The sequence below is a fragment of the Leisingera sp. SS27 genome (assembly GCF_028368855.1).
GTDB lineage: Bacteria > Pseudomonadota > Alphaproteobacteria > Rhodobacterales > Rhodobacteraceae > Leisingera.
On sequence record NZ_JAQNCY010000015.1, the window covers coordinates 1 to 57,049 of the forward strand.

Consider the following 57,049-nt stretch of genomic DNA (forward strand, 5'->3'; position numbering starts at 1 on the left):
GCCACATGCTGAACACCGATGCCGGCAAGCTGGCTGAACTGGTGGCGCATTTCCGGGTCTCCGGCGGCACCCTGTCCGCCCGCCCGGCCCCGGCAGCGGCCCCCGCCGCCGCCCCGGCCGCCAAGCCCGCGCCGTCGGCGCATGGCGAGGACAACTGGGAGATCGAGGCCAGCCCGGCACCGGCACCGGCAGCTGCCGCCAGCAGCGGCAATGCCGCCCGCGATCTCTGGCAGGATTTCTAAAAAACAACAGAAGGCGCCGCAAAAAAAACGCGGCGCCTTCAGATTATGGCAACCTGTGCCTGCAAATCTGAGGGCACTGCAACTTGACGGGGGGACTCCATTGCCTTCGCGTAACTTATTGATAATTACCACGGACCGGAACTTTGCCCGCACGCTGCAAGGTTACATGGAGTCCGCCTACCCCGGCATGAAAGTGCTTTTGGCCAATAACCTGATGATGGCCTATAATCAGGCGGAAGCCGCACAGCCGGTTTTTGCCTTTGTCGAGGACGGGTTCACCAAACTGCCCGAATTTGAAATGATGATGGCGCTGTTCTCTGCCATGGATACCCGCTGGGTTTCCGTGATGGAAACCCAAGGTGCCACACCGGCCCGCAAATCCTCACCGCTTCTGGATGTCGGTGCGGGTATTTTCGAACTGACCAAATCAGACCACCCGAGCCAGTTCGCCCAGTATTTGGACATGATGCTGAATGCGCCGCGCCGCAGTGCCCGCGCTGCCGCAAGCACATCTGCAGCAAGCCCTTCCACAACGGCTGCCAGCGTCAAGAAGCTGATTCTGATCGGGTCTTCGACAGGCGGCGTGGAAGCGCTGCGCAATGTTCTGGTCGGCTTTCCGTTCGATTGTCCGCCGACCCTGATCGTGCAGCATACCGGCAAGAACTTCGGTTCCGGGCTGGTTTCGCTGCTGGACCGTATCTGCCCAGCCCGCGTGCGTGCGGCCGAAGACGGAATCACGCTGGAACCGGGTCACGTCTATATTGCCGCCGGCCAGCGCAGGCACATGGGGCTGACCAGCCGCAAGCCGCTGCGCCTGCGGATGAAGGAAGGCCCGGATATTTCCGGCCACACCCCCTCTGTTGACGCTCTGTTCACCTCTGCCGTGCCATATGGGAAGGACGTCGTTGCCACCATTCTGACCGGCATGGGCCAGGACGGTGCCAGGGGACTGCTGGAACTGCGAAAGGCCGGCGCCAAGACCTTTGCGCAGGATGAAAAATCCTCAGTGGTCTACGGCATGCCCCGGGTGGCCTGGGAAATGGGGGCCGCCCAGCAGCAGGTGCCTCTGGCCCGGATGGCCAATACACTACTACAGGCCAGCAAGGTCTGATCGAACCGCAGGAAGGACCTGACTTTGACTACTGTTTTCGCCAATTCGAAATCCGTTACGGTTCTGCAAGGGGAATACCGGGTGAGCACGGATCCGAAGATCATGTTCTCCACGGTCCTTGGTTCGTGCATTGCTGCGTGCATTTATGATCCGGAAAATGGTGTAGGCGGGATGAATCATTTCCTGTTGGCCAACGCCCGCCAGGGCGGAGCGGCCAATGCCCGTTACGGCGTCCACGCAATGGAACTTCTGATCAACGGAATTCTCAAAAAAGGCGCCATCCGCTCCAACCTGAAAGCCAAGGTGTTCGGGGGGGCCAAAATGTCCGCAAATCTTTCGGACATCGGTGCGGCCAACACCGAGTTTGTCCAGCAGTTCCTGCGCGACGAAGGCATTCCCTGCGTCTCGTCCAGTGTTGGCGGCACCTCTGCCCGCAGGGTGCGGTTTCACGCCTGTTCCGGTGCGGCCCAGCAAACCCATGTGAAGGATGACCGCAAACTTGGCGAACTGGAGCAGCGCGCGGCGGCACGCCCGGCGCCAGCACCCGTTCCGGCGGCCGGCGCCGCACCTGCCGGGGTCGTCGATCTGTTCTGACCTTCCAGCAGCTCCGCCGGCCAGATGGTGGAGCTGCATGGAAATACCGTTTGCCCGCGCACGGCGTCAGCGGTAGTTCCTTAGGGGATATGAGCGCAAACCTGGCCTCCATTCTGAACGCATTGGCCTCGCCGGTTTTCCGGCGGAGCCTTGCTGCTGCCGGGGTATTGCTCCTCGGCGCGGCCGATCCGCTGCAGGCCGGGATTACCGTTTTTGCCGCCGCCAGCACCAAAACCGCATTGGATGAAGCCGCGGCATCTTATCAAGCGGGCACCGGCCGGGATGTCACGCTCTCCTATGCTGGTTCGCCCGCCCTGGCCCGGCAGATCCAGCTGGGCGCGCCGGCGGATGTGTTCATTTCGGCCAACCCTGGCTGGATGGATGTCCTGCAGCAAGAAGGTCTTATCGATGACACCTCGCGCCTGGATTTGCTGGCGAACCGGCTGGTTCTGATCGCGCATGGCCGCAAGATGCCTGCGCTGGACCTGGAAACCGCCGATCTGGCCGGGCTGCTGGGCGAGGGCCGCCTTGCCATGGCTCTGGTCGACGCGGTGCCTGCAGGCATCTATGGCAAGGCTGCGCTGACCGCTCTGGGGCAATGGCCCGCGGTCGCACCGAGAGTAGCGCAAACCGCCAACGTGCGCGCGGCGCTGGCACTGGTTGCCTCCGGTGAGGCGCAGATGGGGGTGGTTTATGCCACCGATGCCCGTGCAGAACCCGGCGTCTCAGTCCTTGCCGCCTTTCCGGACGACAGCCACCCGCCAATCCTTTACCCAGCTGCAACGGTCGCGGATGGCAACATGGCTGAGGCCGGGGCATTTCTGGACTACTTGCAAAGCCGCGCAGCCAGAGAGATTTTTGTTCAGCACGGGTTCGGAGTGCCGGAGCGGTGAGCGCTGAGACCGCATGGCTGGGACCCGAAGAGTGGCAGGCGGTTATGCTGTCGCTGCGGGTTTCGATCTGGGCAACTCTGGCGGCACTGCCGCTTGCGGTGTTTGTCGCCTATGCGCTGGCGCGCTGGCAGTTTCCCGGCAAGCAGATCATCAACAGTCTGGTGCACCTGCCGCTGATCCTGCCGCCAGTGGTGACTGGTTATCTGCTCCTGATGGTCTTTGGCACCAAGGGGCCGATTGGAGGAGCGCTGCAACAGATCGGCATCGTCTTCGCCTTCCGTTGGACCGGAGCAGCGCTGGCGGCGGCCATCATGGCTTTTCCTCTGATGGTGCGGGCGATCCGCCTGTCGGTGGAGGCCGTGGACCCCAAACTGGAGCAGGCCGCCGCAACATTGGGCGCATCCCGCCTGATGTGCTTTGCCACCATCACCCTGCCGATGATCCTGCCCGGGCTGATTGCTGGTGCGGTGCTGGGCTTTGCCAAGGCGATGGGTGAATTTGGCGCCACCATCACTTTTGTCTCCAGCATTCCCGGGCAAACCCAGACACTGCCCTCAGCGATTTACACGTTTTTGCAGGTGCCTGGCGGCGAAACTGCCGCGCTGCGGTTGACCTTGGTCTCGATTGCGATTGCCCTGACCGCTCTGCTGCTGTCGGAACTGCTGGCGCGGCGGGCCGCTGACCGGGCGGGGGGACACTGATGCTGACCGTATCGCTGCAACATGCACTCCCGGGATTTGGCCTGAATGTGCAATTTGAGGCACCGCCAGGCGTCACTGTGCTGTTCGGCCGCTCCGGCACCGGCAAGACAACAGTCATACAGACGGTGGCGGGGCTGCTCCGGCCGGACCAGGGCAGCGTGGCACTGGAGGGTGAAGTGCTTTGCGACACCAGCCAGGGGAAATGGCTGCCGCCGCACAAGCGCCGCATGGGCTATGTGTTTCAGGAAGGGCGGCTGTTCCCGCATCTGACGGTGCGGCAAAATCTGCTGTTCGGGCAATGGTTTGCGCCGCGGGATGCCAAGCGTGAAAGCCTGGACAAAGTGGTGGACCTTCTGGGCATCGGCCCGCTGCTGCAGCGCCGTCCCGGCCGGTTGTCCGGCGGCGAGAAGCAGCGGGTCGCCATCGGCCGGGCGCTGCTGGCCGCACCGCGGATGATCCTGGCGGATGAACCGCTGTCGGCTCTGGATGAGGCCCGCAAAGCGGAAATCCTGCCCTATTTCGAGCGCCTGAGGGATGAGATCGGCATTCCGATGCTCTATGTCAGCCATTCCGCCGCCGAGGTTGCCCGGCTGGCAACCACCGTTGTTGTGCTTCAGGACGGCAAGGTGCAGCGGCAAGGCACCGCGGCGGAGGTTCTGGGCGACTCCGCAGTCATGCCCGCTGGCGTCCGTGCCGCAGGCGCCTTGCTGCAGGCACGGGTTGCCCGGCACCACAGCGACGGGCTGACGGAACTGGATGCAGGCGGCGTGCCGCTGTTCCTGCCGCAAGTTGCTAAGGCACCCGGCAGCGTTGTCCGGATCAGGATCTCGGCCCATGAGGTGATCCTGTCGCGTCAGCGCCCCGAAGGGCTGTCAGCGCTCAATATCCTGCCAGGCACGGTCGAACATATCCGATCCGGCGCTGGCCCGGGCGCCATGGTCTCGCTGACGACGCCGGCGGGGCGGGTGCTGGCGCGCATCACCCGCCGCTCAGCCCGGGCGCTGGGGCTGGAACCAGGTGCAGAATGCCATGCAGTGGTCAAAACCGTATCCATCGCGCCAGAGGATGTTGGCAGCGGCGGCTAGCACCGGTCAGCGTGCCTTCAAAATTACCAAGATAATCCTTCAGGTATTCTTGATACGGAAATAAGTTCGGTTGCGCCGGGCGGGCGGGTATCAATGGTCCAGCACTTCAGCAGGAAAGGCAGCCCATGACCCAACAAACGTACTATGCGCCCGAAGGCGGGCTGCCGCCGCAGACCCAGCTGCTGACCGACCGCGCCATGTTCACCGAAGCTTATGCGGTGATCCCCAAGGGCACGATGAGCGATATCGTGACGAGCCTTTTGCCGTTCTGGGACAAGGCGCGTTTCTGGGTGCTGTCGCGGCCCCTGTCCGGTTTTGCCGAAACCTTCTCGCAGTACATCGCAGAAGTGCAGCCCGGCGGCGGCAGCGACCATCCGGAAACGGAAGCAGGCACCGAGGCTGTGCTGTTCGTAGTGCAGGGCGCCATGACGCTGACCATCGACGGAACCGCGCATGAAATGGAGGAGGGCGGCTATGCCTTCCTGCCGCCGCAGGCCGACTGGAGCCTGCGCAACAACAGCGGCGCACCGGTCCGTTTCCACTGGATCCGCAAGGCCTATCAGCCGGTTGCAGGGCTGGACGCGCCTGAGGCCTTTGTTACCAGCGACAAACACGTCGACCCAACGCCGATGCCGGAAACCGACGACAAATGGGCAACCACACGGTTCGTCGACCCCAATGACCTGCGCCACGACATGCATGTGACCATCGTCACCTTTGAACCCGGCGCGGTGATCCCCTTTGCCGAGACCCATGTGATGGAACATGGCCTCTATGTGCTGGAGGGCAAGGCAGTCTACCGGCTGAACCAGGATTGGGTTGAGGTCGAGGCCGGCGATTACATGTGGCTGCGCGCCTTCTGCCCGCAGGCCTGTTACGCAGGCGGGCCCGGCAAATTCCGTTATCTGCTGTACAAAGACGTGAACCGCCACATGCCGCTGGCACCGCTGCGCTGAGAGGCAAAGAAGCGCCCGGCCCTGATCTGTGCCCGGGCGCTGCCCGGCTGTCAGCCGGGTGGTGTTTCACCTGAGGCGGGTGCCCCTAGCCCATAGGACAGTTTCTGGGCGGCGTCCTTGACCAGGGCGCCGATGCCATTGATGCCGCCATCCGGCATCCGCGCGGTGGGGCCGGAGATCGAGATCCCCGCCAGCACCTCTCCCTGCATGCCAAAAACCGGCGCCGCAACACAGCGCATGCCGGGCGCCTTTTCCTCATCATCAAACGACCAGCCCCGGCTGCGGATCTGCGCCAGATCTTCGTGCAAGGCGTCCGCGGTAGTCAGGGTTTTTTCCGTGAACCGCTCCAGTGTCCGCCCGCGCAGGAAACGGCCCAGCTGATCCTCCCCGAAACAGCTGAGCAGCGCCTTTCCGATGCCGGAGGCATGCATCGGAGAGGTGGTGCCGGGCGGAAAGAAGGCGCGGATCGATTCATGGGTCTCCACCTGGCTTACGAACATCACGTCGCCGCCGCGTTCAATCCCGAGGTTCGATGTCTCACCGGTTGCCTCCATCAGTTCCCGCATTACCGGCCGGGCGCGTTCAATCACGCTGGAACGGCGCAGGAAGGCGGAGCCGAGGCGGAAGGCCATCGCGCCAATATGCCAGGTCTGGCTTTGCGGCTCCATTTCGACGATCTGGCGCGCCTCCAGAGTGGACAATACCCGGTACATGGTGGCTGCCGACTGATCGAGCGCGGAAGAAAGCTCTGTCAGCGTCATGCCGCTGGCCCCGGCCAGCGCGTCCAGCACGTCCAGCGCCCGGTCCAGCGACTGGATGGTGGCCGGCTGGCTGGCAGAATCAAAGCTCTTGGGGCGGCCCTTACGGCGCGGCGGCTGGGGCATTTTCAAGCCTTTCTTGGCGATTCAAGCAGCAGCTTATGGATAATTATGAAAATCACTTCTGTACAGTGAAAAAACTGAACATGCTGTATTTGTTGTGATTTTCCTTGTTTTTCCACTTTTTGAAAGCTTTTTTCAAAAAAATTTCCCTGAGGACGGCTTCCCCTTACAGTGAAGGAAATCGCCACAGGAGGGCACGACATGAGCTTTCAAAATCCGGTTTTCATCCCCGGTCCGACCAATATGCCCGAAGAGCTGCGCAAGGCCGTGGACATGCCGACGCTCGACCACCGCTCGCCGCTGTTCGGCCAGATCCTGCATCCGGCTCTGGCCGGGGTGAAGAAGGTTCTGAAAAGCGAAAGCGCCGAGGTTTTTGTCTTCCCGTCGACCGGAACCGGCGGCTGGGAAACCGCGATCACCAACACGCTGAATGCCGGCGACAAGATCCTGGCCGCCCGCAACGGCATGTTCAGCCACCGCTGGATCGACATGTGCCAGCGCCACGGGCTCGACGTTCAGGTTGTCGAAACCCCCTGGGGCGAAGGCCTGCCGGCGGACCGTTACGAGGAAATCCTGACCGCCGACACCGCACATGAGATCAAAGCGGTTCTGGCGACCCACAACGAGACCGCAACCGGCGTGAAGTCCGACATCGCCGCGGTCCGCCGCGCGCTGGACGCCGCAGGCCACCCGGCGCTGCTGTTTGTTGACGGCGTGTCCTCGATCGCCTCGATGGACTTCCGCATGGATGAGTGGGGCGTCGATATCGCCGTCACCGGCTCGCAAAAGGGTTTCATGCTGCCGCCGGGCCTCGCCATCGTTGGCTTCTCGCCCAAGGCGATGAAGGCAGCCGAAACCGCGACCCTGCCGCGCACCTTCTTTGATATCAAGGATATGGCCAACGGCTATGCCAACAGCGCCTATCCCTACACGCCCTCCGTCGGTTTGCTGAACGGTCTGAACATGGCCTGCGGTATGCTGCTGGACGAAGGGCTGGAGAATGTCTTTGCCCGCCACCACCGGATTGCCGAGGGCGTCCGCGCCGCGGTCCGCGCCTGGGGGCTGGAGCTGTGCGCGGTGTCGCCGGACGTCTACTCCGACAGCGTCAGCGCGATCCGCACGCCCGACGGGTTTGACGCCAATAAATTCGTGAGCCTGGCGGCAGAGAAATACGGCGTCGCCTTCGGCACCGGCCTGGGTGAGGTCGCGGGCAAGGTGTTCCGCATCGGCCATCTGGGCAGCCTGACCGACGTGATGACGCTCTCCGGCATTGCGACCGCAGAAATGGTCATGGCCGACCTGGGCCTGAACATCCAGCTGGGCTCCGGCGTTGCTGCTGCGCAGGACTACTACCGCGGCAACACCGCCTCCAGCACCAAGGCCGCCGCCTGATGAAGGATACCGCTATGTATATCCCGACCTATGAGGACATGCTGGCTGCGCATGAGCGTATCCAGCCCCATATACGCCGCACGCCGGTGCGCACCTCTGCCTACCTGAACGAGCTGACCGGGGCTGAACTGTTCTTCAAATGCGAGAACTTCCAGGAGCCGGGCGCCTTTAAGGTGCGCGGCGCCAGCAACGCGGTGTTCGGGCTCGACGAGGCGCAGGCCGCCAAGGGCGTTGCCACGCATTCCTCGGGCAACCATGCCTCCTGCCTGTCCTACGCGGCGATGCTGCGCGGCATCCCCTGCAACGTGGTCATGCCGCGCACCGCGCCGCAGGCCAAAAAGGACACCGTGCGCCGTTATGGCGGGCGGATCACCGAATGCGAGCCCTCGACCAGCTCGCGCGAGGAGAGTTTTGCCAAGGTGCAGGCTGAAACCGGCGGCGATTTCGTGCATCCCTACAATGACCACAGGGTCATCGCGGGGCAGGGCACCTGCGCCAAGGAATTCGTGGAGCAGACCGATGGCCTCGACATGGTCGTGGCCCCGATCGGCGGCGGCGGCATGATCTCCGGCACCTGCCTGACGCTATCGACGCTGGCGCCGGAAACCCAGGTGATCGCCGCGGAACCGGAGCAGGCGGATGACGCCTACCGCAGCTTCAAGGCCGGTTACATCATCGCCGATGATGCGCCCAAGACCATCGCCGACGGGCTGCTGGTGCCGCTCAAGGAACTGACCTGGCACTTTGTCAGCAACCACGTCAGCGCGATCTACACCGCGTCTGACGCGGAGATCATCGATGCGATGAAACTGATCTGGAAGCACCTGCGCATCGTGATGGAGCCGTCCAGCGCAGTGCCGCTCGCCACCATTCTGAAAAACAAGGACGCCTTCGCGGGCAAACGCGTGGGCCTGATCGTCACCGGCGGCAATGTCGACCTCGACAAGCTGCCCTGGATGAACAGCTGAACTGGGGAATAGAAACATGAACGCACAGACCAAATTCGAAGAGCTTGAAGTCGGCTATGACGTCCCGGCGATCCCGGGCATGGACGAGGCTGACATCCAGACCCCGGCGCTGGTCCTCGACCTGGACGCGCTGGAGCGCAACATCAAGAAGATGGGCGACTATGCCAAGACGCATGGCATGCGCCACCGGGTGCACGGCAAGATGCACAAATCGGTGGATGTGGCCAAGCTGCAGGAACGCCTTGGCGGCGCGGTTGGCGTCTGCTGCCAGAAGGTGTCAGAGGCTGAGGTCTTTGCCCGCGGCGGCATCAAGGACGTACTGGTTTCCAACCAGGTGCGCGACACGCAAAAAATCGACCGTCTGGCCCGCCTGCCCAAGCTGGGCGCCCGCACCATTGTCTGCGTCGATGATCTGGACAACGTGGCCGATCTGTCGGCAGCGGCGCAGAAACACGGCACTGAGTTGGAAGTCTTTGTTGAGATCGACTGCGGCGCCGGCCGCTGCGGCGTGACCACGACTGAGGCGGTTGTCGAGATCGCCAAGGCCGTGAACGCGGCAGAGAACCTCAAGTTCTCCGGCATCCAGGCCTATCAGGGCGCGATGCAGCACATGGACAGCTATGAGGATCGCAAGGCCAAGCTGGACATCGCCATCGCACAAGTGGCCGATGCAGTTGAGGGCCTGAAGGCCGAAGGCATCGCCTGCGAGCTGGTTTCCGGCGGCGGCACCGGCTCCTACTACTTTGAATCGAACTCCGGCGTTTACAACGAATTGCAGTGCGGCTCCTACGCTTTCATGGACGCGGATTATGGCCGCATTCTGGACAAGGACGGCAACCGGATCGACCAGGGCGAATGGGAAAACGCTTTCTTCCTCTACACCCAAGTGATGAGCCATGCCAAAGCCGACAAGGCCATCGTGGACGCGGGCCTCAAAGCGCAATCCGTGGACAGCGGCCTGCCTTTCATCTTTGGCCGCGACGACGTGGAATACATCAAATGCTCGGACGAGCACGGTGTGGTCGCTGACCCGAACGGCGCGCTGAAAGTGGGCGACAAGCTGCGCCTGGTGCCCGGCCACTGCGACCCGACCGCCAACGTGCACGACTGGTACGTCGGTGTCCGCAACGGCAAGGTCGAAACCGTCTGGCCCGTCTCGGCCCGCGGCAAGGCCTACTGACCCGAACCATCCCCGAACTGGCGGAGGTGCGCATGCCGCCCTCCGCCGGCTTTTTGCTGAGGAGAACCAGACATGTATATCGTTCCGGAAAAGGAAATAGCAGGGCTGATGACCCGCGAAGCCGCGTTCGATGCGGTCGAGAAAGTCTTTGCCGCCATGGCATCGGGTGATGCCTACAATTTCCCCGTTGTGCGCGAGGCTATCGGCCACGAGGACGCGCTTTACGGATTCAAGGGCGGTTTTGACCGCGCAGGCCTGACGCTGGGCCTCAAGGCCGGCGGCTACTGGCCGAACAACCTGGAAAAGCGCGGACTGATCAACCACCAGTCCACCGTTTTCCTGTTCGACCCGGACACCGGCAGGGCAAAGGCGATGGTGGGCGGCAACCTCTTGACCGCGCTGCGCACCGCCGCGGCATCCTCGGTCTCGATCAAGCATCTGGCCCGCAAGGATGCCAAGGTGATCGGCATGATCGGCGCTGGCCACCAGGCCACCTTCCAGCTGCGCGCCGCGCTGGAGCAGCGCCCGTTCGAAAAGGTCATCGGCTGGAACTACCACCCGGACATGCTGCCCAACATCGAAAAGGTGGCGGCAGAAGCTGGCGTGCCGTTTGAAGCAGTGGACCTCCCCGGCATGGCTGAAGCGGATGTGATCATCTCCATCACATCAGCCTTTGCACCGTCGCTGATGGCCGATCACGTCAGCCCGGGCACCCACATCGCCTGCATGGGCACCGATACAAAAGGCAAGCAGGAGGTCGAGGCCGAATTGCTGGTCAAGGCGGATGTGTTCACCGATGAGGTGGCGCAATCCATCTCCATCGGCGAGGCGCAGCACGCGGTGGCCCAGGGTCTGATTCAGGAAACCGACGTGGCCCAAATCGGCGCGGTGATCAACGGCACCAACCCGGGCCGCACCTCGGACGATCAGATCACCCTGTTCGACGGCACCGGCGTCGGCCTGCAGGATCTGGCCGTGGCAGCCTCAGTCGTTGATCTGGCAGTGGCGCGGGGCATCGCGATTGAGGTCGACTTCTAAGCCCCAGCCAGAAACACATTCTGCAAATATCCGCATAGCGGAGCGGCGGGAGAGAGGTGTACCTCTCTCCTGTTTTCATTTGGAGGATACCAAGATGTTTCTGGGCCTGAGCCTGCTAGTCGTCGGGGTGGTGCTTTGCCTGAACGGCATCTGGCAATTCGGCCTTATCGAAGACAGGGAAATCTGCCTGATCAACTTTACCGCCGCCGCCGTCTTTTTTGCCATCGTCCTGCTGATCGCGCTTGCAGCGCAGCAGCCGTCCGGCCTGCTGGACGCAGGCATGACGCTGCTGTTCGGCACCACATACCTGTGGGTAGGCTACAACCGCCTGGTGCCGTCCAGCGGCGCGGGGCTGGGCTGGTTCAGCGGTTTTGTGGCGCTGACCGCAGCACCGATGGTGCTGCGGGTGCTGCTGCAGGCGGACGGGCTGTTCGATGTCTGGCTGGCCGCCTGCTGGGCCGCGTGGTCAGGTCTGTGGTTCCTGTTCTTCCTGAACCTCGCCCTCAACCGTGGCAATCCCCGGCTGACAGCCTTTGCAACGCTAATTTGCGGTATCTTCACCGGCTGGCTGCCGGGGCTTGCGGTCCTGCACGGGTTGGCCGGCTGACCAAACAGAAAAGCCGGCCCGTATCAGGCCGGCTGTCTTGTTTTCATAAACAGAACCGAAGCCGGGATCAGGCGCGGTCCTCATGCGGCAGCGAGCCTTTGCCATGGCCGCTCATCCCGCCCGAGACTTCCTCGGTGGCCTCATCCGCCAGCTCCTCCGGCAGGATCAGGTTCAGCACAATGGCGATCAGCGCGGCCGGCAGAATGCCCGAGGCGGCCAGGATGCGCAGGGTATCGGGCAGATACTGCAGCGCGTTCGGCGACCCCGGTTTCAGGTTCATCACCTCCAGCTGCAGGCCAAAGCCGATCGACAGCGCAATGGCGAAGATCACCATGTTGCGGCGGTTCCAGACCACATCCGACAGCATCGAGACACCGGCAGAGACCACCATCCCGAACATCACGATCACGCCGCCGCCCAGAACCTCGATCGGGATGGTGCGGATCACCGCGCCGACCTTGGGGATCAGGCCGCAAATGATCAGGAAGATCGCGCCGATGGTGACCACATGGCGGCTCATCACGCCGGTCATGGCAATCAGGCCAACGTTCTGGCTGAAGGAGGTGTTGGGCAATCCGCCGAACAGGCCGGCAATGGCTGTGCCGACACCATCAGCATAGGTCGCGCCCTGGATTTCTTTGTCGGTCGCCTCGCGGCCCGCGCCGCCCTTGGTGATGCCGCTGACATCGCCAACGGTTTCCACGGCGCTGACAAAGGACATCAGGCAAAAGCCGATTACTGCTGCCGTGGTGATTTCAATGCCGTATTTGAACGGGTTCGGCAGGCCGAAGGCAGCCGCGCGCTCCCAGCTCTGGCCGATGCCTTCAAAGGTGACGAGGCCAAAGAACATCGCGTAGACATAGCCGACCAGGATGCCGATCAGCACTGCCGACACCGACAGCATGCCGCGGGCAAAGAACTTGAGCCCCAGGGTCGAGAAGATCACCACCAGCGCCACCGACCAGTTCAGCAGGCTGCCGTATTCTTCCTTGCCAAAGGCCTTGGCCGGCACGCCGCCAGCTGCATATTCAATGCCGACGCGCACCAGGTAGAGACCGATCATCAGGACCACCAGACCGGTGACCAATGGCGGCAGGGCAAAGCGGATGCGGCCGATTACGGTGCCAAGGGCTGCATGGAACAGACCGCCCACCAGCACCCCGCCAAAGATCGCGGGCAGGGCTTCAACACCTTTGCCCGCCACAAGCGGAATCATGATCGGGATAAAGGCAAAGCTGGTGCCCTGCACAATCGGCAGCCGGGCGCCCACGGGTCCCATGCCGATGGACTGGAACAGCGTGGCGATACCGGCGAACAGCATCGACATCTGGATCAGATAGCTCATATCCGGGAAACCCTGCGCGCCTGCATCAGACCCGAAGCCGAATCCGGCGGCACCGGAAATGATGATGGCGGGCGTGATGTTTGATACGAACATCGCCAGCACATGCTGAATGCCCAGCGGCACTGCCGTCATCAGGGGCGGGGTGTAGTTCGGATCGCGCAGCTGCGCAGGCGTCCCGATGGAAGTGTCGGCCATGAATATCTCCTGTTGGTCATGGGGATCTTGCCGCTTCTTGTTTTTTGCTGGCGGCTTCGGGGGGCCGTGGTCAGTCTGCGACCACGGTAAAAGGCTCCTTGAACCAGTGTTCTTCGAGGTTGGGGGAGGTGCCGATCCGGTCGACAACAATGTACTGGCCAGGCGCGCCAAGGGGGGCGAGCACCCCGTGCCAGGTGCCGCGGTGCAGGTTGATGGACTGGCCAGGCTGGCTGATAAACGCCTGCAGATTGACCGGCGCACCGCCGTCGTCATCCGCCACCACCACCAGCATCGGCACCCCGCTGACCGGCACAAAAGCCTGGCTGCCCTCCGGGTGCCGCTCCACCATGTCGACCTTGCAGGGCAGATGCCGGGCCTTGGCGTCAAACAGGCTGATGCCGGCCCGGCCATCCGGCCCGAAGTCCAGGGAGGCGCGGTCGTGGTGACGCCCGCACATGCCCTGATTGATGATCTTGTCCGGCGCGCCGGTGACTTCAATGACGTCGCCAAAGGCAGCAAAAGCCTCTGCCGTCAGCGGCGCGGCGGTGATCCAGCGGCTCATGGCAGCAGGTCCAGCAGCCGGAACTGGGCAATGCGTTCCACCTGGCGGCAGGCCTCATCGAACTCGGTCTCCCGGTCGTTATGGATGCGGCGGCGGAAGGCCTCCATGATCGACGCTTTGTTGTGATCCCGCACCGCGATGATGAAGGGGAAGCCGTGTTTCTGCACATACTCGGTGTTGAGCCGGGTAAAGGTCTCGCGCTCCTCATCAGTCAGCATATCCAGGCCGGCGCTCGATTGTTCCGAGGTGCTTTCGGCTGTCAGACGGCCAGCAGCGGCCAGCTTGCCGGCCAGATCCGGGTGCGCGGTCAGCACGCCCAGGCGCTCGTCCTCGCTGGAGGTGCGGAAAATCCGGCACAGCGCGTTGTGGACGCCCGACGCGCAGTCATGCGCCGGGCCCAGCTCCAGATCAAAGGCGCGGTCCGCAATCCAGGGCGAATGTTCGAAGATGGAGCCGAATTCGGACACGAACGCCTCACGCTCCATTTGGCTGGGGCGTTCGCGCTTCACCGGCGGATGGGTTTCCGCCCAATGTTCAGCAATGTCGATCCGCCGCGGGCACCAGACGCCCTCGAACCCCTGGATATACTCAATGAACCGTTTGAGCCCCGCAATCTTGCCCGGACGCCCGACCAGACGGCAATGCAGGCCGATGGTCATCATCTTCGGCGCGCCGGCCTCGCCCTCTGCATAGATCACGTCAAAGGCATCCTTCAGATACTGGAAGAAATGCTCGCCGGTGATCCAGCCCGGCGAATTGGCGAACCGCATGTCATTGGCTTCCAGCGTGTAAGGGATGATCAGCTGATCGCGCCCGCCGGTTTCCAGCCAATAGGGCAGGTCGTCGTCATAGGTGTCGGAGATGTAATCAAAGCCGCCTTCTTCGGCCACCAGCCGCACCGTGCTGGCGCTGCAGCGCCCGGTGTACCAGCCGCGCGGGCGGGTGCCCGTCACCTCTGTATGCAAACGCACGGCTTCTGCAATCGCGGCGCGCTCCTCCTCCTCTGCCATATCCTTGTGCTCGACCCATTTCAGGCCGTGGCTGGCAATCTCCCAGTCCGCGTCCTTCATCGCCTGCACCTGTTCAGGGCTGCGGGCCAAGGCGGTGGCAACGCCGTAAATTGTCAGCGGAATACCCGCGCCGGTGAACAGCCGGTGCAGCCGCCAGAAGCCTGCGCGCGACCCGTATTCATAGACCGACTCCATGTTCCAATGGCGCTGCCCGGGCCATTGCGTGGCGCCGGGAATGTCGGAAAGAAACGCCTCAGAGGCCGCATCCCCGTGCAGGATGCAGTTCTCGCCGCCTTCTTCATAGTTCAGAACAAATTGCACGGCGGCCTTGGCCCCATTGGGCCACTGCGGGTCAGGTGCGGCAGCACCGTATCCGCGCAAGTCACGAGGATAGCGCGTCACGTCAGGTCTCCTGTCTTTTGTTCCTTATAGAACAGAATAATCCGGGCAGGCTTTCAGTAAATTTTTGAAAGAACTTTTTGACTCTTGCCGCTGTATGGGGCGGGCTGAACCAAGCATACCTAAGGAAACAGATTTGACAGGAGGCTGAAATGGCCGGATTTCTGACAACCCATGTGCTGGATACCGCCCGCGGCTGCCCCGCGGAAGGGCTGAAGATCGACCTTTACCGGATCGAAGGCAACGCGCGCATCCATCTGCGCAGCCTGACCACCAATGACGACGGACGCACCGACGAGCAGATCCTGCCCGCAGGCGAATTTGCCACCGGCACCTATGAACTGGTGTTCCACGCCGGCGGCTATCTGCGCGCCACCGGCCAGGCCGGCGCCGACCCGCTGTTCCTGGACGAGGTGCCGCTGCGCTTCGGCATGAGCGAGGCAGACAGCCACTATCACGTGCCGCTCTTGCTGTCGCCCTACGGCTACTCCACCTACCGCGGCAGCTGAGCCGCACACCCCAGGATACCTCTCCTCCCGCTTGGCATCTGCCGGCGGTTCCCGTCCCGGGCAACCGGGGCGGGCTTTTTCATTCTGAGGGGAGCGATGCCTGGATGTGGTCCACCATGAAATCTATGAACAGCCGCACCTTGGGATCCTGATGGCGGCGGTGGACGTACAGGCAGGCCATCTGGATAGGGATCGGCGGCTCCTCTGCAAGCACCGGCACCAGCTGGCCAGAGGCGAGGTGCTCGGAGATCTCGAACACCGGTTTCAGGATGATCCCGTGCCCGTCCAGCGCCCAGCTGGTCAGCACGTCGCCGTGATCCGATTCAAACGGCCCGGTGACCGTGACCCGTTTCACCCCGTCCTGACTGCGCAGCGGCCATTGAAACTCCGGCGCGCCGGGATAACGCAGGTTCAGGCAGTCATGCGCCTCGGTCTTCAGCTCGTCGCTGGTCTTCGGCTGGCCGCGCTGCCTGATATACTCCGGCGCCGCACACAGTACCCGCGGGCAGTCGGCGATCTTACGGATGCGCAGGTTTGAATCCTCCGGCACGCCCAGAAAAAACGCCGCATCCAGCCCTTCTGCTGCCAGATCCAGCTTGCGGTCCGACAGCCGCAGCCGGATCGAGATCAGCGGATAAGCTTCCTTGAACTTGGGCACCGCCGGCGCAATCAGCCGCTGCCCCAGCCCCAGCGGCGCCGCAACATAGAGCGTGCCGCGCGGCGTTTGGGTGACGCTGCTGATATCCGCCTCTGCCTCATCCACCGCTTCCAGGATCTTGACCGCGCCGTGGTAGAACAGGTTGCCCTGCTCAGTCGGATTAAGCAGCCGCGTGGTGCGCTGGAACAGCCGCACATTCAGGTGATCCTCCAGCTGTGAAATCCGAGACGACGCCACCGCGGCCGAGATCCGCATGTCGCGCGCAGCGGCGGACATGTTGCCAAGTTCATAGACGCGGACAAAGGTGCGGATATTGTCGAGATAGGCCATTCGCGTATTCTTTGTGTTATTTTGAAACAGCTTGGGTTTTTTACCCAATACATGAAAATAACACCATGCTCTAGTCTCGGGTCAAAGCTTATGAGGAGAGAACAATGGAAGAGCTTGTGATCATGTGGGACTGGCTGGGCTTTGCGGTCCGCTGGCTTCATGTCATCACCGCCATTGCCTGGATCGGATCGTCCTTCTACTTCGTCGCGCTGGACCTTGGCCTGCGGAAGGTTCCGCATCTGCCGGTCGGCGCGCATGGTGAGGAATGGCAGGTCCACGGCGGCGGTTTTTACCACATCCAGAAGTATCTGGTGGCCCCGGAGAATATGCCGGATCACCTGATCTGGTTCAAATGGGAAAGCTACGCCACCTGGCTGTCGGGCGCCGGTCTGCTGATGATCGTCTACTGGGCGGGCGGGGAGCTGTATCTGATCGACTCGACCAAGGCTGATCTGGCCCTATGGCAGGGCATCCTGATTTCCGGCGCGTCGCTGACCATCGGCTGGATCGTCTATGACTTCCTGTGCAAATCGCCGCTGGGGGAAAAACCGACCTTCCTTATGGTGCTGCTGTTTGTGCTGCTGGTCGCCATGGGCTGGGGCTACAACCAGATTTTCACTGGCCGCGCGGTGATGCTGCACCTGGGTGCCTTTACGGCTACCATCATGACGGCAAACGTCTTTTTCATCATCATGCCGAACCAGCGCATCGTGGTGAAGGACCTGCAGGAAGGCCGCACGCCGGATGCCAAATACGGCAAGATCGCCAAGCTGCGCTCGACCCACAACAACTACCTGACGCTGCCGGTGGTGTTCCTGATGCTGTCGAACCACTACCCGCTGGCCTTTGCCACCGAGTACAACTGGCTGATCGCGGCGCTGGTGTTCCTGATGGGCGTGACCATCCGCCACTACTTCAACAGCAACCACGCAGGCACCAGCAACCCGACCTGGACGTGGCCGGTGACCGCCATCCTGTTCATCGGCATCATGATCCTGAGCCAGGCACCGCTGCAGCAGGACTCTTACGAAGAATCCGAGGCGCGGGAGCTGACCAAATCCGAGCAAGTGTTTGCCAGCAATCAGCATTTTGAGGACGTGATGAATGTGGTACCGGGCCGCTGCGCCATGTGCCATTCGCGGGAGCCCTACTATGACGGCATCCGCCGCGCGCCCAAGAACGTGCTGCTGGAGACTCCCGCGGATGTGGCGAAATACGCCCGTGACATCTACCTGCAGGCCGGTGCCACCCACGCGATGCCGCCCGCCAACGTCACCTTCATGGAGGACGAGGAGCGCGCCCTGATCCGCCGCTGGTACGGCAGCGCCTCCAAGGATCTGCCGCTGACGCTGGCCGCAAACTGACGCTGTCAGACACTTTCAAACCGATTGGCTCCGCCCCCGTGGCGGGGCCATTTTTCGTCCGGCACCGGGCGTGCACCCCCTGTACACCCCCTGTGCACCGCCAAGGCAGCAAAAAACATGGGAACCTTTCACCGCAGCCGTGCGTTACCCCTGCACAAGGGTGCGCCCAAATGCGCCGGTTCTCCGGGGCTTTCGTCTGTTCAGCCACAGCGCCAATCCCTTCCGGGCACCCTTCCCCAGCAGCACAAGCCGGGGGCTGGCCGTTTGGGACCGCGGCGAAACTGCGGGGGTTTGGACGTTGAAGGAGGAAACACGATGCACAGGAAAACCATCGCCATCGGACTTGCACTCTGCGCCGCTTTGGCCGCCTGCGGGGACACCACCGGCGAGCGGCTGGTCTATGGAGCAGGCGCCGGCGCTGCCGGTGCCGCCGTTCTGGACGGCAACCTGGTGACGGGTGCCGCTGTCGGGGCCGCGGCAAACCTGATCTACTGCCAGGAAAATCCGCACCGCTGCTAATGCGAGAACCCTGGAAACTGAAAAGGCGGGCCAGCGGTGCCCGTCTTTATTGCCGGCTTCAGTTCCCCGCTTCGCTGCGCCGGAAGGCGGCGAGGCCGTGTTTCACCGCATAATCCACAAACAGGCGGATCTTGGGGTCCTGCAGCTTCCGGTGCGGGTAGAGGCAGCCGAAGATGGTCGCCTCAGGCGGGGTGTCCGGCAGCACCTCCACCAGCGCGCCGCTCTGCAGATGCGCGGCGACGTCAAACCGCGGCTTGTTGACGATGCCGCGCCCGTCCAGCGCCCAATTGGTCAGCACGTCGCTGTCATCGGCGTCGTATTTGCCTGAGACCTCCAGCTTGCGCGGTCCTTCCGGCGTAGTCAGCGTCCAGTAATACTCAGGTGAGCGCGGATAGCGCAGCAAAAGGCAGTTGTGGCCGCTCAGCAGATCCTCCGGCAGCTGCGGGGTTCCGTGGCGCTCCAGATACTCCGGCGCGGCGCAGAGCACCCGGGTGCAATCTGCGATCTTGCGCATTTTCAGGGTGGAATCATGCGGGGTGCCGATAAAGAACGCCACATCCAGCCCGTCCGCCAGGATATCGACCTTGCGGTCCGACATCCGCATGCGGATTTCGGTGGCCGGATAGTCCTCGACAAAACCCGGCACCAGCGGCGCGATGATGCGGCGGCCTACACCCAGCGGCGCAGTCACCCGGATCACCCCGCGCGGCGCAGCGGAGAACTGCGAAACAACCGCCTCGGCGTCTTCAATCGATTCGAGAACCTTCTTGGCTTCTGCATAAAACAGCTGCCCGACCTCTGTCGGGGTCAGCGATCTCGTGGTACGGTTGAAGAGACGCACCCCAAGATGCTTTTCAAGTTCCTTGATCCTTTTGCTGGCCACCGCCGGCGTCAGCCGCAGATCCCGCCCGCCAGAGGTGATGCTGCCTAGTTCGACGACTCGGGTAAAGACCCGCAGGGATTCCAGATAAGACATGTTTCACAGACCTTTACGGGGCGCGTTCCCCGCCTGCCAGTCAGTCAGGCAGGCGGCAAAGCACCGGTTCCGGCACCTATTACCGTAACCATTTTCAACAGGGTGTTGAAAGCCTTTCGCGATTGCAGCCGTTAACCGTGGCAGTCAGACAAGGTAAAAATGATCTAAGCGGGCCAGCTCGGCCCAAGAGACACTCGGGAGGCCCCATGGCACATCAAACCGGCATACGCTTTCTTCTGAACGGCAAGGACATTGTGCTGGACGACGTGAAGGCGACCACCACCCTGCTGGATTTCCTGCGGCTGGAACAGCGCCTGACCGGCACCAAGGAAGGCTGTGCCGAGGGCGACTGCGGCGCCTGCACCGTACTGGTAGGGCGTCTGCAGAACGGCGCGCTGCGTTATGAGGCGGTGAACGCCTGCATCCGCTTCCTGGCGTCGCTCAACGGCTGCCACGTTGTGACGGTTGAGCATCTGTCCGGCCCCAATGGGCGTCTGCACCCGGTGCAGCAGGCGATGGTCGAATACCACGGCAGCCAGTGCGGCTTCTGCACCCCCGGTTTCGTGATGTCGCTGTACGCACTGTGGATGGAAAACCCGCAGCCCACCGAGGTGGAAGTTGAAACCGCCGTTCAGGGCAACCTCTGCCGCTGTACCGGCTATGAGCCGATCGTGAAGGCAGCGCTTGCGGTGAACCAGTACGGCACCCCGGCCAATGATTACCTGACCACCGAACGCGACGCGCTGACCGCCAGGCTGAAGGCGATCCAGCCCAAGGCCCGTGTCGTGACCGGCCCCGAGGACGACCGCGCCATCCTGCCGCTGGACGCGGCGGATCTGGCAGAGGTGCTGGCAGAGAACCCCAAGGCGACCATCGTCGCGGGCTCCACCGATGTGGGCCTGTGGGTCACCAAGTTCATGAAGCCGATCTCGCCGGTGGTGTTTGTCGCCCACCTGGAGGAACTGAAGGCGGTTGAGCTGACCGATGACGCGCTGACCATCGGTGCCGGCGTCACCTATACCGAGAGCGAAGCGGCAATCCGCGATGCCTTCCCGCATCTGAGCGCCTACTGGGACCGCATCGCCGGCTGGCAGGTACGCAACATGGGCACCATCGGCGGCAATATCGCCAACGGCTCGCCCATCGGGGATACCCCGCCGGTGCTGATCTCGCTGGGTGCCGAGGTGATGCTGCAAAAACAGGGCGGCGCCCGTACCCTGCCGCTGGAGGATTTCTTTATCGACTACGGCAAGCAGGACCGCGAGCCGGGCGATTTCGTGGCCTCGATCCGTATTCCACGCCCGGTGGCAGGGCAGATTGATGCCGCCTACAAGATCTCCAAGCGCCGGGATGAGGATATCTCCTCGGTCGCCGCCGGGGTCAGCGTCACCGTGAAGGACGGCGTGATCACCTCTGCCCGGATCGCATTCGGCGGTATGGCAGCAACGCCCAAGCGCGCTGCGGGCGCTGAGGCCGCGCTTGTGGGCCAGCCCTGGGGCGAGGCCGCGTTTGACGCCGCAGCGGAAGCGGTGAAGCAGGACTTCACTCCGCTCAGCGACTGGCGTGCCTCTGCGGAGTACCGCGCGCTGACGGCCAGCAACCTGCTGCGCCGCTTCTACCTGGAACATGATGCGGGAACCGCCGGTGCTGTCCGGCTGGCCGTCGCCTGAGGAGGATTTGCGATGAAAGACCATCAGACCATCAGCGGCGCCGTGCACCATGACCGCCAGCACGACAGTGCCATCAAGCATGTGACAGGCCGCGCCGAATACACCGACGATATTGCTGAACCCTATGGCACGCTGCACGCGTACCTGGGTGTCTCCACCGTCGCCCACGCCAATATCAAGGGCATCGACCTGTCAGCTGTGCGCGCTGCGCCCGGCGTGGTGGACGTGCTGACCGCCGATGACATCCCCGGCGTCAACGACATCAGCCCCACCGGCAAACATGACGAGCCGGTGTTCCCGACGGAGAAGGTCGAATTCCACGGCCAGCCGATGTTTGCGGTCATCGCCGAAACCCGCGATGCCGCCCGCCGTGCGGCTGAGCTGGCGCAGGTGGATTACGAGGTGCTGCCGCACGCGCTGGACCCGGTCCAGGCGCAGGAGGCCGGGTATCCGATGATCACCGACCCGCTGAAGCTGGAGCGCGGCGATGTCGAGGCCGGCCGCAAGGACGCCCCCCACCGCATCCAGGCGCAGATGACCGTCGGCGGCCAGGACCACATGTATCTGGAGGGGCACATCGCCTTTGCCATCCCCGGCGAAGATGAAGATGTGACCGTGCATTGCTCCACCCAGCACCCCAGCGAGGCGCAGCATATGGTGGCGCATGTTCTGGGCGTGGCGAACAACGCGGTCACCGTCAACGTGCGCCGCATGGGCGGCGGCTTTGGCGGCAAGGAAAGCCAGATGAACCTGTTCTGCGCGGTGGCTGCAATCGCTGCGAAGAAACACAACCGCCCGGTCAAGATCCGCCCGGACCGCGATCAGGACATGACCGCCACCGGCAAACGCCATGACTTCGTGATCGACTATGACGTGGCCTTTGATGACGCCGGCCGCATTCAGGCGGTCGAGGGCGGCTTTGCCGCGCGCTGCGGCTATTCCTCGGACTTGTCGGGACCGGTCACCGACCGCGCGCTGTTCCATGCGGATAACGCCTATTTCTACCCGAACGTGCTGCTGAAAAGCCGTCCGATGAAGACCAACACGGTGTCCAACACCGCTTTCCGCGGCTTTGGCGGCCCGCAGGGTGTGGTCGCGGCGGAGCGGATGATCGAAGAGATCGCCTATGCCCTCGGCAAGGACCCGCTGGATGTGCGCAAGGCCAATTTCTATGGCGAAGAGGGCCGCGACCTGACGCCCTATCATCAGAAGGTGGAGGACAATATCCTCGATCGGCTGATCACGGAGCTGGAGGAAAACGCCGAATACCGCAAGCGCCGGGAAGAAATCATCGCCTTCAACAAAGACTCGAAGATCATCAAGAAGGGCATTGCCCTGACCCCGGTGAAATTCGGCATTTCCTTCACCGCGACCTGGTACAACCAGGCGGGCTCGCTGATCCATGTCTACAATGACGGCTCGATCCACCTGAACCACGGCGGCACCGAGATGGGGCAGGGCCTCAACACCAAGGTGGCGCAGGTTGTGGCCGATGCGTTCCAAGTGGATTTTGAGCGCATCAAGATCACCAAGACCACCACCGAGAAGGTGCCGAACACCTCCGCCACCGCGGCCTCTTCGGGCTCGGACCTCAACGGCATGGCGGCGCTTGATGCGGCGGAGCAGATCATTGCCCGGCTGACCAAATTCGCGGCCGAGAAGCACGGCGTGGCCGAGGCCGACGTCGAATTCCTGCCCAACCGCGTGCGCGTCGGCAGCGAGGAGATCCCCTTCGATACGCTGGTCAAAGAGGCCTATATGGCCCGCGTCCACCTGTCGGCGGCGGGCTTCTACAAGACGCCGGAAATCCACTGGGACCGCGCGGCGGGCAAGGGGCAGCCGTTCTTCTACTACGCCTATGGCGCGTCCTGCTCCGAGGTGTCGGTCGACACGCTGACCGGCGAATACCGGGTGGAACGCACCGACATCCTGCATGACGTGGGCCGCTCGCTGAACCCGGTGCTGGACAAGGGCCAGGTGGAGGGTGCCTTCATCCAGGGCATGGGCTGGCTGACGACTGAGGAGCTGTGGTGGGACGGCGAAGGCCGCCTGCGCACCCATGCGCCCTCGACCTACAAGATCCCGCTGGCCTCCGACCGGCCGCGCGTCTTCAACACGCAGCTGGCCGAATGGTCGGTGAACAAGAAGCGCACTATCAAGCGATCCAAGGCCGTGGGCGAGCCGCCGTTCATGCTGGGCATCTCGGTGTTCGAGGCGCTGTCGATGGCTGTCGCCAGCACCGCGGACTACAAGGTCTGCCCGCGCCTGGATGCACCGGCTACGCCGGAGCGCGTGCTGATGGCGATCGAAACCCTCAAAGGGCAGGGCTGAGCCATGACCCGCCGCCTCTCCCTCCAGGACTTTCTGGCCAGCCGCAAACATGTGGTGCAGGTCGTGCTGACCCGCGTCCGCGGGTCCTCCCCGCGCGAGGCCGGCACCTGCATGTTTGTGGCGGCAGAAGGCCTGTGGGGGACCATTGGCGGCGGCCAGCTGGAATATATTGCAATCGACCACGCCCGGCGGATGCTGAAGCAGGGTGTAATCAGCGACACACTGGATGTGCCGCTGGGGCCGGAGATCGGCCAGTGCTGCGGCGGACGGGTGGAAATGTCGCTGGCGCAGATGCGCCAGACCGACCGCGACGACGCCATTGCCCGCCAGCAGGCCGAGGAACAGGCGCTGCCGCATGTCTATGTGATGGGGGCGGGCCATGTGGGCCGGGCGCTGGCGGATCTGTTCCAGCATATGCCGGTGCGCTGCATCCTGATCGACCAGCGCGCCGAAGAGCTGGCCCTGTGTCACGCGGATGTGGAAATCCGCCAAAGCGCTATTCCTGAGATCGACATCGCCACCGCCCCTGCGGGCAGTGCGTTCATCGTTCTCACCCATGATCATGCGCTCGACTTCCTGCTTGCCTCCGCTGCCCTGCAGCGCGGCGATGCCGGCTATGTCGGCCTGATCGGATCGGCCACCAAGCGGGAGAAGTTCCGCCGCTGGTGCCGGGACCATTGCGACGGTCTTGCAAGCGACCGTCTCATCTGCCCCATCGGGGCAAGCGGTAGCCGCGATAAGCGGCCCAGCGTCATCGCAGCCTTCGTGGCGGCGGAAGTGATCGCTGATCTGACCTCTGAAACTGCCGCGTCCGCTCCATCTCGGAGCACTGACCTGCCCCAGGCGGGTAAGCAACCGGACGCAGAGGGAGATACGGCTGGAGCAAACAGCCGTTAAGACTGCGTCCTCTTGACAGGAGGAGGCCGCCATGACCGGGCGGAGCTACACGTACAAACTGTTCGCGCGGAATGACTTCAGTGCATTCTGGGCGCTGTTCACAGACAACCTGATCAACCTGATCGTGCTTTCGGGCATCTGTCAGTTTGTCTTCAACATGCCTGCCGACATCGTGTTCGGCCGCATCGTGCCCGGCGCCGCAGTGGCGATCCTGGCCGGTATCGCGGTCTACACCTGGCTGGCCAAACACACCGCCGAGAAAGAGGGCCGCGACGTGACCGCGCTGCCCTATGGCATCTCGACGCCCGTGATGTTCGTCTATCTGTTCGGTGTGATCGGGCCGATCTACTGGTCCACCAATGACGCCATGCTGGCCTGGCAGGTGGGCATTGGCGCCGGCTTCATGGGCGGCATCGTTGCGGGCCTTGGCGCCATCGTCGGCCCCTGGCTCAAGCGGGTGACCCCGCGCGCCGGTATGCTCGGCACGCTCTGCGGTATTGCGCTGGTGTTCATCGGCACCGTGCCGCTGGCAACGATTTTCGAAAACCCGTTCATCGGCTTTGCCTCGATGATCATCATCCTGTGGGGCCTGGTGGGCCGCCACCGGCTGCCGTTCAACATCCCGGCAGGCCTTCTGGCGCTGATCGTCGGCACAGTCGTGGCGCTTGGCATGGGTGAGGCCTCGGTGTCTCTGGATGGCGTGGGCATCTACCTGCCGGTCCCGTACTTCGGTGACCTGATTGCCGGCATCCAGCATCTGTTTGCCAACCCGGAGCTGTTCCTGGTCCTGGTGCCGGTGCAGATCTACAACTTCATCGAAACCATGAACAACGTCGAAAGCGCCGAAGCGGCGGGCGACCACTACCCGGTGGCCCTGTGCCAGGTGACCGATGGCGTCGGCACCATGATCGGTGCGGTCTTCGGCTCGCCGTTCCCGACCACCGCCTACATCGGCCACCCGGCTTACAAGCGGATGGGCGCACGTTCCGGCTATATCATCGGCGTCGGCCTGGTGATCCCCTTTGCCGCCTTCTTTGGCCTCCTGGCGTTCCTCAACAACCTGATCCCCGTGGCTGCGGCCGCGCCGGTGCTGGTGTTTGTGGCGCTCAGCCTGGTGACCAACACCGCGCATTCGGTGAAGACCGACCATATCGCTGCGGTGACCATCGCAATGATGCCGCATGTATCGGCCTTCCTGGTGATCAAATGGGGCGCATTGGCCGGCGCATTGGGCGCACTGGGTGCCACCGGCATGGCGCAGCTGGGCGACCCGGAACTGACCGCAGCGCTGCTGCAGCAGGGTGCGCACTACGAGGGCCATCTGGCGCTCAGCCAGGGTGCCATCCTGACCGGCCTGATCTGGGGCGCCATCGTGGCCAGCGTGATCGACGGCGACTTCCGCAACGCGGGCGGCTTTGCCCTGGCGGCGGCGGTGATGTCGCTGGTCGGCGTGATCCACTCTGCCAGCCTGCATTGGCCCGAGTTCAGCGGCGTCGCCATGGGCTACCTGATCGCCGCGGCCTTCCTGTTCATCTACCCGATCTTCCACAAGGCGGATGAGCACGAGGAAGCCGAAGATGACGGCATCAAACCGCATGTGCCGCACCTGCCGGCGGGCGAATAACCCGACCACACTCACGGAACAGGGCAGGGGGCGGTGCGCCGCCCCCTGCCAGTGAACAAGGACATTAAGAGACATGACACCGAAACAGACGCTGCTGCGCGGCCGGGTGCTTTCCTTCACCGCCGAACCGCAAGACCCCCAGGACACCAGCGCCTATGAGTTCATCGAGGACGGCGCGCTGCTGGTCGCGGACGGCATGATCCTGGCCAAGGGCAGCTATGACGCGCTCGCTCCGCAGGCCGCAGGCGCCGAGGTGATCGACCACCGCCCGCACATCCTGATGGCCGGCTTCATCGACACCCATCTGCATTTCCCGCAGGTGCAGGTGATCGCTTCCTGGGGCTCGCAGCTCTTGGAGTGGCTGAACAACTACACCTTCCCGGAGGAGGTCCGCTTTGCCGATGCCGGCCACAGTGCCGGGATGGCCGGGCATTTCTTTGACCTCTTGACCAGCCACGGCACCACCACCGCCGTTGCCTATTGCTCGGTCCACAAAACCTCCGCCGAGGCCTATTTCACCGAGGCCGCCCGCCGCAACATGCGGATGATCGGCGGCAAGGTGCTGATGGACCGCAACGCGCCCGAGGGCCTGCTGGATACGCCGGTCAGCGGCTATGACGACACCAAGGAACTGATCGCGAAATACCACGGCAAGGGCCGCGGGCTTTATGCGATCACCCCGCGCTTTGCCATCACTTCCACCCCCGATCAGATGGAAATGGCCGGCGCGCTCGTGCAGGAGCACCCGGACTGCTACGTGCAGACCCACCTGTCGGAAAACCAAGACGAGATCGCCTTTACTGCCGAGCTTTATCCGCAGGCGCGCGATTATCTGGACGTCTACCAGTCCTATGGGCTGTTGACGGAAAAGATGCTGCTGGGCCACTCGATCCACCTGCAGCCGCGCGAGATTGACGCCCTGGCCGAAACCCAGGCCAAGCCGGTGTTCTGCCCGACCTCGAACCTGTTCCTTGGCAGCGGATTGTTCGACGACGCAGGCCTGCGCAGCCGCGGCATCACCAATGCCATTGCCACCGACATCGGCGCGGGCACCAGCTATTCGATGCTGCAGACCCTGAACGAGGGCTACAAGGTCCTGCAGCTGCAGAACCAGAAACTGCACCCCTTGCGCGCCTTCCACTGGATCACCCGCGGCAACGCCGTGGCCCTGGGGCTGGAGGACAAGATCGGCACGCTGGAAGCAGGCACCGAGGCCGACATCGTCGTGCTCGATTCCCGCGCCACCCACGCGATGGACCTGCGGATGCAGCGGGCGGAAACCCTGTCCGAAGAGCTGTTCATCCTGCAGACCCTGGGCGACGACCGCTCCATCGCGCAGACCTATGTGGCCGGCCAGCCGATGAAATCCTGACATCGCCGCCGCGGGCCAGCGCCCGCGGCACTTCCCCCTTTTCTTACCATAATCATGATTACAAACTTTTTGCGTGTGTGGCCGCAAAGTTAAAATGTCACCCAAGAGCAATTCAGGAATGTCACTCTGTCCTCAAAAATCATTGAGGGTGAGCAGACATGGGATGGGTGGTTATGAGCGAGCGCGAGTTGAACCGCGTGGAGGTGCTGGCGCAAGTCGATGATGGTCAGTTGAGCGTTGATAATGCGGCGAACATGTTGAACTTAACACCGCGGCAGGTTTTCCGACTGTTGAAGCGGTATCGTCAGGATGGCGCATCCGCGATCCGGCACAAAGCGCGTGACAAACCTCCGAACAATCGCATCCATCATGCCAAGCGTGATTATGCGCTGAGCTTGATCAAGGAGAGTTTTGCCGACTTCGGGCCAACCTTGGCAACGGAGATGCTGGCTGAGCATCATGGCTTCAAAGTCTCCCGCGAGACGGTGCGCAAATGGATGCAGGAAGACGGCATTTGGTTGTCACGCAAGCAACGCCGGACATTTCATCAGCCGCGCTTGCGCCGGGAATGCTATGGCGAGCTGATCCAGATTGACGGCTCAGACCACCGATGGTTCGAGGATCGCGGCGACCCCTGCACCTTACTCATCTTCATCGATGATGCGACCAGCACGCTGATGGAACTGCGGTTCGTCAAATCCGAGAGCACATTCAGCTACTTTGAGGCGTTGGAAAGCTATCTGCTGAAGCATGGCCGCCCGGTAGCGTTCTACAGCGACAAGCACACCGTCTTCCGCGTTCCAAAACCAAACGAACACATGACAGGCATGACCCAATTCGGACGCGCCCTGGCCGAGCTGAACATCGAGATCATTTGCGCCAATTCTTCCCAAGCCAAAGGCCGCGTGGAACGCGCGAACCGCACACTGCAAGACCGTCTGGTCAAAGAACTGCGCATCGCGGGCATCTCCAACATGGATGACGGGAATGCCTTCCTTGCGGGCTTCATCGAACGCTACAACACCAAGTTTGCAAAGGCTCCGGCCAAACCAGACAACCTGCACCGAGCCTTGAACATCGAACCTGATCGCCTCGCCGAAGTCTTCTGCCTGCGCGACAGACGCTATGTCACAAAGGATTTGACTCTGAAGTACGACCGCAAGCGCATCCGGTTGGAGGTCAACGACCTGTCGCGCGGCTTGGTTGGCAAATACGTGGAAGTGTACGAGATGCTAGACGGACGCATCCAGGTGCGCGCAAAAGGCGTCGCCCTGCCCTGCAGCATTTTCGATCCGCACCAACAGCGCGTCACACACGCGGCCATCACGGAAAACAAGCATCTCAGCGCCGTCCTCGCCCACATCAAAGAGGAACAAGAGAAGGCCGTGCCGCCGCCCAAGGTCAAACCTGTCAGTGCCAAGAATGGATACAAAAACACCGGACGCCGCCCGCCGGGACGACCGTCAAAGATGGAAGCCTACTATGAACGGCGAAGGGCGGAACGGGCGGCAGAAGCGAAGGCAGCGGAGACTACTTCTGGAACGTCCAAAGCTCTTCATCCGCTTGAATAGCCGCGACAACTTCCTTGGCGCGAGCCGTAGCTCCTCTCGCAGGCCCTAAGCCCATATAATTCGCCTCGATATCCACGAGGTAATTGACTTCTTCTTCTTCTGTTGCACCCCGTCGGAGCTGCCCTGCCGCTTGAAGGAGATAGCTGTCATATTCGTCGGCGAACGGCTGGCAGTCTTCATCATCCCACTTCTGTCCATCAGCCAAAAGCCCGATTGGGTCCCACTTCGACCAACCAATATCCCGCAGACGAGAAAGCTTAATTTTCGGCGGTGGTGTCAGTGGCGGATCAAGCAGCGGCATCTCAAATCACTCAAAGGTATCTGGTTCGATTGCAGACTACCTGATCCCGCAAGGCTTTTCAGCCCTGCGATATTTGAGGTCTCCGGGCTGCTAAGCCTTGCTCCCGTCGCGCTCTATGGTGACATTTCTACATGGTTGCAACATGCGTGCCGATTTCGCGCACGTGCTGCAAAGGCGGCAACAAGCCGCCCAGGAATAATTGACAAAATTAGTAAATTATAATACCCGCCGCGCTCGAAGGAGTTGCGGATGTTTTACGACCTGGCTGAATTGCGCGCATTTGGCGCCCGTCCCTGTCTGATTACGGCGGATGGAACCCAGCTGACCTATGCCGCTTTGGCGGATGCTGCCGAACAGTTTACCCGCCAATTGCCGCAAAACCGGCGGCTGATTGCGGTTGAGGCCGCGGGCGCTCCCGAGGCCATCACCGCCTGTCTCGGCGCCCTGGCCGCAGGCCATGCCGTCATGCCGCTGCCCGCCGGGGATGAGGCCACCGCCGAAAGCCTGACAGACCGTTTCCGCCCCGCTGCCAGCTTCCGCTGCATCGGCGGCTCTTGGCAGCTTCTGACCCATGCGCATGAACCGGCGGATATCCACCCGGACCTTGCCCTGCTGCTGCAAACCTCCGGCAGCACCGGCCACGGGCGCGGTGTGCGCCTGTCCGCCAATGCTCTGGACAGCAACGCCCGCGCCATTGCGCAATATCTGGAGATCCAGCCCCAGGACCGCGCCGCGCTGATCCTGCCGCTGCATTATTCCTACGGCCTGTCGGTGCTGCACTCGCATCTGGCAGCCGGCGCCAGCCTCTGGCTTGCGCCCGGCTCAGTGCTGGAACCCGGTTTCGCCGCAGCGCTGGCGGCCTCCGGCGCCACCAGCCTGGCCGGCGTGCCGCATCACTTCCGGCTGCTGGAGAGCGCAGGCCTGTCCCAGGCGCTGCCGGAGACCATCAAGACCCTGACTGTAGCCGGCGGTGCGATGGAGGCGGAGCAGGTCCGCAGCTGGGCCGCGCGGATGCAGGCCCGGGCGGGCCGGTTCTTCGTCATGTACGGCCAGACCGAGGCGACAGCACGGATCAGCTATCTGCCGCATGATCAGGCTTTGGACCACCCCGGCGCCGCAGGCCGCGCCATCCCCGGCGGCCAACTGCTGCTGCGTGATGCGGGCGGCAAGGACATCACCACGCCTGAAGGCGAGGGTGAGCTGGTCTACAAAGGCCCGAACGTGATGATGGGCTATGCCGAGGGCAGCGCCGATCTGGCCAAGGGTGCAGAGCTCAGCGAACTGGCTACCGGCGACCTGGCCCGGCGTGATGCCGATGGGCTGTACCATATCACCGGGCGGCTGTCGCGGATGTCCAAGATCGCGGGCCTGCGCATCGGACATGACGCCATCGAACGCGCACTGGCTGCCCAGGGGCATGAGGCCGCGGTCTGGGGTGATGACACCCGCATCTCCATCGCCATCTGCGGGCCAGAGGACGGCATCGCCGCGCTGGCTGCCAGGCTTACCGGCGTCGGCCAGCAGCATTTCACCGTGCTGCCGCGCAAATCCCTGCCCCGCCGCGCCAATGGCAAGATCGACTATCCGGCGCTCAAGGCGCAATCCGCCAAACCCGCGCGCACCAAGAACGTGCTGGCCGCCTATCAGGCCGCCTTTGCGCCGCAGACCGTGGGCCGCAACGACAGTTTTGCCTCGCTCGGCGGCGACTCGCTGCGCCATGTGGAGCTGTCGCTGGCGCTGGACGACGCTCTGGGCGGCGCCCCGGCCGGCTGGGAAACCATGCCCATCAAGGCGCTGGAGACCACCGCCCCGGCCCGCGGCAGCAGCCTGCCGTTTGAGCTGGTCGCGCGGGTGGTTGCAATCCTCGCCGTGGTCATCGCCCATCAGACCCATTGGCCCACTTACGGCGGCGCCGCCGCAATGGTGATCCTGATGGGGATGAGCGTTGCCGGCTACCGCTGGGACGCGCTGAGCACCGGTGACATGCGCAGCTTCTTCAAACCCGTCGCCGCGGTGCTGATCCCCTATTACTTAGTGCTGGCCGGCTATGCCGTCGCGTGGGAACAGGTGCCCTGGGTCTCTGTCTTCCTGGCCGGGAATTTTGCCCTGACCACGCCGGAAACCCATCTGATGCTGCCCTATCTCTACTGGTTCGTGGAGGCCTATTGGCAGATCACCCTGCTGATCGCCCTGCCCTTTGCCTTGCCGCCAGTGCGGCGCTGGCTGGCACACCAGGGCGCCTACCGCACCGGGCTTTGCCTGCTGGGGTTTGCCGTGGCTATCCGCCTGATTGCGCCGGAGGTCTGGAACATCGGCGGCCGGGCGCAGTTCACGGTGCCTTGGGTTCTCTATCTCTTTGCCATCGGCTGGTGCATCACTGCCGCCCGCGGGTTGCACCAGCAGCTGGTGCTGCTGGGTGCCGCCTGCGTGATCATGCCCGCAGCCGCCTATCTCGGCGGCAACTGGTACGGCGGCTGGATCAAGTATATGTGGCTCTTGGCGCTGATCGCCGGGCTGATCTTTGTCCAGCGGATGCCGCTGCCGCGCCCGGTTTCCCGCGCCGTCATGCGGCTGGCACAGGCCGCCTTCCCGATCTACCTGCTGCACCGGCTGGTGCCGGAAATCCTGATGCCGATGATCGGGCTGGAAGGCCGCACTGCGCTGGTCAACACGCTCGGCATCCTGGGCGGCATTGCCCTGGGGCTGGCGGTGGCTTCACTTCAGCGCCAGCTGGTGCGGACCTGGGTCAACGCCCGCGCCCGCCAGCCGGCCCTTGCGGAGGCCTAGACGAGCGCCGCCACCGCATTGCCAATCCGGCTCAGCGCCTCGCGCAGCTCCGCCTCGGACGTCGCATAGGAAATCCGGAAATAGGGTGAAATGCCAAAGGCGCGGCCCGGCACCACCGCCACATGGTGCTGCTCCAGCAGGTAGGCGCAGAAATCCGCGTCCGTCTCCAGCACTGCGCCCTCAGGAGTGCGCTTGCCCAGAACGCCAGCACAATTGGCGAATGTGTAGAACGCCCCTTCCGGCACCGGGCAGCTGATGCCCTCCATGGCGTTCAAGGCCTCCACCACCAGATCGCGCCGCGCCTGGAAACTGGCCCGCCGCTCTGCCAGCACCTCCTGCGGGCCGTTCAGCGCCGCCACTGCCGCCGCCTGCGACACCGAGGAGGGATGCGAGGTCGATTGCGACTGCACCACCTTCATTGCATCAATCAGCGCCTTCGGCCCGCCCGCATAACCCAGCCGCCAGCCGGTCATCGCATAGGCCTTGGAGACGCCGTTCACCGTCAGCACCCGGTCCTTCAGCCGCGGCTCCACCTGCGCGGGGGTGGCAAATTCAAACCCGCCATAGGTGATGTGCTCATACATGTCGTCCGCCATCAGCCAGACATCCGGATGCCGCAGCAGCACCTCCAGCAGCGGTTTGTAATCCTCCGCGCTGTAGCCTGCACCCGCCGGGTTCGACGGCGAATTCAGCAGCAGCCAGCGGGTGCGCGGCGTGATCGCCGCCTCCAGCTTCTCCGCCGTCAGCCGGAAACCTGTGCCGTCCCCGCAAGGCACCAGCACCGGCGCGCCGCCTGCAATGCGGATGATATCGGAATAGGACGTCCAGTACGGCGTCGGCACGATCACCTCATCGCCGGGGTTGAGGCTGGCCATGAAGGCATCGAACAGGATTTCCTTGGCGCCGGTGCCCGCGATGATCTCGTCCAGCGCATAGTCCAGACCGTTGTCGCGCCTGAACTTCGCCTGGATTGCCTGCCGCAGCGCCAGCGTGCCGCCAAGCGGGGTGTATTTGGTCTCCCCCGCCTGCATCGCGGCAGCGGCGGCCTCTTTAACGTGGTCCGGCGTGTCGAAATCCGGCTCCCCGGCGCCAAGGATGATCACCGGCGCGCCCTGGCGCTTCATCTCTGCCGCCTTGGCGCCGATGGTCAGGATTTCAGATACTTCGATCGGGTCAAGACGGGTGGCGCGGCGGAACTGGGCCATGGCAAAGGCTCCCTGCTGACTGGGTCGCATTCAGAGTGAAGCATCCAATCAGCTAGGAAAACCAGCCGGTTTCGACGGCATCCATTCCTGTTCGTCATGCCCGGCCTATCGGCCAGGTGAAACATCTCACTCTGGTCTGCTCCGCAACTGCTTGCGCATCCAGGCTTCCAGCTTCTGCACCGCCTCCGGCACCACCCCGTGCGGGCGTACCAGATAATAGCGCTTGCGCGACTCCAGCGCAGGCCCCGGTATCCGCATCAGATCACCGCCCGCGATCTCCCGCGCCACCATGTCATATGGCACAATCGCCGCCCCCAGCCCCGCCGTGGCGGCAGCGATCACCATCGAGTGCTGGTCGAAATAGCGGCCGTCCTGCCGCGCCCCCCCCGCCAGCCCTGCGCGCTCGAACCACTCCGCCCAGGAGCCCGCGCGGCTTTCCAGATGCAGCAGCGGCGCCTGCCCCCAATTGCCCGCCTGCTCCAGCTGATGCACGGCAAAGAAGCCGGGCGCGCAGACCGGCACCATCTCCTCGCCGAACAGCGGCGCCATATGGGTGCCAGGCCAGTTGTCCAGCCCGTAATGCACCGCCAGGTCAAAGTTCTCGCGGGCAAAGTCAAACGGCTCCAAGCGGGTGGAGAAGCTCAGCTCCACCTCCGGGTGGCGTGCAAAAAAATCCGGCAGCCGCGGGATCAGCCAGAGGTTGGCGAATGCCGGCAGCACCGCAATGCGCAGGGCCGACCGCCCGGCCCCGGCGGCGGCTGCCTTTTGCAGTGTCGCGCGCAAGCCCGCCAGATCCAGCTCCAGGTCGCTGGCCAGCCCCTGCCCGGCCGGCGTCAGCACCACGCCGCGGCCCGCCCGCTGGAACAGGTCGAAGCCCAGGTCGCCTTCCAGCTCCTTCACCTTCTTGCTGACGGCGCTCTGGGTCAGACCCAGCTCCTCCCCCGCAGCGGTAAAACTCTGGTGTCGCGCAGCACTTTCGAAACAGCGCAGATGGGTCAGGCTTGGCAGCCGCATGTCACTTCTCCTCCAGCTGCGAAACCAGCCACTCGCGGAACTTGATCAGCGGATAGTCCTCCGCCTGATCCGCGGGCCAGACCAGGAAATACTCGCCCAGGCTCACCGCAGCCCCCTCCATCGCCAGCGCCAGCCGGCCCTGCGCAATCTCGTTCTCGGCCAGGAAATCCGGCAGCAAGGCCACCCCCAGCCCATGCACCGCCCCCTGCGTCATCGCCGACGATTGGTCAAACAGCATCCCCCGCAGTTTGGCAGCCGGCACATCGTGCAAGTGAAACCACTGCTCCCAGCAGTCCGGGTGCGTCTCCAGATGCAGCAGCGGATAGTCCAGCAGCTCCGCCGGGCTGGCAACCGGCGCATCCATCAGCCCCGGCGCACAAACCGGCAGCACGTGTTTCGGCATCAGCGGCAGGTACTCCACCCCCGGCCAATCCCGCGTGCCATAGTGGATCGCTGCCTGCGCGGTGCCCGCGTCAAAGCTGAACGGCAGGTTATGCGTATGCAGGTTCACCGTGATGCCGGGATGCGACGCGGCAAACCCCTTCAGCCGCGGCGCCAGCCAATGCAGGCCAAAGGACGGCAGGATCGACAGGGTGAAACTGCCGCCGTCCGGGTTTGCGCGCAACTTGACCGAGGCCTGCGCCAGCCGCGTCAGGATTGCGCGCGCCTCCTTGGCAAAGCCGGTGCCCGCCGGCGTCAGCTGCATCCGCATCTGGTCCCGGGCAATCAGATCCACGCCCATCTGCTCCTCCAGCTGCTTCAGCTGGCGGCTGATGGCGCTTTGCGTCAACGACAGGTCCGCCGCCGCAGCTGAAGCGCTGCCCAGCCGGTCCACGGCCTCCAGCGCCAAGAGCGACGGGATCGAGGGCAGAAAGCGGCGCGGGGCAATCATATGATCTTTGCTCATATCTTCAGGATTTAGTTTCAATAGCAATCCGCGCCGGAGGGTGCAATTTCTATATCAGACCGACGCCCGGCGGGACATCCGCGCAAAGCAAGCTAAAGTTTTGCTCATGCCCTGCCCTCGCATCATAAGGATTCCGACATGCCCCATTCCGACATCCTCGCCGCTGCAGGCCTGACCGGCGCCGAACTTTCCGGCGGCAGCCTGACTGTCACCACGCCGGTGGACGGCAGCGAAATTGCCCGCCTGAAAACCCACACCGCTGCAGAGGCCGAAGCGCAGATCGCCGCTGCCAAGTCCGCCTTCAAGTCCTGGCGCCTGGTCCCGGCCCCGCGCCGCGGCGAGCTGGTGCGCCTGCTGGGTGACGAACTGCGCCGCGAGAAGGAAAACCTGGGCCGCCTCGTCACCCTGGAATGCGGCAAGATCTATCAGGAGGGGCTTGGCGAAGTGCAGGAGATGATCGACATCTGCGACTTTGCGGTGGGTCTCTCGCGCCAGCTTTATGGCCTCACCATCGCCTCCGAACGCCCCGGCCACGCGATGCGCGAGAGCTGGCACCCGATGGGCACCTGCGGCATCATCACCGCCTTCAACTTCCCCGTTGCCCCCTGGTGCTGGAACGCGGCACTGGCGCTGGTCTGCAGCGATCCGGTGATCTGGAAACCGTCGGAGAAAACCCCGCTCACCGCACTCGCCGTTCAAAAGATCTGCGAGCGCGCCATGGCCGCCTTTGGTGGTGACGCGCCCGAGGGCTTGATCCAGGTGCTGATTGGCGAGCGTGATCTGGGCGAGGCGCTGACCGCCTCCAAGGACGTTGCCATTATCTCCGCCACCGGCTCCGTGCCGATGGGCAAGGCAGTGGCCGCCGACATGTCGAAACGCCTTGGCCGCACCATTCTGGAGCTGGGCGGCAACAACGCGATGATCGTGGCCCCCTCCGCCGATCTGGAGATGGCCCTGCGCGCCATCGTGTTCTCCGCCGTCGGCACCGCCGGCCAGCGCTGCACCTCCCTGCGCCGACTGATTGTGCATGAAGACATCTATGACCAGCTGATCCCGCGCCTGATCAAGGCGTATGAGGGCCTGCCCATCGGCGACCCGCTGGCCGATGGCACCCTGGTCGGCCCGCTGATCGACGGCGCAGCGCTGGACGCGATGACCAGCGCGCTGGAGCGTGCGCAGGCAGAAGGCGGCACCGTTCATGGCGGCACCCGGGCGCTGGCGGACAGCTTTGCCAACGCCGCCTATGTGCATCCGGCAATTGTGGAGATGCCCGGTCAGACCGCCATCATGCACACCGAAACCTTCGCCCCGATCCTCTATGTGGTGAAATACACGGATCTCGACCAAGCCATTGAAATGCAGAACGAAGTGCCGCAAGGCTTGTCCTCCTGCATCTTCTCCACCGACGTGCGCGAAACGGAATATTTCCTCTCGGCAGCGGGCTCCGACTGCGGTATTGCCAACGTGAACATCGGCCCCTCCGGCGCTGAAATCGGCGGCGCTTTCGGGGGCGAAAAGGAGACGGGCGGCGGCCGCGAAAGCGGTTCTGACGCCTGGAAAGGGTACATGCGCCGGCAGACCAACACCGTGAACTACTCACGCGCGCTGCCGCTTGCTCAGGGGATCAAGTTTGACATCTGATCTGGCGTCCTGCCTCTGGCACCAAACCTGCCAGGAAAACCCCGCCTTCCCGGAACTCACCGGGGAGGCAACGGCCGATCTGGTGGTGATCGGCGGCGGCTATACCGGCGGCGCGGCGGCACTGAAGGCTGCGGAACTGGGCGCCTCGGTCCGCCTGATCGAGGCCGGGGACATCGGCAGCGGCGGTTCAGGGCGCAACGTGGGGCTGGCAAACGCCGGCCTCTGGCTGCCGCCGGAGGACATCAACGCCGCACTCGGCACCAAGGCCGGCAGCCGCCTGTCAGAGCTGCTGGCAGGCGCGCCGGACATGGTGTTCGATCTGATCGAAAAACACGCCATCCAATGCGAGCCGGAGCGCGGCGGCACCCTGCACTGCGCCCATGCGCCCGGCGGGATGAACGACCTGCGGCGCCGCCACGGCCAGCTCACCGCCATTGGCGCTCCGGTAAAACTTCTCTCCCGCGAAGACGCCATCCAGCGCACAGGATCCGAGGCCGTGCACGGCGCCCTGTTCGACCCGCGCGCGGGCACCATCCAGCCGCTGGCCTATGTCCGCGGCCTTGCCCGCGCCGCCGCCGCGGCGGGCGCGCAGCTGCACGCGCAATCGCCTGCCACCGCCATCAGCCAAGAAGGCCCCACTTGGCATGTGGCAACACCCAAAGGCAGCCTCCGCGCCAAACACCTGATCATGGCGACCAATGCCTATGCCCGCGAAATCTCCGGCTACGCCGCGCCGCAGGTCATTCCGGTGCATTACTTCCAGGCCGCCACCGATCCGCTGCCCGGCCCGCTGCTGGACAAGATCCTGCCAATGAAGGAAGGCTGCTGGGACACCGCGCTGGTGATGTCGTCGTGGCGGCTGGATCAGGCCGGGCGGCTGGTGATCGGCGGCATGGGCGCGCTCAACCATGTCGGCAGCGCTCTGCACCGCAGCTGGCTGCCCCGCAAACTGTCCGCGCTGTACCCCGAACTGAAAGACGCAAAGCTCAACAGCCACTGGCACGGCCGCATCGCCATGACCACCGAACACCTGCCCAAGATCCTAGAGCTGCAGGGCGGTTATGCCTGTTTCGGCTACTCCGGCCGCGGCATCGGCCCCGGCACCCTGTTCGGCGCTGCCATGGCCGAGGCACTGCTGAGCGGGGACAGCGCCTGCCTGCCGGTGCCGCCCGCGCCGGGCCACAGCCTGCCGTTCGCAGGCCTGCGCAGCGCCTATTACGAAACCGGCGCCACGCTCACTCATCTCATCAGCAATAGATGAAAGAAAAGGCGGACCCAAGGCCCGCCTCCCTGCTACTCGCAGCCGGCAATTGCCGCGCCGATGTCCTGCAACAGCGCCGGATAGAACTGCGGCCCTGCCTCCAGCTTGGCGCCAAGCGGATCCAGCACCGCGGTGCCGGCCCCGGTGCCGTCCAGCACGGTGGCGACCAGACCCGGGTTGAACTGCGGCTCCGAGAACACGCAGGCCACCTTCAGATCGGCCACCACCTCGCGCACTTCGGCAATCCGCGCCGGGCTGGGTTTCACCGCGTCGCTCAGCGAGATCGCCCCGGCCGCGCTGAGGCCAAAGCCCTGCTCGAAGTACTGATAGGCATCGTGGAACACGATGAACGGTTTGGCCCGGAACGGCTCCAGCGTGGCGGACACACTTGCCACGGTCTGCGCGATTTCCTGCTTGCCCGCTTCGGCATTGGCCCGGTAGGCCGCCGCATTGTCCGGGTCATGCTCCGCCAGCTCCTCCGCGATCACATCCAGCCACACTTGCGCATTGGCCGGCAGAAGCCAGGCATGCGGGTCGGCACCCTCATGGTGGTGACCCTCGGCGTGATCTTCGTGGCCCGCCTCTCCATGTGCCTCGTGGCCGTGCCCTTCATGCGAGGCATGATCATCGTGATCTGCATGCTCCTCATCACCATGGCCGTCATGATCCGCATGATCATCATGGCCGTCCGCCTGCGCGTCATGGCCGTGCTCGTCATGATCATCGTGGCCGTCATGGCCCGCGTGATCATCATGCTCCTCATCATGGGCATGCGCTTCGAACCGGGCGCCCTCGCGGAATGGCAGAACCGTGGTGCCCGTGACCTCCAGCAGTTCCACCCGGTGCGCATCACCGGCCAGTTCCTCCAGCGGGCCTTCCAGCCAGGGGGTCAGCGCCCCGCCCAGCCAGAACACAACATCCGCCTGATCCAGTGCCCGCGCTTCCGACGGGCGCATTGCATAGCCATGCGGCGAGGCCCCGGGCGGAACCACCAGAGCAGGCTCACCCAGCCCCTGCATCACCCGCGCTACCAGCCCATGCACCGGCGCAATATCCGCCGCGACACGCGGCACATCTGCCCAGGCAGCGCCCGCCCCCGCCAGCAAAGCCACCGCTGCCGCACCGCTCCTCAAAACGCCAGATTTCCGCATGTTGCGCCCCATGTAATTTTATAACATCACGCGGCTTGATAAACGTCATAACATAACATATCAAGAGGCAATTCCGCCGCCCTAAAGGACACCGTTCATGGACTCCATCGGCTTTGCCCCGCACGACCACAGCAGCTGCATCCAGGACGGGATCGCCGCCGTGGATGCCCAGTGCCGGGCCGAAGGTCTGCAGTTCACCCCGGTGCGCCGCCGGGTACTGGAAATTCTCCTTCAGGAGCACCGCGCGCTGGGGGCTTATGAAATCCTCGACCGGCTGCGCGAAGAGGGACTCGGCTCACAGCCGCCCGTCGCCTACAGGGCGCTGGATTTCCTGGTGAAAAACGGCTTTGCCCACAAGATCGAGCGCCTCAATGCCTTCATCGCCTGCACCCATCCGGGCGAAAGCCACGCGCCGGCCTTCCTGATCTGCCGCGCCTGCGACGCGGTGGCAGAGGCGCAGCGCGAACCCACCCAGGGCCAGCTTGGCCAGGCCGCCCGCGACGCCGGTTTCGTGATCGAGCGCGCGGTGATCGAGGCTGAGGGCCTGTGCCCGAAGTGCCAGCACAAGTCCGCCGCATGAACAGCCTGATTTCCATGGACGGGCTGACTGTCGCGCATAGCGGCAACACGGTTCTGTCCGGTGTCAGCCTGTCGATTGCCCCCGGCGAGATCGTCACCGTGGTCGGCCCCAACGGCTCCGGAAAATCCACTCTGCTGCGCAGCGTGATCGGCGCGCTCAAGCCATCGCGCGGCACGGTCACCCGGGCACCAGGGCTGCGCATCGGCTATGTGCCGCAGAAACTGCATATCGACGCCACCCTGCCATTGACTGTGCGCCGCTTCCTCAGCCTGCCGGAACGGGTGTCTGATGCCCGCGCGTCCGAAGCATTGATACAGGCAGGCGCCGGCGATCTGGCGGCGCGGCAGATGTCGGGCCTGTCGGGCGGCCAGTTCCAGCGGGTGCTGCTGGCCCGCGCCCTGCTGTGCAATCCGCAGCTGCTGATTCTGGATGAAGCCACCCAAGGCCTGGACCAGCCCGGCTCCGCCGCCTTTTACCAGCGCATCGAGAAGGTGCGGCAGGATCTGGGCTGTGCGGTGCTGATGGTCAGCCATGAGCTGCATGTGGTGATGGCGGCCTCCGACCGGGTGATCTGCCTCAACGGCCATGTCTGCTGCGAGGGTGCGCCGGAACATGTCGCCTCTGCCCCGGAATACCGGGCGCTGTTCGGCACCGGCACCCAGGGCGCCCTGGCGCTGTACCGGCATGAGCACAACCACAGCCATGATCACGGCTGCACGCATGATCACGGGCATCAGCATGAGGCCGCCGAATGACCCTGCTTGACGATTTCCTGATCCGTGCCGCGCTCGCGGGCATCGGCGTGGCCCTGGCTGCCGCCCCCTTGGGCTGTTTCGTGGTCTGGCGCCGGATGGCCTATTTCGGTGATGCCACCGCCCATGCCTCGATCCTTGGCGTGGCGCTGGCCCTCAGCTTTGATGTGTCGGTCTTTGCAGGCGTGCTGGCGACCGCGCTTGCCATGGCCACCACGGTTTCAGCACTGGCAGGGCGCGGCTATGCGATGGACACGCTGCTGGGGGTGCTGGCGCATTCTTCCCTCGCTTTCGGCCTGGTTGCGGTTTCCTTCCTTCAGGGGGTCAGGATCGACCTGATGGCCTATCTGTTCGGTGACATTCTTGCAGTGGGCCGGGCAGACCTCGCGGTGATCTGGGGCGGCGCGGTGCTGGTGCTGGTGCTTTTGTGGTGGCGGTGGCCAGCGCTGCTGACTGCCACCCTGAACCCGGATCTGGCCCATGCGGCCGGCATTGACCCGCGGCGCGAGCAGATGGTGCTGACCATCGCGCTGGCGCTGGTTGTGGCGGTGGCGATCAAGGTTGTGGGGGTGCTGCTGATTGCCGCGATGTTGCTGATCCCGGCCGCCGCCGCCCGGCCCTTCGCCGCGACACCCGAGCGCATGGCGGTCATTGCCGGGCTGCTGGGGATGGTTGCGGCCACCGGCGGGCTGCAGCTGGCCTTTGTGCTGGATACCCCCGCAGGCCCCAGCATCGTCTGCCTCGCAGCCGGGCTGTTCGCGGCCTCCAGCCTGACCGGGCTGCTGCTGCAGCGCCGCCGCAGCTAGGGTCAAACCCCGAACCGCCGGGCACCAGCCGGCAGCAGAGGGGCCGTCAGGCGTTCCGCCGGCCTGCCTTCAGGGCGTCAGCTGGCGGTGCGCTGAAGGTCCGGAGCCCCCGTCCATTTGCTGATCGCACCGGTCAGGGCCTTCTTGTTGATTGGCTTGCTCAGGAAGTCGTCCATGCCGGCCTGCAGGCATTTTTCCCGGTGGGCCTGCAGCGCATTGGCGGTCAGCGCCACGATCGGGCATTTTCCGCCGCCGCTTTCGGCCTCAATCCGCCGCATCTCGGTGGTGGCCTCCAGACCGTCCATCTCCGGCATCATCATATCCATCAGCACGATATCAGGACGTTCGGCGCGGAACTGCGCCACCGCCTCAATGCCGTTCTTGGCAATTGTGATGTCCAGCGGAGCGTCCTTCAGCATCTTGGTCACAACCAGCTGATTGGTGCGGTTGTCCTCGGCCAGCAGCAGCTTCAGGCGGCGTTCCGGCAGCCGCGATCCGGTTTTGCGGCCAGGTCCGGTGACTGTCTTGCGATCGTCCGGCCGGCTCAGCACCCGTTCAAGCACCTGCCGCAGCTGGACCGCCCGCACCGGCTTCAGCGCAAATTCGCAAGCCCCGATAGCTTCGCAGTCGGCACGGTTCAGCGCGTGCTCCACTGACGACAGGATAATCAGCGGCAGCCCCTCAAAGCCCGGCATCGTCCGGATCCGCGCCGCAAGGGCGCGCCCGTCCATGACCGGCATCTGGTAGTCAAGAATGGCAAAGTCGAACCGGCTCCCGTCCAGCTGCGCATCCGCCAGGATTTCCAGCCCCTCATGCGCCGACGCCCCCAGCGTGCAGGACACCCCCCAGGAACTCAGCCGTTCCGACAGGATCACCCGGTTCAGCTCCAGGTCGTCCACCAGCAAGCCATGCAGTCCGGTAAAATTCTGCGGGCCGCCCGCCGGCACAGTCTCCGGGCGGCCGCCCGCCCGCAGCGGCAAGCGGATCGTGAACACGGACCCCTTGCCCGGCTCAGACTCCACCTCGACCGACCCGCCCATCAGCGCAAGCAGCTGGGAGGAGATCGCCAGCCCCAGCCCGGTGCCCTCAAAGTTCCGGGTGGCGGCGTTGTCAGCCTGCTCGAAAGCCCGGAAGATCTTGCCGACACGGGCCGGCTCGATACCAATGCCGGTGTCCCGCACCTGCAGTTGCAGCATGTGGCTGCCCGACTCCTGCAGCTGCCCGGTCACCTCAATATAGACATACCCCTCGCGGGTGAACTTGACGGCATTGCCCGCCACATTGGTGATCACCTGCCGGATCCTGCCGGCATCGCCCTCAAACACTTCGGGCAAAGCCGGGTCATAGCGCATGGTGATCTCGACCCCTTTCTCCACCGCCTTTGGCGACAGCAGGGTGACCACGTCTTCGACCGCAGTCTGCAGGTTGAAGGACCCGATGCTGAACTCGACCTTGCCGGCCTCGATCTTGGAGAAATTCAGGATGTCGTTGATGATTGTCAGAAGAGCGGAACCGGACTTGGCAATGGTCTCCGCATACATTTGCTGATCTTCGTTCAGCTCCGTTTCCTGCAGCAATTCCGCCATCCCGATGACCCCGTTCATCGGCGTGCGGATCTCATGGCTCATATTGGCCAGGAACTCGGATTTCGCCCGGTTTGCGATGTCCGCTGTCTCCCGGGCCTGCTCCAGCGCAAATTCCCGCTCGTCACGCTCTGCAAAAGTTTCCTCCAGCACGCCCACCGAAAAATCCAGCGCCCGGAACTCGCGCGAAGCGTACCACGGCAGCCGTTCCGCCGGGCTGCGCAGGCCGGAAATCGCATCCGACATCCGCTTGTGGATCATCTGCAGCGGCCGCAGGGCCAATCCATGGACCAGAAGCAGCACAAGAAAGGACAGAACCAGCACCGGCACCACTGTCCAGATGATGATCTGGCGCACCGAAACGGCCACCAGCGCCTCGCCTTCCTGGGTCGACCACTCGACAACCATGGTGCCGAAAACCGCGCCTTCCAGCTCGATCGGCCGCTCATACATCACCCGGCCGCCGTCGGGCGGAGCGCCGGCAGCTTCAGCCGACGCCAGCAGTTTGCCTGCCGGGCTGCGGATCTGGATGGAAACGATCTGAGGCTTGCGGGTGACGGCTTCGATCAGGCCGGTTTCCAGCACCGGCACATCCTCGACGATGATCGATTCCAGCATCAGCCCGCTCAGCAGAGAGACGGTGAGGTCCGCCTGTTCCGCCAGCTGCTCCTCCAGCCTTTGCGCCTCCTGGCGCTGTGCCAGATCGCCGACCACAAAGCCCACGGCTGAGGCCGCCAGCAGCAGCGACAGCACGATCTGGAAAAGGATGCTTGTCCGTTTCATTCAATCAACGCAGTGCTCTAAAAGGCCAGGCTGCGCTCCATCGCCCGGCGGATGATGTCATAATCCTGATCGTCCCCCAGCAGGAAGCCGTTCTTCGAAATCCGGCGCACGATCTCCTCGTTTTCCGAGGACAGCATCACCTTGCGCATCGCTTCCAGAACATCCGCCGGCATCTCCGGCGACGCCAGCCACGGCTTGGTCACATTGTCAAAGGACGCCAGCACCCGGATCGGAACCCCCTTGGCAACGAGCTTCTTGTAGGTGCTTTCCTTCAAGGCGCCCGCTGTGTACCGGCCCGCGCCCACGGCCTCGCCCACCAGGTCATGACGGCCCAGGTAGGCAAATTCCAGCAGGTCTCCGCTGCCGATGCCCGCTTCCAGCAGATACTCCTGAGCCAGGTAGCGGCCGATGGTCGACAGCTCATCGCCAAAGGCAAAGCTGAGGCCTGCCAGGTCTTCGACCGACTGCACCGTGCTGTCGCGATGGACAACAATGACCCCCTTGAACCGCTTTTGGCCGTTCTGGGATTCCATTGCGATGATCCGGACGCCCGGGTTCTCCTTCATCACATGCACATAGGACGCCGGGCCGAATCTTGAGAAATCCACCTCGCCGCTGGCCAGCTGGCGGATGCCCTCCTCATATTCCTTGGCGATCTTCAGCCGGATCGTGACAGGCTCCCTCAGCTCCTCGCTCATCCGCTTGGCCAAGAAGGATAGAAAAGGCTGATACTTTTTGACCGTTGCGGTTGGTTTATCCGCTGCATAGGTGCCGAAAACCAATTCGGTTCCGGCCATGGAAACACCGGGCAGCAATGCCGCAAGCCAGGCCGCCAGAATCGCACCAGGGGCGGCACGCCGCAGCACCGTTCCAAAAATCGCAATGATACCAAAGGTCCACTTAAACAGTTTCACGAGTCTAGCCTCCTGACTGACATCGGCTGGCACGGCAGGCAGGCCGCGCATCTTGGTTACATGGCAGAAAGATCAGAATACAATGTTAACGCACCTGCAATTCTCAGAAAAATTTTGCGGTTCTTTTATTCTTTGGCGCCTATATTAACCCTTCAGTAAGGTTTTCGTAATCTTTTAGGCGAATTCGCCATAATTTCAGAAGAACAGACTCAGCTGGCCCGACAGGAACCACCGTGAAGCAGACCCCTATTCTCTCCAGGACCATCCGGTCCGTCCGCCGTTCAGCACAAACTGTTGTGCTGGCATCGCTTTTATCCGCGCTTCCGGTTGCGGCCCTTGCCATCCCATCACCGGAACTTGTGATTGGCTCGGTCTCTTCGCTGTCTCAGGTTCTGGCTGTGGGAATTGCCATGATTTCCGGTTTGGGCGCTGTCATTGCGGCGAAACTGGGTTTTACTCCCAAGCCGGGCAACTCACCGCGCCGCTACCCGGTCAAGCTGATCTCAGTCCTGGTTCTGGCAGCCGTGGCACTGGCTGCAGGCAACTACTGGCAGTATTCCTCGCACGCGCAGGCCGAGCTGGCAAGACTGCAGGCCACTTTGACGCGGCCGGCGCAGTTTGACGGCACCACCATCAAGGATGCCTCGCTCAAGGAGACCAGCTTTTCCAAGCAGGAGGACCACCCGCTGGCGATGAGCACCGCGGACGCCGCAGCGGCACTGGAGGACGGCCGGACACTGTTCTACGACATCCGCGAAACCGGCGAAAACGCCATGGGCACCCTGCCCGGCGCCACCCATATCCGCTTCCCCGATTTCGTCCAGAGCCAGCCGGTACAGCCCGGCCAGAAGGTCGTGCTGTTCTGCCACAACGGCAACCGCTCTTCGGAAACCTGCGCCAAGCTGGCAGCGATGGGCATCGACTGCAGCTTCATCTCGGGCGGCATCGAGAAATGGATCGTGGAAGGCCGCGACTTCTCTGACAAGGACGTGAAAACCCTCTCCGACCTGCGCGCTATTCCCGAATACCCTGGCAAGGACGTACTGCTCAGCACCGTAGAATTTGAAGAACTGCTGACAACCGAAGACCTCCAGATCGTCGACACCCGCTATCCCGGCGACTTTGAAACCGGCCACCTCCCCGGCGCCATCAACATCCCGATCCGCAAGATGACCACCGACAGCCTTATGGCACGCATCGCGGAACTTGACCCCTCAAAACCCACAATCGCCGCCTGCTACGACCGCCGCAGCTGCTTCATGAGCCAGGTGCTGGGGCTGGAGCTGTCGCAGCAGGGCATCGACTTCCGGGGCCGTTATACCCTGCCGTGGGAATATTTTGTCGCGCCGAAGCCAAAGCCGCATGTGCAGGCGTGGCTGGCAGGCCAGCAGACCGGCCTCTGGGACAAGGCGATCTCGGCATTGGCCGCAGCACTTCTGTGGGTGCATGAACGCAGCCATATCCTGCTGGGCCTCCTGGCGCTGTCGATCCTGACCCGCATCCTGGTGCTGCCGGTGGCGCTGAAATCCGAGCGCGACCAGATCATCACCAATGACACCGCGGATGAGATGAAGGCGCTGAAGGCGAAACTGTCTCATGACCCGGTGCGCAAGGCGCGCGCGGTGCAGGCGTTCTACAGGGACAAGGGCCTGACCCCGATGAAGAATCTCACCGCGCTCTTGTTCCTGCCGGTGATGATGCTAGGCGTGTCCGCCGCGCAGGAGGCCAGCGCCAGCCTGCAGACCCCGTTCCTGTGGATGGCCGACCTCGGCTTGCCCGATCCGCTGTACATCATGCCGGTGCTGTTCTGCGCGCTCGCCGCCGTCTACCTGCTGTGGGCCGTGGCCAAGACCCCGCGCCAGAAAACCCTGTGGATGGTGCTGGGCATGCCCGCGCTCTTTGCCATGGTGTTCAGCCTGTCAGGCGCCGCCAACGCCTATCTCTGCTTCAGCCTGACGCTGCTGCTGGTGCAGCGCGCCTATGTGACAGGCATGCACCGCAAACTGGGCGAAGCCTTTGCCCTGCGCGCCCACAAGCGCCGCCTTGCCAAGCTGCCGCGCGGCGTGATCCCGATGGGCTACACCGAGGAGCTGGAGCACGCCGGCAACAAGGCCCTGCGCCTGTCGATCCTGCGCAATGCCGGCCTGCCGGTACCGGGCGGCGTGATCGTGCGCTCTGATGCAATCCACGGCTACCGCGAAATGTCCGATGCGCAGAAAGATGCGTTTGCAGCGCAGATTTTCGGCCTTGCAGGCGGCAAACCGGTCGCCGTGCGCTCCTCGGCCAGCAATGAGGACGGCCACGACCAGAGCTTTGCCGGCGTCTTTGAATCGGTGCTCGATGTGACCGCAGAAACCATGCGCGCCGCACTGGACGAAGTTGTGACCAGCTTCTCGTCTGAACGCGCCGCCAGCTACTCCGGCGAGGGCGACAGCACCGATCAGGGCAACATCGTGGTGCAGGAGATGGTGCAGGCGGAATACGCAGGCGTCCTGTTCACCCAGGACCCGATGGCGCCCGGCATGGCAATGATCGAATGGGTCGAAGGCTGCGGCGAGGATCTGGTGTCGGGCCGCGTCACCCCGACCTCCTTGCGCTTTGGCCGCTACACCGGCCTGCCGGCGGATGCCGATCAGGACCAGACCTTGGACATGGCGCCGCTCCTGGCGCTTGGCAAACAGATCGAGGAGACCTTCGGCTGCCCCCAGGATGTCGAATGGGCCTATGCCAACGGCCAGTTCCAGATCGTGCAAAGCCGCGACATCACCACTCTCAGCCTCGGCACCGAACAGGAGCAGACCCGTCTCGCCGAATGGCGCGGCCTGCTGGACCGCTACGCCGATGCGGAGCCGGATCAGGCCATCCTGGAACAGGACGAAATGTCAGAGGTCCTGCCCCGCCCGACCCCGCTCTCCTTCTCGCTGATGAGCGAGCTGTGGGCGCCGGGCGGCAGCGTTGACCTGGCCTGCCGCGCCCTTGGCGTGCCCTATGGCCTGCCCGAGGGGCGCGACGGCCACCTGGTGAACCTGTTCGGCAAGACCTATGTCGATGTGGCGCTGAAACAGGACATGACCCTGAAACTCACCGCCGCCAAGGCCAAGCAGCTGCGCAAGCAGGCGCATCCGATGATCACCCGCTTCCGCAGCGAAGTGATGCCGGAACTGCGCAACAAGCTGGCGATCTGGCAGGCTGTGGACTATGCCGCCCTGCCTCAGGACAAGCTCTTGGAGGCGATCTCCACCCTCAAGGACATGTTCATCCAAGAGGTCTATCTGGAAGCGGAAAAGATCAACATCCTGGCAGGTTTCACCATGGGTGAGGCTGGCACCGCAGCCGCAGGCGACCCGGCCCTGCGCGCGCATCTGATGCATGCGGAGCTGCCCAATGCGCCCTCCAGCCTGCTCGCCTCCTGCACCGGCAAGGATGCCCAGGCCCGCGCCCTGCAGCTGATGGGCCACCGCTCGATCTTCGACTACGAGCTGTCCTCGCCCCGCTACGCTGAGGCGCCGGCGCTGCTGAACTCCTTGCTCAGCAGCACGGTCGAACCGATCGGCGCGGTACCGGTCCCGGCCAACCTGCCGGATGAGCTGGACGATACCATCGGCATCGCCATCGCCTATCAGGACCTCAAGGAGCAAGCCAAGCACGAAGCCCTGCGCGTCGTCGCCGAACTGCGCCGCGCTCTCCTGGCCCTGGGTCAGGTAAGCGGGCTGGAGGATCTGGTATTCAGCCTGACCTTCACCGAAGTTCTGGACAGCAACTGGTCCAACCCGGCGCCTCTCCGCGAACTGGCAGAGGCGCGCGCAGAAAAAGAAGCCCTGCGCAAGAAATCCGCCCCCACAGACGTAACCCTCACCCTGCGCGATTGCGAACTGCTGTCGCTCGGCGCCCAGGCCCAGGCGGGCGATGGCACCATGGGCGGCACCTGCGTCGCGGGCAGCGGCAGCGCCACCGCCCGAGTGTTCTGGATGGAGGACGACAGCTGCATCGACCCGGCAGCCTTCGCAGACTTCGAGGACGGCGACATCCTGGTCTGCCGCATGGTCAACCCGGCCTGGCTGCCGTGGGTGCAGCGCTCCAGCGCGGTGCTGTCCGAGGTCGGTGGCTGGCTCAGCCACATGGCCATCGTCGCCCGTGAAAAGGACGTTCTGATGCTGGTCGCCTGCAAGGGCCTCGACAGCCTTGAGCATGGCGAGCAGGTAACTGTCAGCGAAGACGGCAGCATCCAGCCGCTGGAGGAAAAGGGCCTCAAGGTGGTTTCCGCCTAACCCGGCCAGACAGAAAAAGAGAAAAGCCCGCGCCAACTGGTTGCGGGCTTTTTACGTAGGGTGGGCGATTCCACCCACCAGTCCCCTCCTCTTGCAAACATGGCAAAGATTGCCATATTCTGGTTCAGCGAAAGGAACCCGCCGATGGCAACCATGAACGTCTCCCTGCCGGAGCAGATGAAGACTTGGGTCGAGGAACAGGCCCGCGACGGCACCTATGCCAATTCCAGCGACTATGTCCGCGACCTGATCCGCCGCGATCAGGCCCGCTCCGCTGCGATTGCCGAATTGCAATCCGCCATTGACGCGGGCCTTGCCAGCGGCCCGGCGGAACAGCTGACAGCCGAAAGCTTCAAGGCCGCCATGCGCCGCAATGGATGAGCCGCGCTGGCGGATCCGCCCCGCCGCCCGTGACGACCTTGCTGCGATCTGGCGCTATGGCCTGGAAACCTGGGGGGAAGCGCAGGCAGACGCCTATGCCGGCAGCCTGTTTGCGCTGTTCGACTTGCTTGCGGACTTTCCCGGAATGGCCCGCGAGCGGGTGGAATTCACGCCTCCTGTCCGTATCCACCCCACCGGCGCGCATCTGGTGATCTACCGGCTGGAGCAGGGCCGCCCGGAAATCATCCGCATCCTGCACGCCCGCCAGGACCTGATGGCGTTTCTGTCGGAATAACAGGCGCTTCACTCTTGCCATCTGCCGCACATCTGCTCTGATGCGGCGCATGGACCCGCATCTCGACCCCCGGAAAACCGCCCGGCTGATCCAGCATCTGAAGGACCGCATGGACGACCTGCCGCCGAAACTGAAAGCGGCGGCAAAATACGTGATCGACAACCCCGGTGACTTCGGCCTCGATACCGTCCGCACCTCGGCCGAAAAAACCGGCATCAGCGCCAACGGCTTTGTCCGCCTCGCCCAGCACCTGGGCTATGACACGTTTGAGGCCTTCCGCGCGCCCTTCCGCGCCGCCCTCACCACCCTGCAGGAGCCCGGCCTCGGCCAGGACTGGCTGGAGCAGATGCAGGACCAAGGCCCGGCAGGCAGGCTGCAGGCCGCCGCCGCGCGCAACCAACTGAACATCACCTCGCGCTCCCTGCGGCTGATGACAGCGGAACGGACACAGGCCATCGTGGACACGCTGCTGACGGCCCGCCGCAGCTATGTCACCGCCACAAGGTCATCTTATGCGCTGGCCTATTACTTCCACTATGTGGGCCGCATGGCGCTGCCCTCGCTGGACCTCGTCCCCCGCCACATGGGCGCCGCGCTGGACGACCTCTTGGACATTGGCCCCGAGGACTGCCTGATAGCCCTCACCTTCGCCCCCTACTCCGCCGGCACCATCCAGGCGCTGCGGCTGGCGGGCGAGCGCGGCGCACCGGTGATCCTGATCTCCGACAGCGAGGTGATCGCCCCCGGCATCCGCACCGATCACGTGCTGGCGGTCGCCGCCAACTCTCTGCACCCCTTCGGCGCCATCGGCGGCGCGATGGCCGTGCTGGAATGCCTGCTCACCCATCTGATCGAGGCCGGCGGCGAAGACGCCCGCCGAAGGATCGAGGCCTATGACGCCCTGCGCCAGGACAGCGGCGCCTATTGGAGCGGCCCGAAACTGCCGCGCGTCGGACGATAGGCCCCGAGCATCAAGCCGGAAAACAGTTGCCAGCGGTGGTCTGTCCGCGTCTTATGCCTGCACAACAGGCGGAGGGCATTTCCATGGAATTGACGATGGCACTGGCGCTTGCCGGCGCAACAGCGCTTCTGGTGGCGGTTCCGGGGCCGAATGTGGCACTGATCATCGCCAATACGCTGGCCCGCGGCTTCCGCCTTGGGGCGTTGACCGTGCTTGGCACCACCGCAGGCGTGGCCCTGCAGCTGGCTGCCGTGGTTCTGGGGCTTGCCGCAATGCTGGAATTCGCGGCCTCCGCCTTCCTGTGGCTGAAATGGGCCGGTGTCGCCTATCTGCTCTATCTCGGCGTGCACTCCTGGCGGCAGGGCGTTGCCGGCATGGAAGAGGCAGAGGCCAGCCGCAAGCCGCGCCGCACCATCTTCTGGCAAGGCCTGCTGCTGGCCCTGATCAATCCGAAAACCCTGCTGTTCAACGCCGCCTTCCTGCCGCAGTTCATCGCCCCCGGCGCAGGATCAACGGCCCTGCTCACCGCAGCAGCGATCTACCTGGCAGTGATTTTCGCAGGCGACATGCTGTGGGCGGCCTCTGCGCAATCGGCCCGTCCCGCGATCCTGAGGCTCGGCCGCCTGCGCCACCGGCTGACCGGCGCGCTGTTCATCACTTCCGGCCTCGGTCTGGCACTGGCCCGCACAGACCGCTGAGGCGCCCCCCGCTCCTCAGACATCCCCGCCGATAAACGGATTCTGGGCCTCCCATTCGTCCCGGGTGGCCCGCTTATGATCCCCTTCCAGCCGCACCGATGCCATCGCCCGGTCAGCATAGATCTCGGACCTCAGCGGCCAGGCCAGCGCGTCATCAAACAGCCCCGGCATCAGATCATAGGCTTCCCCGTCCTTGTCCACGTCCCGCATCCACAGATGCGACCCGCAGGTGCTGCAAAACGCCCGCTCGGCAAAGGCAGAGGACTGGTAGCGCGCAACCGGACCCTCTATGGTCACCGCCTCCGCATCAGCCTCGAAACACAGGAACAGCCCGCCGCTCCAGCGCTGGCACATGCGGCAGTGGCAGGCCCCGGGGCGCGGATCATGCGCACCCTCCACACGGATTTTCACCGCGCCGCACAAACAGCGGCCTTCCAGAACATCGCTCATGACTAACCTCCTCACCGGCAGGGGCAAGGATACAGCAATTCAAGAATGAGCGGGAGATTTCCCCGGTTAGAGCCGCAAATCCGCCTCGTCCGGCGCCAGAACATATTTCAGGTCATAGACCAGCGCGCCCTCAGCCCCCAAGGCGCGGACCGCTGCCGCGCCCATCTCCCGGAACTCCGAATGCGCCACGGCCAGCACAACCCCGGCATAGGCCCCCTGCCCCGGCTCCGCCACCAGCGGAATGCCGTATTCCTCCTGCGCCTCCGCCGGGTCAGCATGGGGGTCAAACACATCCACCACCGCGCCGTATTCCTCCAGGCTGCGCACCACGTCGATCACCCGCGTGTTGCGCAGGTCCGGGCAGTTCTCCTTGAACGTCAGCCCCATCACCAGCACCCGCGCGCCGGCCACCGGCAGGCCGCGCTTCAGCATCGCCTTGACCATCTCACCGGCAACATAGGCGCCCATGCCGTCGTTCAGCCGCCGGCCCGCCAGCAGGATTTCGGGATGATAGCCCAGCTGCTCCGCCTTATGCGTCAGGTAATAGGGGTCCACCCCGATGCAGTGCCCGCCAACCAGACCGGGACGGAAGGGCAGGAAATTCCATTTTGTCCCAGCGGCTTCCAGCACGGCCTGGGTGTCGATCCCCATCCTGTTGAAGATCTTGGCCAGCTCATTCACCAGCGCGATGTTGATATCCCGCTGGCTGTTTTCGATCACCTTGGCGGCCTCAGCCACCCGTATGCTGGCAGCCTTATGGGTACCCGCCGCCACCACCTCGCGGTAGAGCGCATCCACCCGCTCCGCCACTTCGGGCGTGGAGCCTGAGGTTACCTTCACCACATCCTTCAGCCGCCGCTGCTTGTCGCCGGGGTTGATCCGCTCCGGGCTGTAGCCCGCAAAGAAATCCGCGTTGAATGTCAGCCCCGACCGCGCCTCCAGCACCGGCACGCAGTCTTCTTCAGTCGCACCGGGATAGACGGTGGATTCATAGATCACCAGATCGCCGGGTTTCAGCACGCTGCCCACAATGGCAGAGGCCGCCAGCAGCGGTCCCAGATCAGGTGTATGATTGGCATCCACCGGCGTTGGCACGGTAACGATATAGATTGAGCAATCCGCAATCTCTGCCGGGTCAGAGGTGAAGCGCAGAAACTCCGCCGCAGCCAGCTCCTCAGGCTCCAGCTCCCGCGTGCGGTCCTCGCCCTTGCGCAGTTCCGCAATGCGGGAGGGGTCGATATCAAACCCTGCAACCGCCCGGTGCTGCCCGAAGGCCGCCGCCAGCGGCAGCCCGACATAGCCTAGGCCAATGACACAGATCTTTTCCTGCACGCCGCTCATGTCCGGCTGCTCCTTGTTCCGCGGGGCCTGTCACGCCAAGCCCCCTGCCCGCCCACATAATGCCTTGGCCCCAAGGGGTTCAACCGCAGGCGTGCGGTTTCCGCCTCACGCCTCCACAACAATCGCGGAAACTGCGCCATCCACATCCCGGCAGGCGGCCAGCAGCCGCGGCATCAGATGCGACATCACGTAATTCGCATGGAACCGGCTCGGCGCCTTCAGCACCAGCCTGCCCCCTGCCCTGCCCGCGCGCTCCAGCCCCTGCACCCAGGAGGCATAGTTGGCCGGGTCTTCTGCATGCAGCACCGCCTTGGCCAGGCTCCACTCGCTGCCGTCCGACACATCCGGCGCAGGAGGAACTGCGCCGGGGCGCAAGGGCACTACATTCGGCGCAGGCTCATCCGCGCCTTGCATCCGGTGCGCAAAATCCGGCCCCACCGCGCCCCAGCGTTCCTGGGTGTCCGCCAGCAGCCGCTCCAGATCGATGCCGTATTCCGTCACCCGCCCGCGCGCGCCCTGACGTTTGACCACCAGCCAGCCCATGCCGCGCAGCTTGGCCATCTCGCGCTTCACCGTGCGCTCGTCCACATCCCACAGCCGGGCAATCTCGCGCTGCCCCACGGCCAGCTCATCGCGCTGCCAGTTGTAGCGTGCCGTCATCAATGTCATGAAACGCAGAACCAGCTTCTGCGCGCCCTTGCCCTGGCCAAGCGCATAAGCCCCCATCGCCGTGAGGATGTCATACTTCAATGCTGAGGCGTTGCGCCCCGCAGGCCGTTTGGCAAGCATTGCTGCCCCCGTTTCTCCCTCCCCTGCCCTCCTGGGCCGGGATATGCTGCCTCATGTGCTCCCGGGGTTTTTGCCGGGAAATGCGCTGGCCGGTTTGCCCTGAACTCAACGCTATTTGTTTGTTGTACCTGATTTGCGTCCGGAATTCCGATTCTGTCAAGCGCTGGCGGGAATTCAATTCAAACCCAATCCCTTTTTCGAAAGAAAAATTGGTATCTATGGTATTGGGTGACACCTTAGATGTCCCCTATTGGCGCCGAAATGTCCCCCAATCTGCTGTGTCCGTCTTCGGGGTGTCCCCCTAAATCTGGTCTCCAAACACCAGAAAAACCCAATGAAACGAATCGTTTGGTCGGTGCCCTCCGAATCGCTCCGGCCCATAAATTGCTGGGCCTTCCGCAGATGTGTCCCCGCGGGGACAGGACGCTCTTCCAGACCATATTAGCTTTTGCGTTTTTTGCAAATTCGGCGTAAATGGATATTGAGGCTGAATTAGCGTCCTGAACAATCAGGCGCGGCCATAAAGAAAAACGTGTGAGGCTAAGGAGCAGCGATGTTTACGCACGAAGACCTGTCCAAGATGCAGGCCCAATCCCTGAAGATGCAGAGCTGGATCCGCCAGCAGACCTTCTCCCCCGAAATGGAAAAGACCCTGCGCCGGTTCTCCTCCTGGGAAGTGGCGGAGCTGATCTTCCGCGTCAACCAGTCGACCCTGCGGGGACGGCTGGCCACCGACCCCTCCCTGCCCCAGGGCCATGTGGAGGAGGACGGCCGACAGCGCTGGTATTCTCTGGAGGAGATCAACGAGCTGCGCCGCCGCATCAAGATCAACCGCCAGTCCCTGCTGCCCAAACGCCCCGCAGGCAAACGGGCGCTGCGGGTGGCGATCTCCAACTTCAAGGGCGGCGCCGGCAAATCCACCGTTGCCCTGCATTTCGCCCATGCCGCCGCGCTGGACGGCTACCGGGTGCTGTGTGTCGACTTCGACCCCCAGGCGACGCTCTCTCACTCCATGGGCCTCAGCGACGTGACCGAGGATTACACCGTCTGGGGCATCATGGCCCGCGACCTGGTGCGCGAGACCGGGCGGATGAACGCCGCCTCGCAGGGCGCCGAGTCCGGCACCGCCCTGCCCCAGCGCCAGCTGCCGGAGGCGATCACCGGCATGGGGCTGCAGGACCTGCGGGTCAGCGATTTCGTCAAGCCCACCAGCTGGCCGACCATCGACATCATCCCCTCCTGCGCCAATGCGGCCTTTGTGGAATTCGCCTCCGCCCAGTACCGGCACCTGAACCCGGAATGGTCGTTCTTTGCCGCTGTCTCCCGCTACCTCGACCAGCTGCCGGCCGAGGATTACGACCTGATGATCTTCGACTGCCCGCCCGCCATCGGCTACCAGTCGATGAACGCGGTCTTTGCTGCCGACATGCTCTATATCCCCTCCGGCCCCGGCTATTGGGAATATGACTCTACCACTTCCTTCATCGGCCAGCTGTCTGAGGCGCTGGAGGATTTGTCCGCCTTTAACGGCGTTGTCCCCGCGGGGACATTTGCCTTGCCCAAGGTTTTCCAGGACGTCCGCTTCCTTCTCACCCGTTACGAAAGCGGTAACGATTTGCACCGTGCGATGCGTTCGGCATTTATGAAGGTTTTTGAGGGTAGAATGACTGAGCACCCGATCGAGATGACCCGCGCAGTCGAACAATCGGGCCGCTTCCTGAGTTCCATCTACGAAATCGATTACCGGGATATGACACGCGAAACCTGGCGCCGTGCGCGGGCGTCGTTTGATCAGGCCTATGACGAGTTCAAGGCCTACGCGCTGGAAGCCTGGGAAAAACTGGAGGATGAGGCATGAGCAAACGCAGAGTCTTCGACATCGACTTCCCGACTGAACCAAACGACCCCTCTGAAGTAAAAGCGCGCCCCGCGGAGACAGCCGTCCAGAAGCCGGACCAGCGGATGCGCAAACCGTCTGAATCGCGCCGCGGTCCGATGGCAACCGCGATTTCCGAGAACGCCGATGCGTTGCGCAACCGGGCGGAGGCAGAGCAGAAAATCCGCGATGAAAACGACCGGCTGGCACATGAGTTCGTCCGGCTGAAGAAGCTGGGGCTGATTGTCGACCGGATCCCGATCGGGATGATCAGCATGAAAAAGCTGATCCGCGACCGCAAGGAGGACCGCGATCCTGACCTGGAAGAGCTGAAGGCTTCGATCAAGGCGGTTGGCCTGTCGAACCCGATCCGGGTCGAACCCAAGGAGAACGGCCAGTACGAGCTGATCCAGGGCTACCGCCGGATGAAGGCCTATTGGGAGCTGTTGAACGAAACCGATGATCACAGCTATGCCCATATCCCCGCGGGGCTGGTGGCCAATGGCGACACGCTGCAGACCCTCTACCGCCGGATGGTGGACGAGAACCTGGTGCGCCGCGACATCTCCTTTGCCGAGATGGCGCAGCTGGCGCTGAGCTATGCCGAGGATGCGGGCACCGGGGCGGACTCCGTCGAGGATGCGGTCAACGACCTTTACGCCTCTGCGGGCCGGCAGAAGAAGATCTATATCCGTCATTTCGCCCAGCTTCTGAGTGCGGCGGGTGATCTGCTGAAGTTTCCGGAGGCGATCCCGCGCGCGCTGGGGCTGGAGCTGCGGAAGCGGCTGGAGGCTGACGCCGCCAGCGTCCCGGAGCTGCGGGAGGCGCTGACGCGCGCGAAAGCCGCAACCGAGGAGGCGGAGCTGAACGTGCTGCGCGGCTTTCTCGAGGGCAAGCGCAAACCCGCGCAGCGCCCAGCTGCTGCGCCGCGCCCGGGTGTTGCCAAGACCACCCTGCGCTGCACTGTCCCCGCGGGGACAGTGCGTTGCCAGGCCCGTGACGGCAAGATCGAAATGGCGATGGAGCGGGACTTCTCCGAGATCGACCGGCATAAGCTGGAAGGGGCCATTGCCGCCTTCTTTGCCGCCTTGGAGGACGATGCCTGAGGCATCTGTCCCCGCGGGGACAGAGTTTGAAATCTGCAAAGGCCCGGCTGTATTGCCGGGCCTTTTCTGTCTCTAACGCTGGTGTTTGTGCCTGTTTTTGCGGTTGTCCCCGCGGGGACAAAGCGGAAGGCAGGGGCGCCGGTGCAGCGGAGCCGAAAGAAAAGGACCCGGATTTGCACCCGGGTCACCGATCATTCTTCTTGCTGTCCCCGCGGGGAC

At 63.8% G+C, this 57,049-nt stretch carries 50 protein-coding genes and 1 pseudogene; 34 read left to right on the forward strand and 17 right to left on the reverse strand.

Annotation, left to right across the window (positions count from 1 at the left end):
• The 7 genes and pseudogenes from N6L27_RS20770 to N6L27_RS20800 form a co-directional block, all read left to right on the forward strand.
• A pseudogene (locus tag N6L27_RS20770) lies at positions 1-242 on the forward strand (methyl-accepting chemotaxis protein); the annotation flags it as partial.
• A gap of 166 nt (positions 243-408) precedes the next feature.
• The gene (locus N6L27_RS20775; RefSeq protein WP_271909431.1) at positions 409-1,353 is read left to right on the forward strand and encodes a CheB methylesterase domain-containing protein; all 945 of its coding nucleotides are present in this window, start codon (positions 409-411) and stop codon (positions 1,351-1,353) included.
• Between the two features lie 24 nt (positions 1,354-1,377).
• Positions 1,378-1,947, forward strand: coding sequence for a chemotaxis protein CheD (locus tag N6L27_RS20780; RefSeq protein WP_271909346.1), 570 nt, complete (start codon positions 1,378-1,380; stop codon positions 1,945-1,947).
• 89 nt (positions 1,948-2,036) lie between these two features.
• Positions 2,037-2,840 (forward strand): molybdate ABC transporter substrate-binding protein, encoded by an 804-nt coding sequence (gene modA / locus N6L27_RS20785; protein WP_271909347.1) that lies wholly within the window; start codon positions 2,037-2,039, stop codon positions 2,838-2,840.
• Positions 2,837-3,541, forward strand: a complete 705-nt coding sequence (gene modB / locus N6L27_RS20790) for a molybdate ABC transporter permease subunit (RefSeq protein ID WP_271909348.1) — start codon at positions 2,837-2,839, stop codon at positions 3,539-3,541. The genes modA and modB overlap by 4 nt, the downstream gene beginning before the upstream one ends.
• Positions 3,541-4,626, forward strand: a complete 1,086-nt coding sequence (gene modC / locus N6L27_RS20795) for a molybdenum ABC transporter ATP-binding protein (protein WP_271909349.1) — start codon at positions 3,541-3,543, stop codon at positions 4,624-4,626. Before modB ends, modC begins: the two co-directional genes overlap by 1 nt.
• A 125-nt stretch (positions 4,627-4,751) precedes the next feature.
• Positions 4,752-5,582: a bifunctional allantoicase/(S)-ureidoglycine aminohydrolase gene (locus N6L27_RS20800; RefSeq protein ID WP_271909350.1), complete on the forward strand. Its 831-nt coding sequence runs from the start codon at positions 4,752-4,754 to the stop codon at positions 5,580-5,582.
• A gap of 50 nt (positions 5,583-5,632) precedes the next feature.
• Here N6L27_RS20800 and bhcR read toward each other — a convergent pair whose 3' ends face one another.
• Together bhcR and N6L27_RS20810 are read right to left on the reverse strand one after the other, a co-directional pair.
• Positions 5,633-6,466 (reverse strand): HTH-type transcriptional regulator BhcR, encoded by an 834-nt coding sequence (gene bhcR, locus N6L27_RS20805; RefSeq protein ID WP_271909351.1) that lies wholly within the window; start codon positions 6,464-6,466, stop codon positions 5,633-5,635.
• Positions 6,467-6,468: 2 nt separating this feature from the next.
• On the reverse strand, positions 6,469-6,651 hold the full coding sequence (locus N6L27_RS20810; protein WP_271909352.1) for a hypothetical protein: 183 nt from the start codon (positions 6,649-6,651) through the stop codon (positions 6,469-6,471).
• Positions 6,652-6,664: 13 nt separating this feature from the next.
• On the opposite strand from N6L27_RS20810, the gene bhcA reads away from it, so the two are divergent.
• The 5 genes from bhcA to N6L27_RS20835 all read left to right on the forward strand — a co-directional run bounded on the left by bhcA (position 6,665) and on the right by N6L27_RS20835 (position 11,648).
• Positions 6,665-7,855: an L-aspartate--glyoxylate aminotransferase BhcA gene (bhcA, locus tag N6L27_RS20815; protein WP_271909353.1), complete on the forward strand. Its 1,191-nt coding sequence runs from the start codon at positions 6,665-6,667 to the stop codon at positions 7,853-7,855.
• Complete coding sequence (gene bhcB / locus N6L27_RS20820) at positions 7,855-8,823, forward strand: beta-hydroxyaspartate dehydratase BhcB (protein WP_271909354.1); 969 nt, start codon at positions 7,855-7,857, stop codon at positions 8,821-8,823. The genes bhcA and bhcB overlap by 1 nt, the downstream gene beginning before the upstream one ends.
• Positions 8,824-8,839: 16 nt before the next feature.
• Complete coding sequence (gene bhcC / locus N6L27_RS20825) at positions 8,840-10,003, forward strand: 3-hydroxy-D-aspartate aldolase BhcC (protein WP_271909355.1); 1,164 nt, start codon at positions 8,840-8,842, stop codon at positions 10,001-10,003.
• A 72-nt stretch (positions 10,004-10,075) separates the two neighbouring features.
• Positions 10,076-11,041, forward strand: a complete 966-nt coding sequence (bhcD, locus tag N6L27_RS20830) for an iminosuccinate reductase BhcD (RefSeq protein WP_271909356.1) — start codon at positions 10,076-10,078, stop codon at positions 11,039-11,041.
• Between the two features lie 94 nt (positions 11,042-11,135).
• Positions 11,136-11,648 carry an AmiS/UreI family transporter gene (locus tag N6L27_RS20835; protein ID WP_271909357.1) on the forward strand — a complete coding sequence of 171 codons (513 nt, stop codon included), beginning with the start codon at positions 11,136-11,138 and terminating at the stop codon, positions 11,646-11,648.
• A gap of 67 nt (positions 11,649-11,715) precedes the next feature.
• On the opposite strand, the gene N6L27_RS20840 is transcribed toward N6L27_RS20835, so the two are convergent.
• The 3 genes from N6L27_RS20840 to puuE all read right to left on the reverse strand — a co-directional run bounded on the left by N6L27_RS20840 (position 11,716) and on the right by puuE (position 15,162).
• Positions 11,716-13,188 carry a uracil-xanthine permease family protein gene (locus N6L27_RS20840; protein WP_271909358.1) on the reverse strand — a complete coding sequence of 491 codons (1,473 nt, stop codon included), beginning with the start codon at positions 13,186-13,188 and terminating at the stop codon, positions 11,716-11,718.
• 70 nt (positions 13,189-13,258) lie between these two features.
• A complete protein-coding gene (locus N6L27_RS20845; protein ID WP_271909359.1) occupies positions 13,259-13,750 on the reverse strand; it encodes an ureidoglycolate lyase in 492 nt (163 codons plus the stop codon).
• A complete protein-coding gene (gene puuE / locus N6L27_RS20850; RefSeq protein WP_271909360.1) occupies positions 13,747-15,162 on the reverse strand; it encodes an allantoinase PuuE in 1,416 nt (471 codons plus the stop codon). Before puuE ends, N6L27_RS20845 begins: the two co-directional genes overlap by 4 nt.
• Positions 15,163-15,311: 149 nt before the next feature.
• On the opposite strand from puuE, the gene uraH reads away from it, so the two are divergent.
• Complete coding sequence (gene uraH / locus N6L27_RS20855; protein ID WP_271909361.1) at positions 15,312-15,668, forward strand: hydroxyisourate hydrolase; 357 nt, start codon at positions 15,312-15,314, stop codon at positions 15,666-15,668.
• Positions 15,669-15,747: 79 nt separating this feature from the next.
• Here the strand turns inward: uraH and N6L27_RS20860 are convergent, their stop codons facing one another.
• Positions 15,748-16,656 (reverse strand): LysR family transcriptional regulator, encoded by a 909-nt coding sequence (locus tag N6L27_RS20860; RefSeq protein ID WP_271909362.1) that lies wholly within the window; start codon positions 16,654-16,656, stop codon positions 15,748-15,750.
• A gap of 104 nt (positions 16,657-16,760) precedes the next feature.
• On the opposite strand from N6L27_RS20860, the gene N6L27_RS20865 reads away from it, so the two are divergent.
• Positions 16,761-18,020, forward strand: coding sequence for a urate hydroxylase PuuD (locus N6L27_RS20865; RefSeq protein WP_271909363.1), 1,260 nt, complete (start codon positions 16,761-16,763; stop codon positions 18,018-18,020).
• Positions 18,021-18,335: 315 nt separating this feature from the next.
• Entirely contained in the window at positions 18,336-18,539 is a 204-nt protein-coding gene (locus tag N6L27_RS20870; protein ID WP_039187230.1) for a hypothetical protein, read from the forward strand.
• Positions 18,540-18,597: 58 nt separating this feature from the next.
• Here the strand turns inward: N6L27_RS20870 and N6L27_RS20875 are convergent, their stop codons facing one another.
• Positions 18,598-19,515, reverse strand: a complete 918-nt coding sequence (locus N6L27_RS20875) for a LysR family transcriptional regulator (RefSeq protein ID WP_039187233.1) — start codon at positions 19,513-19,515, stop codon at positions 18,598-18,600.
• 206 nt (positions 19,516-19,721) lie between these two features.
• Between N6L27_RS20875 and xdhA the strand changes: the two genes are divergently transcribed.
• The 6 genes from xdhA (at position 19,722) to N6L27_RS20905 (ending at position 28,980) form a co-directional block, all read left to right on the forward strand.
• Complete coding sequence (gene xdhA / locus N6L27_RS20880; protein ID WP_271909364.1) at positions 19,722-21,185, forward strand: xanthine dehydrogenase small subunit; 1,464 nt, start codon at positions 19,722-19,724, stop codon at positions 21,183-21,185.
• A gap of 12 nt (positions 21,186-21,197) precedes the next feature.
• Positions 21,198-23,516 (forward strand): xanthine dehydrogenase molybdopterin binding subunit, encoded by a 2,319-nt coding sequence (gene xdhB / locus N6L27_RS20885; RefSeq protein WP_271909365.1) that lies wholly within the window; start codon positions 21,198-21,200, stop codon positions 23,514-23,516.
• A 3-nt stretch (positions 23,517-23,519) separates the two neighbouring features.
• The gene (xdhC, locus tag N6L27_RS20890) at positions 23,520-24,413 is read left to right on the forward strand and encodes a xanthine dehydrogenase accessory protein XdhC (protein WP_271909366.1); all 894 of its coding nucleotides are present in this window, start codon (positions 23,520-23,522) and stop codon (positions 24,411-24,413) included.
• A gap of 31 nt (positions 24,414-24,444) precedes the next feature.
• Complete coding sequence (locus N6L27_RS20895; protein ID WP_271909367.1) at positions 24,445-26,037, forward strand: xanthine/uracil/vitamin C permease; 1,593 nt, start codon at positions 24,445-24,447, stop codon at positions 26,035-26,037.
• 73 nt (positions 26,038-26,110) lie between these two features.
• Entirely contained in the window at positions 26,111-27,409 is a 1,299-nt protein-coding gene (guaD, locus tag N6L27_RS20900; protein WP_271909368.1) for a guanine deaminase, read from the forward strand.
• Between the two features lie 158 nt (positions 27,410-27,567).
• Positions 27,568-28,980, forward strand: coding sequence for an ISNCY family transposase (locus N6L27_RS20905; RefSeq protein WP_271909369.1), 1,413 nt, complete (start codon positions 27,568-27,570; stop codon positions 28,978-28,980).
• On the opposite strand, the gene N6L27_RS20910 is transcribed toward N6L27_RS20905, so the two are convergent.
• Positions 28,940-29,281 (reverse strand): hypothetical protein, encoded by a 342-nt coding sequence (locus N6L27_RS20910; RefSeq protein WP_271909370.1) that lies wholly within the window; start codon positions 29,279-29,281, stop codon positions 28,940-28,942. The genes N6L27_RS20905 and N6L27_RS20910 overlap by 41 nt on opposite strands.
• Positions 29,282-29,530: 249 nt before the next feature.
• Between N6L27_RS20910 and N6L27_RS20915 the strand changes: the two genes are divergently transcribed.
• Complete coding sequence (locus N6L27_RS20915; RefSeq protein ID WP_271909371.1) at positions 29,531-32,068, forward strand: AMP-binding protein; 2,538 nt, start codon at positions 29,531-29,533, stop codon at positions 32,066-32,068.
• On the opposite strand, the gene N6L27_RS20920 is transcribed toward N6L27_RS20915, so the two are convergent.
• The 3 genes from N6L27_RS20920 to N6L27_RS20930 all read right to left on the reverse strand — a co-directional run bounded on the left by N6L27_RS20920 (position 32,065) and on the right by N6L27_RS20930 (position 35,194).
• Entirely contained in the window at positions 32,065-33,273 is a 1,209-nt protein-coding gene (locus N6L27_RS20920; protein WP_271909372.1) for a pyridoxal phosphate-dependent aminotransferase, read from the reverse strand. The genes N6L27_RS20915 and N6L27_RS20920 overlap by 4 nt on opposite strands.
• A 126-nt stretch (positions 33,274-33,399) precedes the next feature.
• Positions 33,400-34,287 carry a LysR substrate-binding domain-containing protein gene (locus tag N6L27_RS20925; protein WP_271909373.1) on the reverse strand — a complete coding sequence of 296 codons (888 nt, stop codon included), beginning with the start codon at positions 34,285-34,287 and terminating at the stop codon, positions 33,400-33,402.
• 1 nt (position 34,288) lies between these two features.
• Positions 34,289-35,194: a LysR family transcriptional regulator gene (locus N6L27_RS20930; RefSeq protein WP_271909374.1), complete on the reverse strand. Its 906-nt coding sequence runs from the start codon at positions 35,192-35,194 to the stop codon at positions 34,289-34,291.
• Between the two features lie 138 nt (positions 35,195-35,332).
• Between N6L27_RS20930 and amaB the strand changes: the two genes are divergently transcribed.
• Both amaB and N6L27_RS20940 read left to right on the forward strand, forming a co-directional pair.
• Entirely contained in the window at positions 35,333-36,835 is a 1,503-nt protein-coding gene (gene amaB / locus N6L27_RS20935; RefSeq protein ID WP_271909375.1) for an L-piperidine-6-carboxylate dehydrogenase, read from the forward strand.
• Entirely contained in the window at positions 36,825-38,096 is a 1,272-nt protein-coding gene (locus tag N6L27_RS20940) for an NAD(P)/FAD-dependent oxidoreductase (protein ID WP_271909376.1), read from the forward strand. Before amaB ends, N6L27_RS20940 begins: the two co-directional genes overlap by 11 nt.
• Before the next feature lie 32 nt (positions 38,097-38,128).
• On the opposite strand, the gene N6L27_RS20945 is transcribed toward N6L27_RS20940, so the two are convergent.
• Positions 38,129-39,247, reverse strand: a complete 1,119-nt coding sequence (locus N6L27_RS20945; protein ID WP_271909377.1) for a zinc ABC transporter substrate-binding protein — start codon at positions 39,245-39,247, stop codon at positions 38,129-38,131.
• A gap of 97 nt (positions 39,248-39,344) precedes the next feature.
• Here N6L27_RS20945 and N6L27_RS20950 point away from each other — a divergent pair, with 97 nt between their 5' ends.
• Genes N6L27_RS20950 through N6L27_RS20960 form a run of 3 tightly spaced genes read left to right on the forward strand, consistent with a single transcriptional unit; the run spans position 39,345 to position 41,385 of the window.
• The gene (locus N6L27_RS20950; RefSeq protein ID WP_271909378.1) at positions 39,345-39,827 is read left to right on the forward strand and encodes a Fur family transcriptional regulator; all 483 of its coding nucleotides are present in this window, start codon (positions 39,345-39,347) and stop codon (positions 39,825-39,827) included.
• Positions 39,824-40,582, forward strand: a complete 759-nt coding sequence (locus tag N6L27_RS20955) for an ATP-binding cassette domain-containing protein (RefSeq protein WP_271909379.1) — start codon at positions 39,824-39,826, stop codon at positions 40,580-40,582. The genes N6L27_RS20950 and N6L27_RS20955 overlap by 4 nt, the downstream gene beginning before the upstream one ends.
• Positions 40,579-41,385, forward strand: a complete 807-nt coding sequence (locus N6L27_RS20960) for a metal ABC transporter permease (RefSeq protein WP_271909380.1) — start codon at positions 40,579-40,581, stop codon at positions 41,383-41,385. The genes N6L27_RS20955 and N6L27_RS20960 overlap by 4 nt, the downstream gene beginning before the upstream one ends.
• Before the next feature lie 77 nt (positions 41,386-41,462).
• Here the strand turns inward: N6L27_RS20960 and N6L27_RS20965 are convergent, their stop codons facing one another.
• A complete protein-coding gene (locus N6L27_RS20965; RefSeq protein ID WP_271909381.1) occupies positions 41,463-43,751 on the reverse strand; it encodes a response regulator in 2,289 nt (762 codons plus the stop codon).
• Positions 43,752-43,768: 17 nt separating this feature from the next.
• Positions 43,769-44,665, reverse strand: coding sequence for a PhnD/SsuA/transferrin family substrate-binding protein (locus N6L27_RS20970; protein WP_271909382.1), 897 nt, complete (start codon positions 44,663-44,665; stop codon positions 43,769-43,771).
• Positions 44,666-45,075: 410 nt separating this feature from the next.
• Between N6L27_RS20970 and N6L27_RS20975 the strand changes: the two genes are divergently transcribed.
• From N6L27_RS20975 to N6L27_RS20995, 5 genes are all read left to right on the forward strand, one after another.
• The gene (locus N6L27_RS20975; RefSeq protein ID WP_271909383.1) at positions 45,076-48,933 is read left to right on the forward strand and encodes a PEP/pyruvate-binding domain-containing protein; all 3,858 of its coding nucleotides are present in this window, start codon (positions 45,076-45,078) and stop codon (positions 48,931-48,933) included.
• Positions 48,934-49,077: 144 nt separating this feature from the next.
• Positions 49,078-49,314 (forward strand): type II toxin-antitoxin system ParD family antitoxin, encoded by a 237-nt coding sequence (locus tag N6L27_RS20980; protein ID WP_271909384.1) that lies wholly within the window; start codon positions 49,078-49,080, stop codon positions 49,312-49,314.
• Complete coding sequence (locus N6L27_RS20985) at positions 49,307-49,609, forward strand: type II toxin-antitoxin system RelE/ParE family toxin (RefSeq protein WP_271909385.1); 303 nt, start codon at positions 49,307-49,309, stop codon at positions 49,607-49,609. Before N6L27_RS20980 ends, N6L27_RS20985 begins: the two co-directional genes overlap by 8 nt.
• A gap of 49 nt (positions 49,610-49,658) precedes the next feature.
• A complete protein-coding gene (locus N6L27_RS20990) occupies positions 49,659-50,570 on the forward strand; it encodes a MurR/RpiR family transcriptional regulator (protein ID WP_271909386.1) in 912 nt (303 codons plus the stop codon).
• A gap of 83 nt (positions 50,571-50,653) precedes the next feature.
• Entirely contained in the window at positions 50,654-51,268 is a 615-nt protein-coding gene (locus N6L27_RS20995; protein ID WP_271909387.1) for a LysE family translocator, read from the forward strand.
• A gap of 15 nt (positions 51,269-51,283) precedes the next feature.
• On the opposite strand, the gene N6L27_RS21000 is transcribed toward N6L27_RS20995, so the two are convergent.
• From N6L27_RS21000 to N6L27_RS21010, 3 genes are all read right to left on the reverse strand, one after another.
• Positions 51,284-51,718 carry a GFA family protein gene (locus N6L27_RS21000; RefSeq protein WP_271909388.1) on the reverse strand — a complete coding sequence of 145 codons (435 nt, stop codon included), beginning with the start codon at positions 51,716-51,718 and terminating at the stop codon, positions 51,284-51,286.
• A gap of 66 nt (positions 51,719-51,784) precedes the next feature.
• On the reverse strand, positions 51,785-53,059 hold the full coding sequence (gene tviB / locus N6L27_RS21005; protein WP_271909389.1) for a Vi polysaccharide biosynthesis UDP-N-acetylglucosamine C-6 dehydrogenase TviB: 1,275 nt from the start codon (positions 53,057-53,059) through the stop codon (positions 51,785-51,787).
• Between the two features lie 105 nt (positions 53,060-53,164).
• Positions 53,165-53,848 (reverse strand): DnaA N-terminal domain-containing protein, encoded by a 684-nt coding sequence (locus N6L27_RS21010; RefSeq protein ID WP_271909390.1) that lies wholly within the window; start codon positions 53,846-53,848, stop codon positions 53,165-53,167.
• A gap of 553 nt (positions 53,849-54,401) precedes the next feature.
• Between N6L27_RS21010 and N6L27_RS21015 the strand changes: the two genes are divergently transcribed.
• Together N6L27_RS21015 and N6L27_RS21020 are read left to right on the forward strand one after the other, a co-directional pair.
• On the forward strand, positions 54,402-55,706 hold the full coding sequence (locus N6L27_RS21015; protein ID WP_271909391.1) for an AAA family ATPase: 1,305 nt from the start codon (positions 54,402-54,404) through the stop codon (positions 55,704-55,706).
• Entirely contained in the window at positions 55,703-56,830 is a 1,128-nt protein-coding gene (locus N6L27_RS21020) for a ParB/RepB/Spo0J family partition protein (protein ID WP_271909392.1), read from the forward strand. The genes N6L27_RS21015 and N6L27_RS21020 overlap by 4 nt, the downstream gene beginning before the upstream one ends.
• Positions 56,831-57,049: the final 219 nt, after the last annotated feature.

Excerpts from the sequence above, each read along its gene's own strand:
- xdhA (WP_271909364.1), top strand. The coding sequence starts at position 19,722 with ATGGCACATCAAACCGGCATACGCTTTCTTCTGAACGGCAAGGACATT.
- N6L27_RS21020 (WP_271909392.1), top strand. The coding sequence starts at position 55,703 with ATGAGCAAACGCAGAGTCTTCGACATCGACTTCCCGACTGAACCAAAC.
- N6L27_RS20930 (WP_271909374.1), bottom strand. The coding sequence starts at position 35,194 with ATGAGCAAAGATCATATGATTGCCCCGCGCCGCTTTCTGCCCTCGATC.
- xdhB (WP_271909365.1), top strand. The coding sequence starts at position 21,198 with ATGAAAGACCATCAGACCATCAGCGGCGCCGTGCACCATGACCGCCAG.
- bhcD (WP_271909356.1), top strand. The coding sequence starts at position 10,076 with ATGTATATCGTTCCGGAAAAGGAAATAGCAGGGCTGATGACCCGCGAA.
- N6L27_RS21010 (WP_271909390.1), bottom strand. The coding sequence starts at position 53,848 with ATGCTTGCCAAACGGCCTGCGGGGCGCAACGCCTCAGCATTGAAGTAT.
- N6L27_RS20875 (WP_039187233.1), bottom strand. The coding sequence starts at position 19,515 with ATGTCTTATCTGGAATCCCTGCGGGTCTTTACCCGAGTCGTCGAACTA.
- N6L27_RS20905 (WP_271909369.1), top strand. The coding sequence starts at position 27,568 with ATGGGATGGGTGGTTATGAGCGAGCGCGAGTTGAACCGCGTGGAGGTG.
- N6L27_RS20915 (WP_271909371.1), top strand. The coding sequence starts at position 29,531 with ATGTTTTACGACCTGGCTGAATTGCGCGCATTTGGCGCCCGTCCCTGT.
- N6L27_RS20965 (WP_271909381.1), bottom strand. The coding sequence starts at position 43,751 with ATGAAACGGACAAGCATCCTTTTCCAGATCGTGCTGTCGCTGCTGCTG.
- uraH (WP_271909361.1), top strand. The coding sequence starts at position 15,312 with ATGGCCGGATTTCTGACAACCCATGTGCTGGATACCGCCCGCGGCTGC.
- amaB (WP_271909375.1), top strand. The coding sequence starts at position 35,333 with ATGCCCCATTCCGACATCCTCGCCGCTGCAGGCCTGACCGGCGCCGAA.
- N6L27_RS20980 (WP_271909384.1), top strand. The coding sequence starts at position 49,078 with ATGGCAACCATGAACGTCTCCCTGCCGGAGCAGATGAAGACTTGGGTC.
- bhcA (WP_271909353.1), top strand. The coding sequence starts at position 6,665 with ATGAGCTTTCAAAATCCGGTTTTCATCCCCGGTCCGACCAATATGCCC.
- N6L27_RS20845 (WP_271909359.1), bottom strand. The coding sequence starts at position 13,750 with ATGAGCCGCTGGATCACCGCCGCGCCGCTGACGGCAGAGGCTTTTGCT.
- N6L27_RS20990 (WP_271909386.1), top strand. The coding sequence starts at position 49,659 with ATGGACCCGCATCTCGACCCCCGGAAAACCGCCCGGCTGATCCAGCAT.
- bhcC (WP_271909355.1), top strand. The coding sequence starts at position 8,840 with ATGAACGCACAGACCAAATTCGAAGAGCTTGAAGTCGGCTATGACGTC.
- N6L27_RS20985 (WP_271909385.1), top strand. The coding sequence starts at position 49,307 with ATGGATGAGCCGCGCTGGCGGATCCGCCCCGCCGCCCGTGACGACCTT.
- N6L27_RS21015 (WP_271909391.1), top strand. The coding sequence starts at position 54,402 with ATGTTTACGCACGAAGACCTGTCCAAGATGCAGGCCCAATCCCTGAAG.
- bhcB (WP_271909354.1), top strand. The coding sequence starts at position 7,855 with ATGAAGGATACCGCTATGTATATCCCGACCTATGAGGACATGCTGGCT.
- N6L27_RS20950 (WP_271909378.1), top strand. The coding sequence starts at position 39,345 with ATGGACTCCATCGGCTTTGCCCCGCACGACCACAGCAGCTGCATCCAG.
- N6L27_RS20860 (WP_271909362.1), bottom strand. The coding sequence starts at position 16,656 with ATGGCCTATCTCGACAATATCCGCACCTTTGTCCGCGTCTATGAACTT.
- N6L27_RS20910 (WP_271909370.1), bottom strand. The coding sequence starts at position 29,281 with ATGCCGCTGCTTGATCCGCCACTGACACCACCGCCGAAAATTAAGCTT.
- N6L27_RS20865 (WP_271909363.1), top strand. The coding sequence starts at position 16,761 with ATGGAAGAGCTTGTGATCATGTGGGACTGGCTGGGCTTTGCGGTCCGC.
- guaD (WP_271909368.1), top strand. The coding sequence starts at position 26,111 with ATGACACCGAAACAGACGCTGCTGCGCGGCCGGGTGCTTTCCTTCACC.
- N6L27_RS20945 (WP_271909377.1), bottom strand. The coding sequence starts at position 39,247 with ATGCGGAAATCTGGCGTTTTGAGGAGCGGTGCGGCAGCGGTGGCTTTG.
- xdhC (WP_271909366.1), top strand. The coding sequence starts at position 23,520 with ATGACCCGCCGCCTCTCCCTCCAGGACTTTCTGGCCAGCCGCAAACAT.
- bhcR (WP_271909351.1), bottom strand. The coding sequence starts at position 6,466 with ATGCCCCAGCCGCCGCGCCGTAAGGGCCGCCCCAAGAGCTTTGATTCT.
- N6L27_RS20925 (WP_271909373.1), bottom strand. The coding sequence starts at position 34,287 with ATGCGGCTGCCAAGCCTGACCCATCTGCGCTGTTTCGAAAGTGCTGCG.
- modC (WP_271909349.1), top strand. The coding sequence starts at position 3,541 with ATGCTGACCGTATCGCTGCAACATGCACTCCCGGGATTTGGCCTGAAT.
- N6L27_RS20975 (WP_271909383.1), top strand. The coding sequence starts at position 45,076 with ATGATTTCCGGTTTGGGCGCTGTCATTGCGGCGAAACTGGGTTTTACT.
- modA (WP_271909347.1), top strand. The coding sequence starts at position 2,037 with ATGAGCGCAAACCTGGCCTCCATTCTGAACGCATTGGCCTCGCCGGTT.
- N6L27_RS20960 (WP_271909380.1), top strand. The coding sequence starts at position 40,579 with ATGACCCTGCTTGACGATTTCCTGATCCGTGCCGCGCTCGCGGGCATC.
- N6L27_RS20920 (WP_271909372.1), bottom strand. The coding sequence starts at position 33,273 with ATGGCCCAGTTCCGCCGCGCCACCCGTCTTGACCCGATCGAAGTATCT.
- N6L27_RS20995 (WP_271909387.1), top strand. The coding sequence starts at position 50,654 with ATGGAATTGACGATGGCACTGGCGCTTGCCGGCGCAACAGCGCTTCTG.
- tviB (WP_271909389.1), bottom strand. The coding sequence starts at position 53,059 with ATGAGCGGCGTGCAGGAAAAGATCTGTGTCATTGGCCTAGGCTATGTC.
- N6L27_RS20955 (WP_271909379.1), top strand. The coding sequence starts at position 39,824 with ATGAACAGCCTGATTTCCATGGACGGGCTGACTGTCGCGCATAGCGGC.
- N6L27_RS20870 (WP_039187230.1), top strand. The coding sequence starts at position 18,336 with ATGCACAGGAAAACCATCGCCATCGGACTTGCACTCTGCGCCGCTTTG.
- N6L27_RS20800 (WP_271909350.1), top strand. The coding sequence starts at position 4,752 with ATGACCCAACAAACGTACTATGCGCCCGAAGGCGGGCTGCCGCCGCAG.
- N6L27_RS20840 (WP_271909358.1), bottom strand. The coding sequence starts at position 13,188 with ATGGCCGACACTTCCATCGGGACGCCTGCGCAGCTGCGCGATCCGAAC.
- N6L27_RS20835 (WP_271909357.1), top strand. The coding sequence starts at position 11,136 with ATGTTTCTGGGCCTGAGCCTGCTAGTCGTCGGGGTGGTGCTTTGCCTG.
- N6L27_RS20775 (WP_271909431.1), top strand. The coding sequence starts at position 409 with ATGGAGTCCGCCTACCCCGGCATGAAAGTGCTTTTGGCCAATAACCTG.
- N6L27_RS21000 (WP_271909388.1), bottom strand. The coding sequence starts at position 51,718 with ATGAGCGATGTTCTGGAAGGCCGCTGTTTGTGCGGCGCGGTGAAAATC.
- N6L27_RS20895 (WP_271909367.1), top strand. The coding sequence starts at position 24,445 with ATGACCGGGCGGAGCTACACGTACAAACTGTTCGCGCGGAATGACTTC.